The organism is Streptomyces sp. NPDC055140 (assembly GCF_053607285.1).
On sequence record NZ_JBSGTG010000045.1, the window covers coordinates 1 to 53,345 of the forward strand.

The 53,345-nt window shown below is 69.4% G+C and carries 42 protein-coding genes and 9 pseudogenes; 26 read left to right on the top strand and 25 right to left on the bottom strand.

Going from position 1 to position 53,345, the window contains the following annotated elements:
- From ACWFR4_RS43415 to ACWFR4_RS43430, 4 genes are all read left to right on the top strand, one after another.
- The coding region (locus ACWFR4_RS43415) for a zinc ribbon domain-containing protein (RefSeq protein ID WP_453657028.1) at nt 1-176 on the top strand (176 nt) is incomplete at its 5' end.
- A gap of 135 nt (nt 177-311) precedes the next feature.
- Nucleotides 312-746 carry a hypothetical protein gene (locus ACWFR4_RS43420; protein WP_453656983.1) on the top strand — a complete coding sequence of 145 codons (435 nt, stop codon included), beginning with the start codon at nt 312-314 and terminating at the stop codon, nt 744-746.
- Entirely contained in the window at nt 710-967 is a 258-nt protein-coding gene (locus tag ACWFR4_RS43425) for a hypothetical protein (protein ID WP_453656984.1), read from the top strand. The genes ACWFR4_RS43420 and ACWFR4_RS43425 overlap by 37 nt, the downstream gene beginning before the upstream one ends.
- A 172-nt stretch (nt 968-1,139) precedes the next feature.
- Nucleotides 1,140-1,796: a TetR/AcrR family transcriptional regulator gene (locus ACWFR4_RS43430; RefSeq protein ID WP_453657030.1), complete on the top strand. Its 657-nt coding sequence runs from the start codon at nt 1,140-1,142 to the stop codon at nt 1,794-1,796.
- 3 nt (nt 1,797-1,799) lie between these two features.
- Here the strand turns inward: ACWFR4_RS43430 and ACWFR4_RS43435 are convergent, their stop codons facing one another.
- Nucleotides 1,800-2,828 carry an SMP-30/gluconolactonase/LRE family protein gene (locus ACWFR4_RS43435; protein WP_453656985.1) on the bottom strand — a complete coding sequence of 343 codons (1,029 nt, stop codon included), beginning with the start codon at nt 2,826-2,828 and terminating at the stop codon, nt 1,800-1,802.
- Nucleotides 2,829-2,969: 141 nt separating this feature from the next.
- A complete protein-coding gene (locus ACWFR4_RS43440; protein WP_453656986.1) occupies nt 2,970-4,031 on the bottom strand; it encodes an SDR family NAD(P)-dependent oxidoreductase in 1,062 nt (353 codons plus the stop codon).
- Nucleotides 4,032-4,213: 182 nt separating this feature from the next.
- Between ACWFR4_RS43440 and ACWFR4_RS43445 the strand changes: the two genes are divergently transcribed.
- Nucleotides 4,214-6,028, top strand: coding sequence for a flavin-containing monooxygenase (locus ACWFR4_RS43445; RefSeq protein WP_453656987.1), 1,815 nt, complete (start codon nt 4,214-4,216; stop codon nt 6,026-6,028).
- A 246-nt stretch (nt 6,029-6,274) separates the two neighbouring features.
- Nucleotides 6,275-6,822: pseudogene (locus tag ACWFR4_RS43450) on the top strand (GNAT family N-acetyltransferase).
- Between the two features lie 146 nt (nt 6,823-6,968).
- Here the strand turns inward: ACWFR4_RS43450 and tnpA are convergent.
- Entirely contained in the window at nt 6,969-7,397 is a 429-nt protein-coding gene (tnpA, locus tag ACWFR4_RS43455) for an IS200/IS605 family transposase (RefSeq protein ID WP_453656988.1), read from the bottom strand.
- A gap of 20 nt (nt 7,398-7,417) precedes the next feature.
- Here tnpA and ACWFR4_RS43460 point away from each other — a divergent pair, with 20 nt between their 5' ends.
- From ACWFR4_RS43460 to ACWFR4_RS43495, 8 genes and pseudogenes are all read left to right on the top strand, one after another.
- Nucleotides 7,418-8,578, top strand: coding sequence for an RNA-guided endonuclease InsQ/TnpB family protein (locus ACWFR4_RS43460; RefSeq protein ID WP_453656989.1), 1,161 nt, complete (start codon nt 7,418-7,420; stop codon nt 8,576-8,578).
- 403 nt (nt 8,579-8,981) lie between these two features.
- A pseudogene (locus tag ACWFR4_RS43465) lies at nt 8,982-9,256 on the top strand (dihydrofolate reductase family protein); the annotation flags it as partial.
- Between the two features lie 305 nt (nt 9,257-9,561).
- The gene (locus ACWFR4_RS43470) at nt 9,562-10,971 is read left to right on the top strand and encodes an MFS transporter (RefSeq protein ID WP_453656990.1); all 1,410 of its coding nucleotides are present in this window, start codon (nt 9,562-9,564) and stop codon (nt 10,969-10,971) included.
- Nucleotides 10,972-11,364: 393 nt separating this feature from the next.
- Entirely contained in the window at nt 11,365-12,753 is a 1,389-nt protein-coding gene (locus ACWFR4_RS43475) for a (2,3-dihydroxybenzoyl)adenylate synthase (protein WP_453656991.1), read from the top strand.
- A gap of 284 nt (nt 12,754-13,037) precedes the next feature.
- Nucleotides 13,038-13,478 carry a VOC family protein gene (locus tag ACWFR4_RS43480; protein ID WP_453469996.1) on the top strand — a complete coding sequence of 147 codons (441 nt, stop codon included), beginning with the start codon at nt 13,038-13,040 and terminating at the stop codon, nt 13,476-13,478.
- Between the two features lie 296 nt (nt 13,479-13,774).
- Nucleotides 13,775-13,930 (top strand): DUF6131 family protein, encoded by a 156-nt coding sequence (locus tag ACWFR4_RS43485; protein WP_199841850.1) that lies wholly within the window; start codon nt 13,775-13,777, stop codon nt 13,928-13,930.
- 819 nt (nt 13,931-14,749) lie between these two features.
- Nucleotides 14,750-14,965 carry a hypothetical protein gene (locus tag ACWFR4_RS43490; RefSeq protein WP_453656992.1) on the top strand — a complete coding sequence of 72 codons (216 nt, stop codon included), beginning with the start codon at nt 14,750-14,752 and terminating at the stop codon, nt 14,963-14,965.
- 78 nt (nt 14,966-15,043) lie between these two features.
- Nucleotides 15,044-18,169 (top strand): glycoside hydrolase family 2 TIM barrel-domain containing protein, encoded by a 3,126-nt coding sequence (locus tag ACWFR4_RS43495; protein WP_453656993.1) that lies wholly within the window; start codon nt 15,044-15,046, stop codon nt 18,167-18,169.
- 297 nt (nt 18,170-18,466) lie between these two features.
- On the opposite strand, the gene ACWFR4_RS43500 is transcribed toward ACWFR4_RS43495, so the two are convergent.
- Nucleotides 18,467-20,344, bottom strand: a complete 1,878-nt coding sequence (locus ACWFR4_RS43500) for an alpha-L-fucosidase (protein WP_453656994.1) — start codon at nt 20,342-20,344, stop codon at nt 18,467-18,469.
- Between the two features lie 90 nt (nt 20,345-20,434).
- Nucleotides 20,435-22,195 (bottom strand): alpha-galactosidase, encoded by a 1,761-nt coding sequence (locus ACWFR4_RS43505; RefSeq protein ID WP_453469188.1) that lies wholly within the window; start codon nt 22,193-22,195, stop codon nt 20,435-20,437.
- A 275-nt stretch (nt 22,196-22,470) separates the two neighbouring features.
- On the opposite strand from ACWFR4_RS43505, the gene ACWFR4_RS43510 reads away from it, so the two are divergent.
- The 3 genes from ACWFR4_RS43510 to ACWFR4_RS43520 all read left to right on the top strand — a co-directional run bounded on the left by ACWFR4_RS43510 (nt 22,471) and on the right by ACWFR4_RS43520 (nt 24,473).
- Nucleotides 22,471-23,490: a LacI family DNA-binding transcriptional regulator gene (locus ACWFR4_RS43510; protein WP_453656995.1), complete on the top strand. Its 1,020-nt coding sequence runs from the start codon at nt 22,471-22,473 to the stop codon at nt 23,488-23,490.
- 225 nt (nt 23,491-23,715) lie between these two features.
- The gene (locus ACWFR4_RS43515) at nt 23,716-23,895 is read left to right on the top strand and encodes a hypothetical protein (protein ID WP_453656996.1); all 180 of its coding nucleotides are present in this window, start codon (nt 23,716-23,718) and stop codon (nt 23,893-23,895) included.
- A gap of 29 nt (nt 23,896-23,924) precedes the next feature.
- Nucleotides 23,925-24,473 carry a shikimate kinase gene (locus tag ACWFR4_RS43520; RefSeq protein ID WP_453656997.1) on the top strand — a complete coding sequence of 183 codons (549 nt, stop codon included), beginning with the start codon at nt 23,925-23,927 and terminating at the stop codon, nt 24,471-24,473.
- Nucleotides 24,474-24,600: 127 nt separating this feature from the next.
- Here the strand turns inward: ACWFR4_RS43520 and ACWFR4_RS43525 are convergent, their stop codons facing one another.
- The 5 genes and pseudogenes from ACWFR4_RS43525 to ACWFR4_RS43545 all read right to left on the bottom strand — a co-directional run.
- The gene (locus tag ACWFR4_RS43525) at nt 24,601-25,515 is read right to left on the bottom strand and encodes a hypothetical protein (RefSeq protein ID WP_453656998.1); all 915 of its coding nucleotides are present in this window, start codon (nt 25,513-25,515) and stop codon (nt 24,601-24,603) included.
- A 36-nt stretch (nt 25,516-25,551) separates the two neighbouring features.
- Complete coding sequence (locus ACWFR4_RS43530) at nt 25,552-27,147, bottom strand: GMC family oxidoreductase N-terminal domain-containing protein (protein ID WP_453656999.1); 1,596 nt, start codon at nt 27,145-27,147, stop codon at nt 25,552-25,554.
- Nucleotides 27,144-27,713 (bottom strand): DUF5987 family protein, encoded by a 570-nt coding sequence (locus ACWFR4_RS43535; RefSeq protein ID WP_453469431.1) that lies wholly within the window; start codon nt 27,711-27,713, stop codon nt 27,144-27,146. Before ACWFR4_RS43535 ends, ACWFR4_RS43530 begins: the two co-directional genes overlap by 4 nt.
- A gap of 146 nt (nt 27,714-27,859) precedes the next feature.
- The gene (locus ACWFR4_RS43540) at nt 27,860-28,459 is read right to left on the bottom strand and encodes a hypothetical protein (RefSeq protein ID WP_453657000.1); all 600 of its coding nucleotides are present in this window, start codon (nt 28,457-28,459) and stop codon (nt 27,860-27,862) included.
- Nucleotides 28,460-28,790: 331 nt separating this feature from the next.
- Nucleotides 28,791-28,991 (bottom strand): annotated as a pseudogene (locus ACWFR4_RS43545) (hypothetical protein); the annotation flags it as partial.
- Between the two features lie 137 nt (nt 28,992-29,128).
- Here ACWFR4_RS43545 and ACWFR4_RS43550 point away from each other — a divergent pair.
- Both ACWFR4_RS43550 and ACWFR4_RS43555 read left to right on the top strand, forming a co-directional pair.
- Entirely contained in the window at nt 29,129-29,788 is a 660-nt protein-coding gene (locus ACWFR4_RS43550; protein WP_453657001.1) for a DUF6226 family protein, read from the top strand.
- A 676-nt stretch (nt 29,789-30,464) separates the two neighbouring features.
- The gene (locus tag ACWFR4_RS43555) at nt 30,465-31,283 is read left to right on the top strand and encodes a maleylpyruvate isomerase family mycothiol-dependent enzyme (protein WP_453657002.1); all 819 of its coding nucleotides are present in this window, start codon (nt 30,465-30,467) and stop codon (nt 31,281-31,283) included.
- On the opposite strand, the gene ACWFR4_RS43560 is transcribed toward ACWFR4_RS43555, so the two are convergent.
- Together ACWFR4_RS43560 and ACWFR4_RS43565 are read right to left on the bottom strand one after the other, a co-directional pair.
- Nucleotides 31,270-31,440, bottom strand: coding sequence for a hypothetical protein (locus ACWFR4_RS43560; RefSeq protein WP_453657003.1), 171 nt, complete (start codon nt 31,438-31,440; stop codon nt 31,270-31,272). The two genes, ACWFR4_RS43555 and ACWFR4_RS43560, sit on opposite strands and share 14 nt — an antisense overlap.
- Nucleotides 31,441-31,700: 260 nt before the next feature.
- Nucleotides 31,701-31,901: pseudogene (locus ACWFR4_RS43565) on the bottom strand (CoA-transferase); the annotation flags it as partial.
- 314 nt (nt 31,902-32,215) lie between these two features.
- On the opposite strand from ACWFR4_RS43565, the gene ACWFR4_RS43570 reads away from it, so the two are divergent.
- Nucleotides 32,216-33,499 (top strand): MFS transporter, encoded by a 1,284-nt coding sequence (locus ACWFR4_RS43570; protein WP_453657004.1) that lies wholly within the window; start codon nt 32,216-32,218, stop codon nt 33,497-33,499.
- Nucleotides 33,500-33,531: 32 nt separating this feature from the next.
- On the opposite strand, the pseudogene ACWFR4_RS43575 reads toward ACWFR4_RS43570, so the two are convergent.
- From ACWFR4_RS43575 to ACWFR4_RS43600, 6 genes and pseudogenes are all read right to left on the bottom strand, one after another.
- Nucleotides 33,532-33,672 (bottom strand): annotated as a pseudogene (locus tag ACWFR4_RS43575) (transposase); the annotation flags it as partial.
- Between the two features lie 176 nt (nt 33,673-33,848).
- Entirely contained in the window at nt 33,849-34,484 is a 636-nt protein-coding gene (locus ACWFR4_RS43580) for a TolB family protein (protein ID WP_453657005.1), read from the bottom strand.
- Between the two features lie 529 nt (nt 34,485-35,013).
- Complete coding sequence (locus ACWFR4_RS43585) at nt 35,014-36,078, bottom strand: CU044_5270 family protein (protein ID WP_453657006.1); 1,065 nt, start codon at nt 36,076-36,078, stop codon at nt 35,014-35,016.
- Nucleotides 36,075-36,713, bottom strand: a complete 639-nt coding sequence (locus ACWFR4_RS43590; protein WP_453657007.1) for an RNA polymerase sigma factor — start codon at nt 36,711-36,713, stop codon at nt 36,075-36,077. The genes ACWFR4_RS43585 and ACWFR4_RS43590 overlap by 4 nt, the downstream gene beginning before the upstream one ends.
- Nucleotides 36,714-37,061: 348 nt before the next feature.
- Nucleotides 37,062-38,279, bottom strand: a complete 1,218-nt coding sequence (locus ACWFR4_RS43595) for an MFS transporter (RefSeq protein ID WP_453657008.1) — start codon at nt 38,277-38,279, stop codon at nt 37,062-37,064.
- Between the two features lie 377 nt (nt 38,280-38,656).
- Nucleotides 38,657-39,246, bottom strand: a pseudogene (locus ACWFR4_RS43600) (TetR/AcrR family transcriptional regulator); the annotation flags it as partial.
- A gap of 522 nt (nt 39,247-39,768) precedes the next feature.
- Between ACWFR4_RS43600 and ACWFR4_RS43605 the strand changes: the two are divergent.
- Entirely contained in the window at nt 39,769-40,794 is a 1,026-nt protein-coding gene (locus tag ACWFR4_RS43605; protein ID WP_453657010.1) for a DUF6528 family protein, read from the top strand.
- Here the strand turns inward: ACWFR4_RS43605 and ACWFR4_RS43610 are convergent.
- The 4 genes and pseudogenes from ACWFR4_RS43610 to ACWFR4_RS43625 all read right to left on the bottom strand — a co-directional run bounded on the left by ACWFR4_RS43610 (nt 40,758) and on the right by ACWFR4_RS43625 (nt 45,166).
- Nucleotides 40,758-40,931: a hypothetical protein gene (locus tag ACWFR4_RS43610; protein ID WP_453657012.1), complete on the bottom strand. Its 174-nt coding sequence runs from the start codon at nt 40,929-40,931 to the stop codon at nt 40,758-40,760. The two genes, ACWFR4_RS43605 and ACWFR4_RS43610, sit on opposite strands and share 37 nt — an antisense overlap.
- Nucleotides 40,932-41,579: 648 nt before the next feature.
- The gene (locus tag ACWFR4_RS43615) at nt 41,580-42,470 is read right to left on the bottom strand and encodes a COG4705 family protein (protein WP_453657014.1); all 891 of its coding nucleotides are present in this window, start codon (nt 42,468-42,470) and stop codon (nt 41,580-41,582) included.
- A gap of 336 nt (nt 42,471-42,806) precedes the next feature.
- Nucleotides 42,807-43,991, bottom strand: a complete 1,185-nt coding sequence (locus ACWFR4_RS43620) for a PstS family phosphate ABC transporter substrate-binding protein (protein ID WP_453657016.1) — start codon at nt 43,989-43,991, stop codon at nt 42,807-42,809.
- Between the two features lie 597 nt (nt 43,992-44,588).
- Nucleotides 44,589-45,166, bottom strand: a pseudogene (locus tag ACWFR4_RS43625) (DUF1062 domain-containing protein).
- A gap of 712 nt (nt 45,167-45,878) precedes the next feature.
- Between ACWFR4_RS43625 and ACWFR4_RS43630 the strand changes: the two are divergent.
- From ACWFR4_RS43630 to ACWFR4_RS43640, 3 genes are all read left to right on the top strand, one after another.
- Nucleotides 45,879-46,685: an SDR family oxidoreductase gene (locus ACWFR4_RS43630; protein WP_453657032.1), complete on the top strand. Its 807-nt coding sequence runs from the start codon at nt 45,879-45,881 to the stop codon at nt 46,683-46,685.
- A gap of 6 nt (nt 46,686-46,691) precedes the next feature.
- Complete coding sequence (locus ACWFR4_RS43635) at nt 46,692-48,032, top strand: NAD(P)/FAD-dependent oxidoreductase (RefSeq protein ID WP_453657018.1); 1,341 nt, start codon at nt 46,692-46,694, stop codon at nt 48,030-48,032.
- A gap of 513 nt (nt 48,033-48,545) precedes the next feature.
- Nucleotides 48,546-48,845, top strand: a complete 300-nt coding sequence (locus ACWFR4_RS43640; RefSeq protein ID WP_453657020.1) for a hypothetical protein — start codon at nt 48,546-48,548, stop codon at nt 48,843-48,845.
- A gap of 221 nt (nt 48,846-49,066) precedes the next feature.
- Here the strand turns inward: ACWFR4_RS43640 and ACWFR4_RS43645 are convergent, their stop codons facing one another.
- A complete protein-coding gene (locus tag ACWFR4_RS43645; RefSeq protein ID WP_453657022.1) occupies nt 49,067-49,441 on the bottom strand; it encodes a DUF7144 family membrane protein in 375 nt (124 codons plus the stop codon).
- Nucleotides 49,442-49,911: 470 nt separating this feature from the next.
- On the opposite strand from ACWFR4_RS43645, the gene ACWFR4_RS43650 reads away from it, so the two are divergent.
- Both ACWFR4_RS43650 and ACWFR4_RS43655 read left to right on the top strand, forming a co-directional pair.
- Entirely contained in the window at nt 49,912-51,240 is a 1,329-nt protein-coding gene (locus ACWFR4_RS43650) for a purine-cytosine permease family protein (protein ID WP_453657024.1), read from the top strand.
- 52 nt (nt 51,241-51,292) lie between these two features.
- Nucleotides 51,293-52,744, top strand: coding sequence for an amidase (locus ACWFR4_RS43655; protein WP_453657026.1), 1,452 nt, complete (start codon nt 51,293-51,295; stop codon nt 52,742-52,744).
- 20 nt (nt 52,745-52,764) lie between these two features.
- On the opposite strand, the pseudogene ACWFR4_RS43660 reads toward ACWFR4_RS43655, so the two are convergent.
- Both ACWFR4_RS43660 and ACWFR4_RS43665 read right to left on the bottom strand, forming a co-directional pair.
- Nucleotides 52,765-53,146: pseudogene (locus ACWFR4_RS43660) on the bottom strand (SDR family NAD(P)-dependent oxidoreductase); the annotation flags it as partial.
- A gap of 64 nt (nt 53,147-53,210) precedes the next feature.
- A pseudogene (locus tag ACWFR4_RS43665) lies at nt 53,211-53,345 on the bottom strand (IS481 family transposase); the annotation flags it as partial.

The following is a 53,345-nucleotide window of genomic DNA, read 5'->3' on the forward strand; positions in this document are numbered from 1 at the left end:
CCTGCCCCGCCTGCGGCACTCGGCACGACCGGGATGTCAACGCCGCCAAGAATGTGAAACAGGCCGCCGGACTGGCGGCAACAGCCTGCGGAGCGAAGGTAAGACCAGAACCCGTTCTGGCCCAACGCGAAGAAACAGGAAGCCACGGAATCCCAGCAGGAAGCCGTGCCGCGTAGCGGCACAGCAACCCGCGGGACGGCCAGAATCCTCGGGCTACAGCCCGAGGAGCATGTCAACAGGATTCCGCACTCTCCCGGGCTCCCGGGCGGCGATTCCTCGTCGCCGGCGCGGCGTGCGCCGGTGCCATCGCCGTGCCTGCCGCCGTCGGCACACCGCTCGCCGCCGCGGCGACGCAGTACACCCTGACAGTCACGAACAACTCGACGCAGTTCCAGGACATCTGCCTGTTCCAGAAGACGGTCGGCCTCGGCGTCCCGGCCGCGCTGTCGCTCGCATGGCTGACCGCGCCCGCCCATCCGGGCCACACGGTGACCTTCACGTGGACCGTCAGCTACAGCTTCGTCTGGGCGCTGACAGGCCCGCTCATGAGCGGCATCCCATTCATGGACTGGGAACAGGCGGCGGCCGACCCTGACGACCAGCTCCAGAACCAGACCGGTTTCGACTTCGACAACGGAAACTGCGGGTTCGTGCCCGCCCCCGATGGTGACACCCCCTGGGTGGTCTCGGCATCCAGGTCCTCTCCAGCGTGCCGGACGACACCGCCTCGGTCGGTATCGGCATGAACGGCGCTCCGGTCTTCGCGGCGCAGGCTGTCCCCGGCACGAAGCTGGTCTTCACGCCGCGTCCCCAGTACTGGATCACAGCCGGCACCTTCCTCAACGGCGAGGTGCTGAACGTCGAGGAGATCACCAACGAAGCCGAGATCCCCTACGGCAACACGTTCTCGATGAACGCCGTCCTCACGCAGACCAACCTATGGACGGTGTTCGCCTCGAAGAGCTGATGCGGCTGCTTCCGTCGCCGCGCGACGGTGGCGACCTGGGGGACCGAGGCCAGGCCCATGCGCAGTTCGGGTGTCTTCCGACGTGGGCGCCCTCTGATCTGCGAAGAGCGTGGTGGCGGCAGATGAGCTGCCGAGCCGGTGCGCCCTGCGCTCGTACTACGCTGCCGACGTGATGAATCCGAGCGAGCCCCAGGCCCCGCAGCCGGCAATGCTGGGCTCGGCCTTGGTGCGGGGCGGCGGCGCGGGCTCCGACCGCGGCGGCGCCGCCGGCCAGGGCCGTCCGGCCAACCAGGGGCGGCGGGTCGCGGCCCGGAACCGGGCCGCTCTCATCGCCGCCGCCCGCGAGGTCTTCGCCGAGCAGGGCCTGAACGCCCCGCTGTCCGCCGTCGCTCGCCGCGCGGGGGTGGGGCAGGGCAGTCTCTACCGGCACTTCGCCGACCGCTTTGCATTGGCCTCGGCCGTTCTGGACGAGAACGTCCAGCAGATCGAGCGGGCCGGCGCCGAGCCGGGCGCGAGTCTCAAGGGTGTTCTGGGCGTGGTCACTTGGCACCTGACCCGCTCGACGGCATTCGTCGACCTGCTGCGCGTGCGTGGCGACGGCGAGCAGGCCCGCGCGCTGTCCGAGCGCGTCCGCAGTGTCCTGGCCCGGTGCCTGCCCACCGGGCATCGTCTGTCCGCCGACGACGTCATGCTCGCCGTCGCGATGGTCTCCGGCGCCGTCGCCGGCCCCACCCCGGCGGAACGGGAGCGCGTCGCCCTGGCGGCCTGGCAACTGCTCGGCGTCGAGGTGGGGCCGCTGCGACCCTGCGAGGCGGTCGCCGCCGTGTGACCGTCAGCCGCCGTTGGACTGGCGGATGCCCTTGGCCGGTGCGGTGAACTCGAAGACGTATCCGCCGGCGGGGCCGCTGACGGTCATGTAGGCCTTCGTGCCGCCTGGAGTGATCGCGACGTTGGTCGCCGATGTCAGACCCTCGGCTTCCTTGGCGGGAACCTCGACCGTGGCCAGACGTGCCCCGTACTCGCTGTAGACGGCGATGGCGGGTCGGCCGTGCAGCGCTTGGTAGAGGTTGCCGTCGGCGTCCACGGCGATGGAGTCGGTCTGGGCCAGGCCGCCGTTGACATGGATGGCCTCGTGCTGGGAGGTCACAGCGGTCTTGTCGGCGTCGAGCAACAGGTAGGAGATGGTGTCCTCGGCGAGTTCGCTGATCCACAGGCCGCGCAGTTCGGGGTCGAACATGACTCCGTTGGGCTGGGCGAGCCCGTCGGCCAGGACGGTGGTCTTCGTGCCGTCACGGTCGATGCGCACGATGCGGCCATCGGTCTCGTCCGGCTCCGTGCCGTGCGCGTCGCTCACGTACACGTTGCCCTCGTCGTCGAAGGCGATGTCGTCCGGCGTCATTCTGGAGCCGTCGACCTCGCCGGAGAAGAACGTGCGGGGCTGCGAGCCGTCCTGCGCGACGCTGACGATCGAACCGGTGGCGAAGTCGGTCAGGTAAAGGCGGTGGTCGTGCGGGCTGATCTGCGCGGAGGTGTAGGCGCCGGTCTTGTCGGTGTAGAGGCCTTCGTGCTTGCCGGTGTCCACATCGACGGAGATGAGCTTGGGCTCGCCCGGGGGCGCGGTGACGTCCACGACGTACAGGTTGCCGTCCTCGACCAGGACGGGGCCCTCCAGCAGGGTCATGCCGGTGGCCTCGTGCGCATCGGTCACGTGCGCGAGCTGGGTGGCCCGGACGCTTCTGCCCTCGCCGGACGACGCGGGTTTCGAGGCTGGGGTGGCGGTCCGGGTGCCGCATCCGGTCAGTGCCAGGAGGCCGAGGGCGGCCAGACCCGCCAGTGCGCGGGGTGTGCGGGACGTGGTCATGCGGTGATGTGCTCCTTCCTGTCGTCCGGATATCCGGACGTCGTGACGTGCCGGAGACGTACTCCCGGCCATGGCGCGGGAGTTCGACAACTGGGCCCTCCCATCGGGATGTTCGGCACCAGGGCTTTGACCGGACAGCGATCAGGCGGCCGACCAGCCGCCGTCGGAGGGCAGGATCGCGCCGTTGAGGTTCACCGCGTCCTTGCTGAGCAGGAACGTGATCGATGCGGCCAACTCCTCGGCCATGGCGAGGCCGGGGATCGCGACGCGCATCTTCGCGGTACGGGCCGAGCCGTACGGGGCGGCGGTGGGGACGTGGATTCCGGTGGCCACCGCGCCCGGGGCGACGGCGTTGACCCGCACGCCGGTGCCCGCGTACTGGTAGGCCGACGATTTCGTCAGGCCCACCAAGGCGTGCTTGGAGGTGGTGTAGGCGGCACCGGCGGCCGAGCCGCGCAGGGCTGCCTCGGAGACGATGTTGACGATCCGGCCGCCGCCGGCGGCGAGCATGCCCGGCACGACGGCGCGCATCAGGCGCATGGGGCCGTCGACGTTGATGCGCATGACGCGATCCCAGATGGTGTCGTCGACCTCGTGCACGGCGGCGTCGTTGTCCATCACGCCGGCGACGTTCGCCAGGGCGTCCACGCGACCGCCCGCGGCGGCCAGGACGGCGTCGGCGGACGTGGGCGCGGTGATGTCGGCGGTGAGGGGCACGACTGCCTCGCCCAGGTTGGCGGCAAGGGCCGCGAGGCCGTCTGCGGAGACGTCGACGGCGATCACGCGGCCGCCCTCGCGCACGATGCGCGAGGCGACGGCCTTGCCGATGCCGGAGGCGGCACCGGTGACGACGACGGTCTGGCCGTTGAAGCGACCGTGCGTGATCTGTTCGGTCCACGGTTCGGGGGCGCCTATCTCGACGCCCAGGTCGGGTTCCACGGCCGCTGCGGTATCGGCCGGGGGAGCGGTGGGCAGGCCCTCGGGGACCCGGCCGGTCTCGGCGGCGGTGACCAGCGCGTCCACGAGCTCCGGCGGGAACTTCCCGCCGGACATCTTCACGAGCTGCTCCAGCGGCAGGCCGAGGGCGGGGGCCAGGGCCTGTTCGCTCTGCCCCTGGGAGGCCAGAAGTCCGCGCAGGACCTGCCCGGCGGCGGGATCCGCCAGCCAGTCGCGCAGCGGGGAAGCGGGGGTGAGGTTCGACATCGCGGGCCCTTCGTGTCGGTGCGCTCGGGCGGGACCGTGTGAGGCAGGCCCCGCACCACAACCGGACAGTGCTGTCCGGTTCTTGGGTTACGGTACCGGTGACCGCGCGGGACGCCCCGCGAGGGCACAGCCCCAACCCCGCGGCGACCAGCGCACCTCCCCCCACGAGAGGAACCCGCCACATGACCCCGCCGCAGTGCGACACTCCGCCCACTCCGCAGGAGACCGCCAACCTGCGCGAGCGCTACCGCGTCGAGCGTGAGCGCCGCGTGCGCCCAGAAGGTCCGGGCCAATACCGTGCCACGGCCGCGGAGTTCGGCTACTTCGCCGCAGACCCGTATGTCGATGGCGTGGCGGAGCGCGAGCCGCTGCACGACGTCGTGGACGTCGCGATCGTCGGTGGCGGGTTCGGCGGGATCCTGGCAGGCGCACGCCTGCGAGGGCAGGGTGTGGCGAAAGTGCGGGTCATCGACAAGGGCGGTGACTTCGGAGGCACTTGGTACTGGAACCGCTACCCGGGCATCCACTGCGACATCGAGTCGCACGTCTACCTGCCACTGCTCGACGAGACCACATATGTGCCCGAGTGGAAGTACGCGCCGGGAGAGGAGATCCGCCGTCACGCGGTCCGTATCGCCGAGCAGTTCGGCCTGTACGAGGACGCACTCTTCTCCACCGCCGTCACCTCCCTGGCCTGGGACGAGACCGCCCAGCAGTGGGTGGTGGCCACCGACCGCGGCGACACATTCCGCGCCACCTACGTCATCACGGCCACCGGCACGCTGACGGAGCCCAAGCTGCCCGGCATCCCCGGCATCGAGGACTACCGGGGCCACACCTTCCACACCTCCCGCTGGGACTACGGATACACCGGCGGCAGCCCCGAGGGAGGCATGACGGGCCTGGCCGGCAAGAGGGTCGCCGTCGTCGGCACCGGCGCCACCGGTGTGCAGGTCATCCCCATGCTGGCCGAGGACGCCGGGCACCTGTACGTATTCCAGCGCACCCCGTCCGCCGTGGATGTGCGCGGCCAGCGGCGCATGACACCTCAGGACGTCGGCGCGGACCGCCCGGGATGGGCGGCCGCGCGCCGGGACAACTTCCTGCGGATAGCCTCCGGGGAGGGTGCCGAGCAGGACCTGGTCGCCGACCGCTGGACAGAGTCGGCCGGCCTGCTGGAGAAGCTCCTGCCCAGCTTCCGCCGCGACGGCGGGCCGGACTTCGAGGCCGCCTACGAGGCCGCCGACCACACCACGATGAACCAGGTTCGCGAGCGTGTGGCCGCCGAAGTCACCGACCCCGCCACGGCCTCGGCCCTCCAGCCCTGGTACCGGTACGCGTGCAAGCGCCCCACGTTCTCCGACAAGTATCTCCCCGCGTTCAACCAGGACAACGTCACTCTCGTGGACACCGCCGACACCCACGGCATCGAGCGCATGACGGAGCGCGGCGTCGTCGTCGGCGGGGCGGAGTACGAGGTCGACTGCGTGGTGTTCGCGACCGGCTTCTCCGTGGGCGTGTCCGGCATCACCTCAGGGGAACTGCCCGTGACCGGCCGCGGCGGCGTTCAGCTCCTGCACGCGCGGGCGCAGCAGGGCCCACGTACCCTGCACGGCTTCACCAGCAACGGGTTCCCGAACCTGATCCAGATGGGCTCGCTGCAGAACGCCAGCAGCGTGAACTTCACGCACATCCTCGACGAACAGGCCGTGCACGCCGCCGTCCTGGTCACCGCCGCGAAGGAGAAGAACGCTGTCGTGGAGCCCACCCCAGACGCCGAGGCCGCCTGGATCGACGTCTGCGCCAAGGGCGCCCCCGACCATGAGTGGTTCCACGCCGAGTGCACCCCCGGCTACTACAACCGCGAGGGCCGCGGCCGCCCCAACGGTCCGACCGCCTACCCGCATGGCGCCGTCGCTTTCCACGACCTCTTGCGACGCTGGCGCGAGGAGAACATCGCCGAGGTCCTTCAGGCAAGGGTCACAGGATCGGCCTGATGTATCGATGCGGTAGGGGGCGGCACCGCCCCCTACCGCCACACTGCCCCAGTCGGCCGTATGCTCGGCGCCTGGCATCTGGACCTGGTGATGGTGGCCAGCGGAAGGCGCCAGTCCGCAGCCGGCCCCTCACCGGACCGGGAGTTCGCGGTGTGGCCCGTACGAGTACCCGCCCGCGGACCCGGCTCCGAGCACTACGCCTTCCCTTTCGGGTCGCTCCCACAGGCGTGCCATAGGTTCCCCGCCATGACTGAACTAGGGTCCGTCGCCTGGCCACCTGCCGTGATACGGACCGAGCGGCTCGTGCTCCGCGAGTCCGAGGCCCGGGACCGTGCGGCGTTCATCGAGCTGTTCACCTCGCCGGAGGTGGGCACCTACCTGGGCGGCCCTCGATCACGTGATGAGTGCGAGCGCGCTTTGCCTGAGACGCCCGAGAGGCGTCCCGGCCTGTCGTGATCGACATCGACGGAGAGGTGATCGGCGCCATCGAGCTGAACCGGCGCGATCCGGAGCGTCGGAGTCGTCTCCGTCCGGATGCCGGGGAGGCTGAACTCGGCTACCTCCTCCTGCCGCAGGCATGGGGACGCGGGTACGCCGCCGAGGCGTGCGCGGCGGCGCTCGGATGGTTCGCCGACGCGCGCCCCGACGAGCCGGTGGTGCTGTGTACCCGGACCGCCAACGACCGCTCGATGCGCCTCGCGGCGAAGCTGGGGTTCACCGAGGTGCAACGGTACGAGGCGTGGGGCGCCGAACAGTGGATGGGCGTGTGGTCCCCGGTCACGCCGCCCAGTTGAGCTCGGCCGTCTCTTTCAGCAGGATCTAGCGCGGAACCCCAGGCGTTCACGACTCCGTTGGGAAAACGGAGTCGTTCACGCCCGGGAGGAAGCGCTTCTCTGGACTGTTCTGACCTGCAGGTTCTCACGGGTCCGCATGGTTGACCTCAGCCGGGACGCTTCTGGTTGTCGATGTACTCCTTGGTGATCGACAGCGGGGCGCCCCCGCACGAGGCGGCAAAGTACGAGGGCGACCAGAAGTGGTCACCCCACAGGTACTTGCGGATATGTCCGGGAAACTCCTGGCGGACCCTGCGGGCACAGACGCCCTTGAGGGAGCCGACCAGCCGGGATGGGGAGACCTTCGGCGGGTAGTGCACCAGCAGGTGCACGTGATCGGTCTCGCCGTTGAACTCGACCAGCTCTGTTTCGAAGTCGGCGCAGACGGCGTGCATGACTTTCTCGCAGCGCCGGAGGATCTCGTCGGTGAACGGTCCGTGCCGGTATTTGGGTGTGAAGACCAGGTGGGCGTGGAGGGTGTGGACGACCGTGCGACCCTTGCGAATATGGGGGTTTGGCTCCCAGCGTGGTGACATACGTCGATACGATCACCTGCGTGAAGATCGTCGTGCAAGTGAAGCTGATGCCGCAGGCCGAGCAGGCCGGTGCGCTGTCGGTGACGCTGCACACGGTCAACGAGGCCGCGAACTGGGTGTCGGCGGTGGCGTTCGAGCACGGTGTCCCGCGTGAGTACGAGCTGCGCAAGCACACTTATGGCGAACTGCGGTCGCGGGGACTGGGGGCGCAGGCCGCCCAGCACATCATCAAGAAGACCCGCGATGCCTACACGACGCTCAAGGCCAACATCCGTGCCGGGAATCTCGGCAAGGAAGGCTCTCAGCGTCGCCGCAAGGCGGAGTCCAAGCCGATCACGTTTCGGCCCCGGGCTGCGCAGCCATATGACGACCGGTGTTTGAGCTGGCAGTACGACGCGCAGACGGTGAGCATCTGGACAACCTCCGGGCGCATCAAGAACGTCCGCTTCGCCTGCTCGCCTGACGCACTCAAGACGCTCCGGGACCACCGGCAGGGCGAGTCGGACCTGATCGAACGCGACGGCGTGTTCTACCTGATCGCGACCTGCGACGTTGCTGAGGCGGCCGAGCAGTACGAGCCCGGCCACTTCATCGGGGTGGACCTTGGAATTGCCAACATCGCCACCACATCCACCGGCCACAAAACTGCCGGGCGTGGCCTGAATCGCCACCGTAAGCGGCACCTCGACCTGCGCAGGAAACTCCAGGCCAAGGGCAGCAAGTCCGCGAAGCGGCTGTTGAAGAAGCGTAACCGGCGCGAGCAGCGCCACGCGAAGAACCAGAACCACATCATCGCCAAGACGATCGTGACCGAGGCTGAACGCACCTCGGCCGGAGTCTCTCTGGAAGAACTCAGGGGAATCCGGCAGAGGGTACGGCTCCGCAAGCCCCAACGGGTCGCGCTGCACTCCTGGGCCTTTGCCCAGCTGGCAGATTTCATCGTCTACAAGGCCCGCAGGGCCGGCGTCCCCGTGGTCTTCGTCGATCCCGCCTACACCTCGCAGCAGTGCTGCGAGTGCGGCCACATCGACAAGAAGAACCGGGCAAGCCAGGCCCGCTTCACCTGCCGGAACTGCGGGGTCGTTGCCCACGCAGACCGGAACGCTTCCCACAACATCGCCCGCAAGGGCGAGGCTGTGTGGACTGCGGGGCGTGAGTCACGCGTCCCTGCCACCCCATAAGGGTGTCTGGACGGAGGAGCCCACCCAGCAGCCAGTCGGGCGCTACCTCCAAGCCCGGTCCCTTTAGGGCCGGGTCAAGTTGACTCGTATGTAGATGTGTGCGTGAGTGGATGCCTGGAGGTTGAGGATGATTTTCTGACATCTCGCACGGCGAAGTTTGCGCAGAGCTTCTTCACCGGTACGACCGACTGGAAGACTCCATGGATCAATGACCGCATTTATCCATGGAGGCCCTTTGTTCATGTCCCGCAAGCCAACAGGATCGACACTCTGATCCGGGATCAGCTCGGTGAAGACATGTCCGCTCCATCTCCCTTCCCGGTGCCGGGAGCTGAGGCTGTCCCGTAAACACCAGAGGCAACAGGGTCCGGTCGGCGACGACTTACGGCGTTTCCGGCCCTCCCTCACCGCCAGCCTCTGCGACGCCGTCACCGCCGCGCGCGACCGCGCCGAGGCGGCTTCTCGCGAAAGCGGCAAGGGCCTCGATGTTGTCCTGATGGGGCGGAGGCGCCACGATCGGCTCGTCGTTCGCAGCCGGTCTGGTCGACGTGCTGCCCCTGCACCCGCGCCGGTCGTGCTGGGAGCCGGGGCGCCATTGTTCACCGCGAAGCGCCGCGCACGCTGGTCCAGCGGAGCGCGACCTCGACAGCGACGCACCTGACCTACAACGTCCTGTAACGAGTCGTCGCGGAACTTCACATCGAGCAGTCAACGGCGCCCCCGTGGGAGGCCGTTGTTCACTTCTGAGCGGGTTCGGGGAACGTCAGCCGAGGTAGGTCCGCGATCAGCGACCTGCCACCGGACGATCTTGCAGTCCCGTATATGTCACCTGCCGTGGCTTTTGATGTCGTGTCACCGCGGAGGGGATGGAGTGGGGGCCGTGGCGTTCGCGGAGTCGGCCGGCGGCGATGCGTCCGTACCCCCTCCCGCCCTCGGCCCACATGCATGTACCTTGCAGACACTCGAAAGGAACTGACAGGCACATGACGCAAACCACCCCCTCCACCGCCGGTTCTCCCTCACCGGTGTCCCGCCGCCTCGAGGTCCTGCGCCCCGGCCCCTGGCACCGACGGCTCACGGCAATCGTCGGCGTCGGCGCCTTCTTCGACCTCTACGAGGTGTTTCTCGGCGGTGTGCTCGCCGCCGCGCTCGCCGAGCCCTGGCATCTGAGCCAGACCCAGAAGTCGTGGATCATCGCCGCCGGGTTCCTGGGGATGTTCGTCGGCGCCAACGTCATGTCACTCCTGGCCGACCGTTTCGGCCGACGCCGGATGTTTCTGGTCAACCTCGGTATGTACTCCGTGTTCTCCCTGCTGTGCGCCGCCGCACCCGACGTGAACTGGCTGATCGCGGCGCGGTTCCTCGCGGGACTCGGGCTCGGCGCCGAACTCGTGCTCGTCGACACGTACCTCTCCGAACTGCTGCCGACGGCCGTGCGCGGACGGTACATCGCCTGGGCCTACACCGTCGGGTTTCTCGGTGTGCCGCTGGCGGCTTTGCTCGGCGCGCGCCTGGTGGCGGAGCACGAGATCGCCGGGGTCGCCGGCTGGCGCTGGCTGTTGGTGGCCGGCGCGCTCGGCGCCTTCTGCATCCAGTGGATGCGGCGCGCTCTCCCCGAGTCCCCGCGATGGCTGGAGGCCAGGGGACGCCGGGCGGAGGCCGAGGCCGTCGTCGCGCGCATCGAGAAACTCAACGATCCGAGGCCTGCCGGCGCACGCCAAGTGCCCGCGCCACGAAAGGCCGAAGCCGAGGCCCAGGCCCAGGTCGAGACCGAGGCTGTCCCCACCGTGCGGGTTCCCCTGCGCAGGATGTTCCAGCCGCCGTATCGCCGCCGCACCGTCATGTGGTGGATCTTCCAGGTCCTGCAGACCGTCGGCTATTACGGTTTCGGTTCTCTGGCTCCCGTCGTCCTCGCCGCCAAGGGCCACTCGACGACCGCCTCGCTCGGGTACGCGGCGCTCAGTTTCTGCGGCTACCCGCTGGGTTCCGCCCTGTCGATTCCGCTCATCGAGCGGTTCGAGCGCCGCACCCTCATCATCGTCGCCGCCCTCGGCCAGGCCTTCTTCGGCCTGCTGTTCGGGTTCGCCGACGCGGCCTGGCTGATCGTGGGAAGCGGCTTCCTGCTGACGGTCTGCAGCAACGTCTTCTCCAACGCGTTCCACATCTACCAGGCCGAGATCTTCCCCACGAACCTGCGCAGCAGTGCCATCGGCATCGCGTACTCATTGTCGCGACTGGTCTCTGTGATCCTTCCGTTCATCGCGCTGAGCGTGCTCGACGACCTCGGCGCGGCCGCGGTGTTCGCCGGGTCCGCCGCGCTGATGGTGCTGCTGTGCCTCAACGTGGGGCTCCTCGGCCCGAAGACGAAGGGGCTGGCGCTGGACAGCATCTGAACGGTCACGCGCCCTGACGCCTCCGGAGATCCGAGTCACGCAGCGAGCCGGTGGCGGGCGGCCGGGCTGCGACTGTGGCCGCGGTCTGCCCCAGAGTCCTCGGCACCCGCTGCGTCAAGCGTGCCCACCCCCATACAAAGCCAGGGTCACCCTCGCTCTTCCTCCTGGTCAGTGGCGCTCGTTGGACCTTCTGCCGAGGGAATTGAGCGTCCATGGTTGAGAAAGCGCATTGCGCATTGGGGTGGTGGCGGATTGGCTAGCCGAGGTCAGGGCGGCGGGTTACTCCCCGGCATCAAAGAGGGGCGATGTGTCGAGATCCCGCTGTCCCGCCCCCTTTCGGTGCAACACCACCCGTAAGGAACCCGGTTCGGAATCTGGCACAGAGAGAAGCGAATGACATCCATGCTCGACGGCTGCACACCCTGGCCGGAGGAGTTCGTCGACCGTTACTGGGCAGCCGGCCACTGGCGTGGCAACACACTGGACAACCTGCTGCGCGGCTGGGCCCTGCAGTACGGACCGCGGACCGCGCTCGTGCACGGCGGCACCCGCATCACGTACGCGAACCTGAACCGGCGCGTGGACCGCATGGCCGCCGGATTCCGGCTGCGCGGCCTGAGGCCCGGGCAACGGGTCGTCGTCCAGCTGCCGAACGTTCCCGAGTTCGTCATCGCCGTGTTCGCGCTGATGCGCCTCGGCGCGATCCCCGTGTTCTGCCCGGTCTCGCACCGTGCGTCCGAGGTGTCCCGCATCGTGCAAGTCACCCAGGCCGTCGGCTACGTCGGTCCCTCGACGCACCAGGGATTCGACCACACGGCGATGGCCGCGGACGTCGCGGCCGAAGGACCCTTCCTGCGCCGGGTGTTCACCTTTGAGGTGCAGGGTGCCTCGTCCTCGTACGGCGGCCTTACGGTCGACACGTCGGGCTGCCACTACTTTCCGCTGGGCTCCATCGATGCCCCGCCGGAGCGGGCGGTTGCACGGAGCGCCGACCAGGTGGCGTTCTTCCTGCTCTCCGCCGCAGCCACCGCGGCGCCCCAACTCATTCCGCGCACCCACAACGACTACGCCTACCAGGCGCGGGCCGCCGCCGAGCTGGTGTCGCTCACCGAGAACGACGTGTATCTCGCCGCGCTGCCCGCGGAGTTCAACTTCACCTTCGGTTGCCCCGGCATCGTCGGCACCCTCTCCGTAGGCGGCACCGTCGTCCTGGTCGAGAAGTCGGGACCCGCTGAATGCCTTCCGGTCATCGAACGAGAGCGGGTCACCATCACGTCGGTGTTGCCGGCCGTCGCCCGTCTCTGGCTCGACGTACTCGCCACGGAGCAGGCCGACTTGAGCAGTCTGCGACTCGTGCAGATCGGTGGCGCGCCCTTGCGCCGGGCGACCGCAGAACGGATCGCCCCCGAACTGGGGTGTCTCCTGCAGCAAGCCTTCGGCATGGCTGAGGGGCTGCTCACTCTCACCCGGCCCGCCGATCCGGACGAGACCGTGCTCACCACGCAGGGCCGCCCCCTCTCGCCCGACGATGAGATCCGCATCATCGATGTCGACGGCATGGACGTGCCCGAAGGGGAGCCCGGCGAACTCCTCGCACGCGGTCCCTGCACCCCGCGAGGCTACTACCGGGCGCCCGACCACAACGCACACTCCTTCACCGCCGACGGCTACCTCCGCACCGGCGACCTCGCGCGGCGCACTCCGGACGGCAACCTGGTGGTGACCGGTCGCCTTTCGGACGTCCCGCGGCGGGCTGACCACGAAGGTCCATTCAGCCTGTGACGGGCAGGCCGACCTTCGGCCCTCACGATCACCTCCGGCAGGGTCGACGACCGCGCTCTGCTGCGCTCGCAAAGTCATCCAAGGGCGGAACGCCGTGACCCGTACGAGCCGCCATTACGCGGCGTTGGCTGTCCGGGCTGTCGCGATACGCGGCGACGGCCGCCGAGGCGGCGGTGAATGTGGCTCCGCTCATGATCGGCCGCGCCCCGGCTGTTCACGCCTGGTCGGAAGCTCCTAGGGACAGGTGCGGCCACCGTGGCCGTGCCACGCGAAGGAGGCCCGGCATGACGCTCCAGCGGATGGACAGCGTCCTCATCGTCGTCGACGATCTTGATGCCTTGATTGAGTTCTCCGTCGAGCTGGGCATGGAGCTGGAGGGCAAGGGGCCGCTCGAGGGGCGTTGGGCGGAACGGGTCATCGGGCTTGACGACGTCCGACAGGACATCGCCATGCTGCGGACTCCGGACGGTCACGGCCGGGTGGAGCCGGCGAAGTTCCACAGGCCGAAGGCCATCACCGCCGGGCCGGAGGATGCGCCGGCGAACACGCTGGGTATCCGTCGCATCATGTTGGCCGTCGACGACATCGAGGACGTCATCGTCCGCCTGCGGACCCACGGTGCCGCGCTCGTCGGCGAGCTGGCGCAGTACGAGGAGAGCTATCGGCTCTGTTACGTGCGCGGCCCCGAGGGCATCATCGTCGGACCGGCCGAGCGGCTTGGCTGACGGCTGCCGAAGGGACGCGTACGTTGCAGCCTCGCTCAGCGCCCGGTTCCTCAAGGTGGGAACGCAGCTGATGGACGCTCGGCGGAGCCACTCGGCGAAGGCAAGGATGGATTGCCGGCGCATGGGCCGCCGAGAGACGGGCACACGGACGTAGCACGGCAGAGACCCAGCCGCCGCAAGATTCGCTGGTGGCAGGGTTTTGACCGGCTCCCGGCCATGCAGACGGCGGGAAGCAGATGCCGCAGGCCGGACAGAAGGCCGGTGCTTACCGACGAGACTTGATGAGAGGAACACCCATGATTGTCCTCGGAGCCATTTTGCTCGTAATCGGCCTGTTGGTCGGTATCTCGTTGCTGACGACGGTCGGAGGCGTCCTCGTCGTTGTCGGTGCAGTCCTGTGGATCCTCGGCGCCAGTGGGCGCACAGTGGGGGGACGTAGGCACTACTTCTAGGGAAGCGTCGATCGGTGTCCACGTGTACGTCGACACCACGCACCCCCAGGGCAGGCCGGGACCCTGCGGACCCTTGCGTTCCGCAGGGTCCCGGCCTGTGTTTCCCGTGGCGCCTTTGCCTGCTGCCCCTCTCCGCCGATTCGGCGTGCATCAGGGTCCCGCGCCGGGGCGTCGTGTTCCTGCGCGGGTCATCTCGGACGGAATCGTTGACGACGAGGTGTTGACACTGATCGAACCCGTTGCGGTCTCCGTGTCCGTGCCGGGCCGGGGCAACGTCGCAACGTCGGCGAAAGCATCGACGCCTTATCCGCTGTTCGGTGGTGATGGGCCCGATGCTCCTGCCGCGTCTCGACGGAAAGTCCGGGGTCCATCTGCGGGGAGTGCTCCGGCCCTTGATCCGCGAAGTGCGGCCGGTCGGCGGCACGCTGGAACCGTTGCCCCCGCGCCCCGCCGGCTCGGCCACGGTGACTCCGTCGTCGAGGGCTGGGCCGCGCCCCGGCCGCACCTCGCCTGGCCGGCCGTGGCCGGACGGGCGCTCGGTGTCGAGGACGTGAACCTGGGCTACGAGGGCGCGGCCCGCGGCGAACTCGCCTCCGCGCAGCAGCTCGCCTCCTTGGAGCCGACATCCTCACCGTCACGTTCGGGACGAACTGCTGGTCGCGCACACCGCACACACCAGGCCTGCTGCACGAGACGACCCTGGCCTTCCTCGCCGCCGTCCGCACCGGGCATCCGCACACGCCGCTGCTCGTCGTCTCACCGGTCCGCCGCCCGGATGCCGAGGCGCCCCCCAATGCGCTCGGCGCTACCCTCGCCCAGTTGCGCGACGCCGTCGAACGGGCCACGCGCGACACCCTCCGCGACGGCGACGGCCGGCTCGCCCTGCTGCCCGGCATCGGCCTGCTCACCTCGGCGCACCTGGTCGACGGCGTCTACCCAGGCGACGGGGGGCACGCGCTCCTCGCCCGCTCCGTGGCGGAAAACCTCACAGGCAACAAGTTCCTCGACACCATATTTGGTAAGGCTCTTGACTAATCCTGGCCCGAAGCCGAAAGAATCAGTCCGCTCAAGTTGATTTCTGGTGAGTAGTGTTGGCTTCGAGGGGACTCGTTCATGCATGTCACCCGTAGAACCGTGCTGGCCGCGAGCGCGGCCGGCTCCATGGCCGGGGCGTTCGCGTTGCCCGCGCCGGCCGCGGCCGCCACCGGCCGCACGGGACCGGTCGGCCGCCGCACCGTCGACCTCGCCGACGGCTGGCGGTTCGCGCTCGTCAGCCCCGACGGCATCACCGATCCGACGGGAGCCTACGCCGACGCCGAGCAGCCCGGGTTCGACGACGCGGACTGGCGGATGGTCGCCGTTCCGCACGACTGGAGCATCGAGCAGACCCCCACGACGGAGCACAACACGACCGGCGGCACTGGCTATCTGCCCGGCGGACTCGGCTGGTACCGCAAGAAGTTCACCGTCCCCGCCGCCTACGCGGGCAAGCGGATATCTGTCGAGTTCGACGGCGTCTACATGGACGCGAACATCTACGTCAACGGCGAACTCGTCGGCAACCACCCCTACGGCTACACCGGGTTCGCCCACGACATCACCGACTTGCTGCACGCCGACGGCGCCACCAACAACGTCCTCGCGGTCGAGGTCCGCAACCGGCTGCCCAGCAGCCGCTGGTACTCGGGCAGCGGCATCTACCGCAGCGCCCGCCTGGTGATCACCGAACCGGTGCACGTGCAGCGCTGGGGCACCTTCGTGACGACGCCCGGCCTCGCCGCCACCCTCGACAAGGGATACGCGACGGTCGACGTCCGCACGGCCGTCGTCAACGACTCCGGTGAGGCCGCGTCGGCCGTGACCGTCGTCTCCACCGTCCGCGACGCCAGGGGCCGTCGCGTGGCTCGCACCGAATCCGTACTGAAGAACGTCGGGTCCGACCCGGCCACGGCCCACGGCCAAATGACCCTCCGAGAGCCGCAGTTGTGGTCCATCGATACTCCCGGCCACCGCTACACCCTCGTCACCGACCTGCGTGTGGACGGCCGCACCGTCGACACGTACCGCACCCGGTTCGGCGTGCGGCACGCGACCTTCGACCCGGACCACGGCTTCTCGCTCAACGGCACCCACGCCAAACTCAAGGGCGTCGACCTCCACCACGACCTCGGCGCGCTCGGCGCCGCCGTCCAGCCCGACGCCGTGCGCCGCCAGCTGACGATCATGAAGTCCATGGGCGTGAACGCGCTGCGCACGTCCCACAACCCGCCCGCCCCCGAGGTGATCCAGGCCTGCGAGGACCTCGGCATCGTCATGCTCGTGGAGGCCTTCGACTGCTGGCGCACCGGAAAGAACCGCTACGACTACGGCCGGTTCTTCGACGCCCACAGTGACGCCGACATCGCCGAAATGGTGCGGGCCGCCCGCAACTCGCCCGCCGTCCTGATGTGGTCGATCGGCAACGAGATCCCCGACTCGACCCGCACCGAAGGCGTGGACATGGCGCGGCGGCTCGTCGCCGGCATCAAGGGCCTTGACACGACCCGGCCCGTCGTCATCGGCTCCGACAAGTACCGCTCGCTGCCTGCTGCCGGGTCGCCCGCGGACCTGATCCTGGCCGAGCTGGACGGCCTCGGCCTCAACTACAACACCGCCGCGTCCGTGGACGCGCTGCACGCCCGCTACCCGCACCTGTTCCTCTTCGAGTCCGAGTCGTCGTCGGAGACGTCCACCCGTGGCGCGTACCAGGAGCCCGAGCACCTCAACACCGGGGAGAACCACACCCCGGGCCGGCGCGCCACCTCCTCGTACGACAACAACCTCGCCTCCTGGACGATGAGCGGCGAGTACGGCCTGAAGAAGGACCGCGACCGGCGCTTCTTCGCGGGCGAGTTCCTGTGGTCCGGCATCGACTACATCGGCGAACCCACGCCGTACGACGTGTTCCCCGTGAAGGCGTCGTTCTTCGGCGCGGTCGACACGGCCGGGTTCCCCAAGGACATGTACCACCTCTTCCGCAGCCAGTGGACCGATGAGCCGATGGTGCACCTGCTGCCCATGGACTGGACGACGCACAAGCCCGGTCAGGAGGTGGAGGTGTGGGCGTACGCGAACGTCGCCGAGGTCGAACTCATCCTCAACGGCCGTTCCCTGGGCGTGCGTTCCTTCGACGCGAAGAAGACCGACGACGGCCGCGTCTACCTGGAGACCACGGAGGCGACGCATGACGACAGGACGGTCACTTCCGGTCCCTACCCGGGCAGTTACACGTCGCCGAACGGCAGCGCAGGCAAGCTGCATCTGTCGTGGAGGGTTCCCTACGCGGCAGGCGAGTTGAAGGCCGTGGCCCGCGCGGGAGGGAAGGTCGTGGCGACGGATGTGCTGCGCACCGCCGGGATGCCGCACGGCGTGCGCCTGACCGCCGACCGCAGGTCCGTCGCAGCCGACGGGCGTTCGCTGGTCTTCGTCACGGCCGAGGTCGTCGACGCGCGCGGCGTGGTCGTCCCCGACGCCGAGCACCTCCTCGAATTCGCCGTGAAGGGCGGTGGGCTGGCGGGGCTGGACAACGGGCGGCAGGAGAGCGCCGAGCGGTACCAGGCCAGTACGCGCACCGCCTTCCACGGCCTCGCACTCGCCATGGTGCGGGCGGGCGCCGAGCCGGGCGCGCTGACCGTCACGGCCACTGCCGACGGGCTGCGCGCCGGGAAGGTCTCCGTGCGGGTGGCGGGACCGGCGGGCGGGCCCGTCACGCCGGCCGAACCCTTCACGCCCGACCCGGGGCCCGGAATGCCCGCCTACCCGATCGCGGACGCGAGTTACTCCGGCGCGGCGAGCACTCTGCCCGCGGCGATGGTCGACGGGAACCCCGCGACCCAGTGGTCCAACGCCTTCGAGAAGTCGGCGACCGCCCTGCTGCCCGCCTTCGGCGGCGCCCGGCCCACCGACTGGGTGTCGGTGGCATGGGCGCAGGAGCGCGAGATCGGGAGGGTCGAGGTGTCCTTCACCGCCGACGCGAAACATTCCCTGCCTGCCTCGGTCGACGTGTCGGTCTGGGACGGAAAGGGCTATGTCGCCGTGCATGACGCCGACATCGACTGGGCGGCGGCGTCCGGTGAGCCGACCGTCATCACCTTCGACGCGGTACACGGCAGCCGCCTCCGCCTGGACCTGACCAGCCGCAGGCCCGGCGAACCCGCTGGGGCGTTCGGGATCGTCGCGCTCGATGTGGCCGCGTCATGACCGGCCCGAGCGGGGACCGATCCGGCCTGGCTGCCCGACGAGGCGCTGCGCGGCACCGGATCGCGGCGCGTCATGGTCGAGGGCGACGGGCGTTCGTCGACACGTTGCGAGCCGAAGTCGCTTGTATGTAAAGGAAGTTGGACGCGTCGCGACCTGACGGGGACGTCGTGTTCCGGCTCGACGCCGACGCCGGCACGGGCCCCGAGGGTTTCACCCTGACGCGCTCCGCCGGGCGCACCACGACGACGGAGGCGCTTGTCCCGCGGGCCCCACAGGCCTGCGGGACAAGCGCGTTGGTCACCCGCGGCCGTGGCCCACGGGATACGAGTGGCCGACCGCGATCTCGTCGATCCTCAGCTGGTGGTAGAAGGGGACGACGGTCGCCGCCGACCAGGTGCTGTCCACCTCCAGCCTGATGTAGCGGGCCGTGGTGTCCAGGTCGACGTACCGGGTGCTGCGGGCGCTCTCCATGACACCGGTCTTCACCGGATCGCCCCAGTGCTCGCCGTCGTCACTGACGAAGACCTTGTAGTCCTTGATCCGGGCCGAGTCCTCCTTCCTGCCGAACGACTCACGGTTGTACGTGGGAGACCACTCGGTCTGGTTCACGGCCAGGTACCGGGCCTTCTTCACGCCCCCGAGATCCAGCGTGACCGAGACGGGCACCTGCGCGTTCGAGTCCCAGTACCGGGTGAGGTCTCCGTCAGTGAGGTCGGTCGCCGGGTGGCCGTCCTTCGACGACGTGGCGGTGGCCCGCACCGTACCGGACGGGTACAGGCCTTGGCGGTGTCGCTCCGTCTCCACCTTGAAGACCGTGTCGTACGGGTCCCAGGTGGTGATGCCCTTGAGCGTCACGGTGCCGTCCTGCTGGTCGAAGGCGATTCTCTTGCCGCTGCGCAGATCGCTGATCCGCTTCACCTTCGTGCCGTTGTCGCGAATACGGAGAGTGCCGGAGGCGGTTCCCGTCGGCCGCGTCGTGACATGGATGTACTGGCGTGTCGGGTCCTCCTTGCCCACGGTGGTGTAGCCGTACGCCCCGTCGTTCCAGGCACCCGGACGCAGCCCGCCGTACAGATAGCCGCCGCCCTCCACACCGTGCAGCGACTCCCAGATCGGGTCGAGATACTTCGACATGTAGTCGGTGAACGCCTGCTGCTGGGGCGGGAACGTCCCGTCCACCTGGGCCTGGAGGTCCATCAGGGACTTGTACGACGTGCCCGCGTTGGCCACGTAGCGGCGGATGTTGAGCGCCGTGTCGACCGGACGGTCCTGGCCGTCGTACCACCAGGCGCCGCTCGAGGGCACCTTGTAGCAGGACTCCGTCAGGCGCGGCATGGACGTCCAGTACGCCGCCGGCATGTCGTAGTCGGGCGTCATGCCGGTCTTCTGCTCGTTGGACACGGTGTCCATGATCGGCGTGTCTTCGTTGTTGTTGCTCAGGAGCATGTCCGGGCGCTGCTCACGGATCTGCTCGTACAGGTGATGCTGCTCCCAGTACTCGTTGTCGTTGTCGATCCAGAAGCCCTTCAGGTCCGGGTAGTTGTGCATCACCTCGAAGAAGTTGTCGTAGCTGAACTCACCGAAACCGGGGCGCGTCGTCAGATCGACGTCCTTGCCCTTGTACGCGGAGTAGGCGGCGGAGTCGAAGGACTCAGGGCCCATGACGTCGTGCCACTGCGGATCGTCGGTCATGTAGAGGATGACCTTGATGCCCTTGGCCTTGGCCGCCTTGATGAGCTCACCGAGGATGTCGCGCTTCGTCGAGCAGCTGCCGGGGATCTTCGACGGCCAGGGGCGGGCGTAGCCCAGACGGCTGTGAAAGGTGGCCAGGACGATGTACGAGCCGTGGATCTTCTGCGTCTCCTTGACCCAGTAGTCCGGGTTCCAGCCGCTGTCGTTCACGGCCTTCTGCCAGGAGTCGCAGTCGTAGTGCTCGGGCTGTGTGTACATGCCCCAGTGCAGGAAGAGGCCCGCCGTGGAGTTGCGCAGCCAGGTCTGGCGTGGGTTGAACATGCCCGGCACCGGGTCCGCCTGCGTGGTGACGGTCGTGTCGGCGGCCGTGGCCGTGGTCGCGGGGGCGGATGCGGGGGTGAGCAGGAGGGGGCTGAACAGGGCGAGCAGGGCCGCCCACAGGGCCCACAGGCGCCGTGGCCGGCGCGCTGGTCTGCTGGACATGAGGGGTTGTTCCTCCTTCGGGTGCAGCACCGTGACGTTGCCGGGACAAGGGACGTGCTGGGCAAGCGAGTTGGTGGACCTCCTTGGGGTTCAGTCGGGTGGCCGGACGGTCAGCAGGCCGGAGGGCGGTACGTCGAGGCGGACCGCGCCCGGGCCGAGGGTGTGTGGGCCCGAGTGGGTGACCCGGCCGCGTGCGTCGTACGTGGTGAGCGTGGCCCGCACCGGGCCGTGCGGGACGACGCAGACCAGGCCGTCCGCGGCGGTGGCGTTCACCAGATCGGCCCGGGGATGGCGCAACAGGTCGAGCGGTACGGGGCGTTCGGCGTGCGCGACGACCACCTGGGCGTCGCCGGCGTGGGCCCGCACAAGGGGGTACAGCTCGTCCGGGCGGCCCGGCTCCACCTCGCCGTCGAGCAGGACGGGGCGCAGCCGGTGCCACTGGCGCAGCCAGAACGTCACGACCTCACGATGCTCCGGGCTCAACGCGCCGAGAGAGCAGGACAGTTGGGGCACGGCATGCAACACCGACTGAATCTGTCGGGCCGCTGCCTCGGCTGCTGCGTCCGGGTCCCACATCAGCATGTCCGAATGGACGGCGCCGCCGGTCGCGCAGAGCGCCGCGTCGATCGTGCGGATCCGGTTCGCGGTGGCGTCGGCCGGGCAGTCGGTGGCGCGCAGCAGATTCCCGTACGCGCTCATGCCGGGGCCGAGATAGGGCTGGCGCAGTTCGACCAGCGGGCCGCGCGGGCACAGCGCGCCGAGGGTGGCGCGGAGGTCCCCGAGCAGCAAGGCCATCGCGGGTCCGACGGGGTCGCCACCGTCGTCCGTGTACACGGTGGCGTCGTCGAGGAAGTCCAGCTTCAGGCCGTCGAGCCCGTGGTCGGCGACGAGCCGGGTGCACACCTCCAGGACGTGCGCGCGCACCCGGGGCTCCCTGGGGTCGAGGACGTGTGCGCCCGGCGCGGTCGGGCTGGGGACGCGGGCGTACGGGGAGAGCCGCTGCCACTCGGGGGAGTCCGGGCCCAGGAGCAGCGGGGCGATCCACACCATGTACGCCATGCCGAGGCCCTGAACGTCGCGCACATGCCCGGCGAGATCGGGGAACTTGGCCGTGTCGACCTGCCAGTCGCCGGCCCAGGCGTAGCCGCGTTCCCGGCCGCCGCGCTGCCAGCCGTCGTCGAGGATCAGCAGTCCGCAGCCGAGTGCGGCGGCGAGCTCGGCCTCCTGTGCCACGCCGTCAGCCGTGACCTCCTGCCCGAAGGCGTACCAAGTGGAGTAGGCGGGGGTGCGGCCCGCCTCCGGCAGCGCCAGCGGCGGCAGCTGCGCTGCGTCGACGAGCCGCCGGCGCAGCAGGTGCAGCGCCACCGCGGGGGAGGGACTGCGGCCCGCGAACAGCACGGTGAACGGCACCCGTTCGGCGGTGAGTTCAAGATGCACCGCGAACAGCTTGCGCTGCTCCGAGACGCCGAAGACCAGGTGCGTCTCGGCCGTCGCGTCCTCTGCGGCGAAGGCGAGCAGCGTCTGCCCCGACGTCTCGTACAGGCAGCCGATCGCGCAGCCGTGCACCAGGCCGGCGTTCAGCCGCCCGGCCCAGTCGGGCGGCAGGGACCGCTGCCAGCCGGCGTCCGGGTGCCAGTAGCCGACGGCGTCCTGCAGGGGCGTCGCCAAGCGGATCTCCACGGCGGCGCCCTCGGGGGCTGACACGTCCAATGCCCGTACACCGTCCGGGAGTTCGCGCATAACGGGCCCTATGGGGGCCCCGTCGACGAGTACGGCGACGCTGACCCGGTCGATGAGCACGGTGCTGGGCGCGGGCGGGCGTTCTGCCGTGGTGACCGCGATCGACGTCACGTGTGTCCTCCGGGAAGACGACTAGAGAGACGGGTGGCCGATTCGTGAGCGTTCCCGTGAGCGCTCACGGAGTACCCTGGAGCCGGGGCATGTCCCCGTCAAGACCGGTGCGAGGGATTCCTGAATTCAGCCTTGATCACCTCAACTGTCCAGCGACAGCGAGCCGTTGACAGCAGGGAACGAGCTGCTCATCATGTCCGTGAGCGCTCACGTGAAGCGTCCGGCAGCGACGGCGGACGACACTTGGGCAGGCAGAGAGAGGACCCCTCCCAGAGATGCCCACCCCCCGCACGTCCCGGCGCGGGCGTCACGGCGTCACCATCGACGACGTGGCCCGCTCCGCGGGTGTCTCCCGGCAGACCGTCTCCCGCGCCATCAACGACAAGCCGGAGATCGACCCGGACACCCGGGCACGGATCCTGGAGGTCGCCCAGACGCTCGGCTACCGGCCCAACCGGCATGCGCGCGGCATGGCAGGCCCGGCGACGACCACGCTCGGCCTGGTCGTCGCCGATGTGCTCAACCCGTTCTTCCCCGAGGTCGTAGCCGGGGTGATGGAGGCCGCCGACGAGCGCGGTTGGCAGGTCGCCGTGTACAGCACCGGGTCGGCCCTCGAACGCGAGCAGAGGGTGGCGGCCACTGTCGCCGACCATGTCGACGCGTGCGTCGGCTACTTCTTCGCCGAGAGCGCCATCGAACGGGTGCGGAGCACCGGTATCCCCCTGGTGCTCCTGGACCACGACACCGGACCGCCTGCCGCCGGCGGCGTCCGTATCGACTTCGAGTCCGGGATGCGGCAGGCCCTCGGGCACCTCATCGCGGCAGGCCACCGGCGCGTGGTCATGCTCGATGACAAGGCCCGCGGAGACGGGGCGGACCCACACTCCCGGCGTGCCTTGTTCCTCGCCCTGGCCGCCGAGCACGGCCTCGACGCCTACGGCACTCCGGTCGTGTCCGTGGCCAACTCTGTTCAGGGCGGCGCCGACGGCATGGACCGCGTACTCGCCGAACACCCCGGCACCACCGCGGTGCTCGGCTACAACGACCTGATCGCGGTCGGCGCCATGCGCCGCGCGCTGCGCCGAGGCCTGGACGTACCGGGCGACTGTGCCTTCGTCGGGTGCGACGGTCTGATGCTCGGCGAGCTGATGGACCCGCCGCTCACCACGCTGCACGTCGACAAACGCCAGGTGGGCCGGGCCGCCGTCGAGCAGGCCGCGGCACTCGTACAGGGCCGCGGCCCGCTCGCCGAGCGGGTGATCATGCCGCGCCTGGTGGTACGCGAGTCGGCCTGAGAGGCGGCCGTCGATCGCGGTGATGTCATGGACGCGGGGACCGACGTGCCTCACCTCTGGCCGGATTCCCGAGCGCGACGATCCGCGTCCTGGGCGGCCTACAAGTCTCCATGCTCAGTGCCTAGGGATCGTTTTCGCGTCGGCACGCGGGGGCGTAGGTTCTGAGTGATCGATCGATTGGTACGAGTGGGCCGACATCGCACGGTCGGTCGGGAGGGCATGTCCATGCTCGGTGATGTCAACGAGGTCAAGGCGCCGCGGGTGATCGGTGAGCGGAGCGACGAGCCTACGGGTGTGGAGTTGAGGCTCGCCGAGTCCGCCCAGGCCCTCGTCCTTCGCGACGGTGCCGAGGCCCGATTCGAATGCGGCCGATTCGCCGAACGGGACGAGGCGGCTGCCGCATGAAACGGACCGCACCCAAGGAAGCACCCTGGATGGTCCTGATCGGCCCGGCCGGCACTGGAAAGACCACCCTTGGCCGGGAGATCGCGGGAAGGGCGCAGAGACGGTTCGTCGATCTGGACGCCGCTGCCGGTGAGTACTACGCGCAGGTGGGATGGAGCATCGCCAGACTCCGCGAGCGCATCGCGGCAGTCGGCCGCCTCGCGGCGGAGACCGAGTGGGAAGTCGCTCGAGCGCACGCTGTGGCGCGTGTGGTGGCCGACCATCCGGACGCTGTGATCGCACTGGGGGCAGGCCACACCAGCTACACCGACCTCGCGCACCTGGCCGAGGTGCGCACCGTGTTGAGCCGCTGCCGCCACGTGGTCCGAGTTCTGCCCTCACCCGACCGCGAGATCTCGCTGCCCCTCCTACGGCAACGCTGCACAGCTACCAAGGGGCAGTCCTGGATCATCGACGGACACGATTTCCTGGAGCAGTGGCTTGACGACCCCGGCGCACGACAGATGGCGACACGGACGATCTACACGAACAACGAGACTCCCGCTCAGACCGCAGCGCGGCTGATCCGGTACGGCTGAGCAGACCACACTCAGAAGATCTGCCGCTCCCCGCTCGACCGGTCCGCCCGGCTGTCTGTGCCTCAGCTTGTTGAACCCCCTTCCCGGTAGCGCAGCAGGACCCCGCCGCAGGCCGTGAGTGCACTGCTCACGGGCGCGTTCCCACCTCTGCGTGACCCGTGCGATCCAGATGCCAGCGGTGTTCCACCTCGAAGCGGCGTGGCCCGGTGCGGCGTTCGACGATCACGTCGACGGTGGCACGCTCTGTGTTGGTGCACGTGGCGGTCGCTCCGTCGGGGTCGGTGTAGGAGAGCGACACACAGTCGGCCGGGTCCTGGGTCACATCGATCCGTACCCTGCGCCGGGCGGTGCCGCCTGCGACCGACCAGTCGGGCAGCCCGATCCGTGCGCGCAGCAGTGGTGCGGTCAGCAACGGGTCGCGCGGCCAGTCGGTGCCACCGATCCGCAGCTGAAGCATGGGCAGCGGCGGCAGCCACCGCATCGTGGGACGGCGGGCGACGGCGGCCACCACTTCCAGTACGTCCCCGCCGCCGAGGCCCGCATGGAGCCAAGCCCATCGCTGGGCATTGCCGTGCCCGGCGATCCGGGCGACGCCTCCCATGGCGTCGGAGAGAGTGAACCGCCTTTTCCCGACGACGAGTTCCCCCTCGAAGACGGCGTCGGGGGCAGGCAGGATCTGGGCGGCGGGCAGGAGTTCACGCTGCCAGGACCAGCGCGGAAAGGTGTAGAGGGGCTCTCCGCCGCCGGTGACCGTCAGGCGCCAGGTGATCGTGCCCGCCGTGCCTTCCAGCAGTTGGGGCGTTGCCCGCACCCCAGGCATCTCGAAGTACGCCTCGCCCTGGGGTGGCGGGGAGTCCGGGACCCCGAACCGCTCGGTGACCGGTGGTCCGTCGGGTGGGAAGACGGATATCCAGCCGTGTGCCCGGGCCGGGCCGCCGTGCTTGGGCGCCACCACTTCGTGGTGGATCCACACGCCGGTCCCGGTACGGGGATCGGTCAACGTCGCGTACCAGACTTCGAGCCGCCCTGGACGGCCGGTCATCCGCGGCGGGTAGAGCGAGTTCACAAGGGATTCCTTTCACCGGGGCGCGGGGGCCCCGTACCGTGCGCGCACGCCTGCCTCGGCGGTGCTTTCCACGATGCCGGGGCAGGCCCGTTCGGCCAGCGCCGCGATCGTCAGTGAGGGGTTGACACAGAGCGAGGTCGGTACGGCCGAGCCGTCGGTGACGAACAGGCCGGGATGGCCTCGCAGTTCGCCGCGTTCGTCGAGCGCCGAGGTGGCGGGGTCGTCCCCCATCCGGCAGGAGGCGAGAGGGTGGGCGCTCACGGACCCGGCGGCGTTCTCGCTCCAGGGCCGCACCCGCGCAAGACCGTCGCGCTCCAGCACCGCACGGGCCTCGGCATCCGCGGCGGCCCAGCCGCGCAGGGTGTTCGCCGTCGGCCGGTACGAGAGCGTGGACAGGCAGAGCGATGTGGCCACGCGCGTCGAGCTTCCGGTGGGCGGCGGCGGGCCGAAGACGCCCTCGTTGTCGTCCTCCGTCATGGCGAGTACGGAGAGCCACGACGGCCAGCGTGCTCGCATCTCCTTCTTACGGACGCCGAACCAGCTCGTCGCCGGGGTGTCGGTGGCCTGGGCCAGCAGGTCGGTGATGCCGGGGAAGTAGATCTGCTGAAGGGAGAAGCGGGTGAACTCCGCCGTTGCCGGGTCGAGCCGGTCGTACGACATGGAGCCGATGGGCTTCCCGATGGGGAAGCCCTGGTACGGGATACCCGGTGCGCGCTCGAGACCGAGCAGGTCGCGCACCTTGCCTTCGTCGACGTCGGCGATGGACACGCGGTCGCCGTTGCCCGAGAAGTAGCGACCGACGGCTTGGGGGACACCGCCGAGCAGGGGAGCCGAGCGCTGCAGCAGCACGGGGGTGGCCAGAGCGCCCGCGGCCAGCACCACGGTCTTGGCCTCGATCGCCCCAACGCCGACCGGCAGCCGGTAGTCGTCGGCGTCGAGCTGCGTGTACGAGACGCGGTAGCGGTAACCGGGTGTGGTGGCAGGCGCGATCGTCTGTGCCTCGTGGAGTGGGCGGATCTCGGCGCCGTGCGCGGTCGCGGCGGGGAGGTAGTTCAGCAGCATGGAGCGCTTGGCGTCGAAGTGGCAGCCGTTCAGCATCCAGTTGCAGTTGGTGCAGCGGGCCAGGTCGACGGCGACGGGTACAGGGTTGCAGGTGCGGCCCGCACGGGCGCACGCTGCGGCGAACAGCCCTCCGGGGTAGGGGACTTGGTCCCAGCTCGGCCGGGCGACGGGCAGAGCCTCCTCGACCCGGTCGTACCAGGGGTCGAGGGCGGCGCGCGTCAGGGTCGAAGGCCACAGGCGGTGGCCCAGACTGCCGCGGCGGTCGAAGACGAAGCCCGGAGCCCGCAGCGAAGCGGCGAAGTAGACCACGCTGGACCCGCCGACGCAGTTCCCGGCGACGACGGTGATGCCGTCGCCCTGCACGAGGTCGACGATCCGGGTGTAACTGCCCAGGCGCAGGTCATGGGTGAAGTCGGGGGCGGTGAGGTGCGGTCCGCGTTCCAGGATCACCACCTTGGCGCCACCAGCGGCCAGATGGTAGGCGGGGATGGCGCCGCCGAAGCCGCTGCCGATGACCAGCACGTCGGTGCGTTCGGTGACGCTCATGCGGGGTGCCCTCCGGGGGTGGTGAGCGGGTGCTCGGAGGCGAGCCTTCTGCCGTACGAGTAGTCGGGGAAGCGCCACAGTCCGTCGGCGTCGGGCGCCGGGAAGCCGATCCAGGCCAGGCCCGGGTGGCGTTGCCGGATGGCCACGGCGGTGTGCAGATGGGCCGCGGTGTCGAAGGCCGCGGCGGCGAAGAGTGCGAGCAGCACATACAGCTGCCGGTCCGGGGCGCCGGGTGTGAGCAGCTCTCCGGCGAGCGCGGTGCGGTCGGTGAACCGCAGGGCGACGAAAGGAGGTTGAGTGGGCAGCAGGACCCGGCCGTGGGTGGCCGCATAGGCGAGGGCGCGGGTGTTGACGAGCAGTGCAAGCTCGGGCAGCAGTACGCCGATGCCGAGATCGGGAAGGTTGAGCAGCTCGACGGCTCCCGCCTGCACGGCGCCGGGACCGGGGGCCGCCCCGGCGATCGCCACGTCACCGCCGTACCGCTTCTCGCCCGGGACCATGGTGTCCGCAAACGCCTCCAGCGTGGCGGTCGTCGGGTCGGGCAGCGCGAGGGAAGCGGGCTGCATCCCGGCCCGAGCCACCGGGACCGACTCGGGCACAGTACGCGCCGCAGGCGCGGCCTCGGCAGTCAGTTCCCCTGCCCTCAGGGCGGCGACCGCGGCGGTCAGGCCGACGAGCAGCCGGCGCCGAGTGGGACGTGCGGGTGGTTCGCTCAACACAGCCCGCTCACCGGCAGTTGCACCATCACACCCGCGGCGTCGCGCACGAGCGCGTCGGCAAGCCGGGCGTCATACGGCCGGATCGCCTTCGCGGCCTCCTCGGCCCGCGCGGGCCGACCGGCGACGGTGATGTTGCGTATCCTCGCCGCGGCGCTGCCCTCCGCCTTGTCGAACCAGTAACTGCCGTCCCAGCCGACCAGTTCGGTTCCGCCGGCCGTGGCCTGCACGCTCCAATGGTCCAACTGCCAGTAACGGCAGGCCGGTACGGCGATCGCGAAGCGTGCAGGCTCGGCCAGCAGAAAGCGCGCCGCGCCGCCGTTGGTCACAGTGATGTCCCGCTTGGCGTACTCCACGCACAGCGGGTCGGCGCCGAACAGAGAGAGCGGCGGCGTCTCGCCTTCGCCGTAGCGGTGGAAGGTGCACGCTGACGCATACGAGGGGTCGGCGTAACCGCCGACGCCTGTTTCTGCAGCCGAGGCAGAAGCGGCGGGGAGCAGCGTGGCGGCTGCCGCCACCACTGCGCCGAAGACGGTGAGGCGGACGCTTGTCGACAGGGCGCCGAGGGCGTTCGTCGTGTGGCGAAGTACGGGCACAGCAGGACCTTCTTCACGTCCCAGCCCTGATGGGCGGCGGTTACCGGTGGTCACATGCAGTCAGCATCTTGATCGCAGCGCGCCGTCGGCACAAGACATGGGACGGAGGTGATCCCGGTCGCTGGAGAGGCATGAGTGCCAGACCGGACCCGCTTCGGCCCCGTCCCAGTGAGGATCACCGTGAAGATCACCGTGAAGATCGCCGTCGAGGTAAGCAAGAATGCCGACATCACGGCGCTCCGGAACCCCAGCGACAACTCGTGATCCACGGTGCTTCAGCCGGGGCCAGGGCGAGGGCGTCCAGCGCGCAGGTTCGTTCACGTTCCACTCCGGAGAGCTCGGGCGCGTAGGCGTAGTCGCTGTGCACCGCCGAGACGCCCGTGGTGAGCGGCACGCGGTGGGCGCGTCCGTCACAGGGCGCGGAGAGCGGTGAGGAGGCGTGCAGGACGCGTTCCTCGCCGCCGTCGTCCACGCCCGGCAGGCCGACGACCGGGGTCGGACCGAGGTCCGTGATCTCCTCCTCGCGCAACTCCTACGGCTGCGCCGACGCGTCCGTCATCGCACTTCCCTCCCCCCGTACGCCGCCGAATGCGGCGGCGATGTCGGTCGAAGACCACGCCGTGGCTGCCAGGCGGGAGGCTCCGCGTGCCAACCCGTAGGGTGCCCGGTATGGATCGAGCCGGGCTCTGTCGGGCAGTTGACGAAGCATTCGCCGTGACCGGGGCGGACACCCCGCCCTGGCCCGATCCGCATCCCGAGGGCGACGTGCGCGACGAGGAGTACTCGCGGTGCGTGGAGCCCGACAAGTACCGGATCCTTGCCGCTCGCGCAGAGGCCTGGACGCGGGCACTGTCCGGGCTCGGTCTCGCCGAGGCGGAGACGATCGCCGATCCGGCGGCGATCTGGCGGCGGGCACCTGATGTCCCCGTCAGCGGTGCTGTCCGGCTGCGCCCGGTGCGCGCGCATGCCGTGCCTCTGGTCTTCGGGTACTCCGCCATCGACGAGGTCCCCCGGACGGTTCTCGTGCTCGGCGCGGGGGAGCCCGCCGCGCCGCTGCAGGTACTACCGGACTGCGGCTGCGATGCCTGTGACGACGGTTCCGCCGGCTTGCTGGAGGTGGCCGACGACATCGTGCTCGCCGTGGTCACCGGGACGTTCGCGCACGTCGACGACGGACGGGGCGGGGAGATCGTCGCCACGGGGGACAGTTGGTCGGCGCGCAACTGGGGAACATCAGGCACAGCCGCTCCGCCGGTCGAGAAGGTGCTCGAAGAGGCGTGGGCAGGACGGTCGCCGTATCGCGTCGTGAGCGGGCCGGCCTGGGCCTGACCGGGACCGTAGCCCTCTCAAGACTTCCTCAAGACGGGTGAGCGCGGGGGATGGGGCTGGTGCTCTCCGGGATTGACGTGCCCGCAGTGGGGGCCGGGGCGGACTCTCGGCGTCGCGAGCGGCGGCGGGGTGTACAAGACGCCCCCACGTGTCCTGCACGCCCGGCATCGATCAACTCACGGCCTCGCCGCGCCCTTGGACGAGCAGAGGGCCCAGCATCAGCCGGCATCCCGCCGAGCCACACCGTCAAGGCATTCCTAGGGCATCACGGCGGTCACCGCCCACCTCGAAGTCAACGTGTTCCGCGCCGCGGACTGGGAGAAGCCCGTTGCCCGTCATGACCGGCTACGCCGCATGGCGACAGCTGCGAAAGCGCGGGGGAGCAGGGTGGGCGGGGACCGCCGAGCGGCCTACTCGCATTTCGCAAGTACGCGGTCTCCCGCTCCCCAGCTGTAGAAGCTCATCGGCATCGCAGCTGACGAGGCGGCGGTGCTCCTCCCGGCCGAGTCGTGTTACCTCACGGACGCCACACCTCGGACCGGCTGAGCCACCCGAACTTCCCGGATTGCTGCCCCGATGGGTGCACTTACCGGCGTGGCCTGGCATTCTGCACGGATCCGCCGGACCTTCGAGTGAGGGGACCGGCACATGGCAGCGGACAGAGGGAGACAGTCTCGTGGAACCAACGCCTGCCCGGGAGCGCCGAGAGGTGCTCCCAGAGGGACTTGCCGAGGCGGTACACGACACGGCCGAGGAGATAGCGGCGCTGCTTCGCGGACGGAGGGACACGGGCATTCCGGTCCCCGGATCCACCTGGACCCTCGGCGAGGCCGCAGCCCACCTGGCGCAGGCCAATGAATTGATGGCCGATATCACGGCCGGCCATGAGCGCCCGTACGGGGACGGCACGCCGCAGAGTCTGGCGGCGGCCAATGAGCGTTCCCTCGCCGGGTTCGACGAGCGTGGGGCGGATCCGCTCGCCGAGATGATCGTGGCGCAGGCCGATGCCTTCCTCGGAGCGGCGGACCAGCGCCCGTTGGACGAGACCGTGATCACCCCTCTGGGCTCGATGAATGTGGCCACCCTCGGCTCGTATCTGCTCACGCACATGCTCGGCCACGGCTACGATCTCGCCCGCGCGGTCGGCCGTCCGCACATGGTCGACCGAGCCCGGGTCGAGCTGTCGATGCCCTTCATGTTCACGGCCATGCCGCGGGTCGTCTCCGCCACAGCCGCCGGGCTGACCGCCCGCTTCGACATCCGACTGCGTGGCGGCTCGCGGTTCGGGGTGATCGTCACCGACGGTGCGGTGGCTGTCGAGCGCGGGCCGGTGAGCCGCCCGGACTGCACGATCCTCATCGAACCGGTCACGTTCCTGCTGATCGCGCTCGGCCGCTGCGATCCCTGGGGTGCCATCGCCCGCGGCCGTGTGCTCACCTGGGGCCGTAAGCCCTGGCTCGCCCCACGCTTCCCGACCTTGTTCACGGCGCCCTGACGTGTGAGTCCATCCGGTGGCGGCTGCGGACCCGGCGGGTGATCTCCAGGCCGGTGACGACGGTGGGCAGGCCGGAGGCGAAGACGGCGCGGGCGGCTGTGATGTCGCTGACGATGTTGTGCTCGGGTCCGCCGTCCGCCGCGAAGTGTCCGCCCATCAGGTACAGGGTGCACCGCGGGCGTGAAGCCGGGGTTGTGGGCGAGGGTCCGGGCGATGTTGGTGAGCGGGGCGATGGCGATGACGTCGAGCTCGCCGGGGCGGGCGCGGAGGGCTCCGGCGAGGAAACGGTCGGCGGCGACATCGTCGCTTACCGGCTCGGACTCCAGGTCGGTGAAAGCGCGGCCCTCGTGTCCGGCCCACCAGAACTCCTTGCCGGACAGGGTCTGTTCGGCGCCCGGCACCACGGTCAGGTCGTGCCCGGCGAGCGCGGCGAGTGTCGGCTGCCTGTCCGGGCGTCAGTTCCACCGCGCGCTGCACGGAGACGCCCATCAGATGTACGTCGTCCGGGTCGAACTCGCCCGGATCCACCAGTTCTTCCACCTCGGCGACAGTGATCCGGCCGGCCGTGGTCGCCAGCGGATTGAGGTTGCGGGGGGCTTGGTTGAAGACCAGGTTGCCCTACCAGTCGCCCTTCATCCAGGCGGCGCTTTGACCGGAGCTTGTCGGTGACATCAGCTGTCTGTCGACCATCGAGGTCTGGTCGGTGGCCGACTGCCCGCGTACTCAGTTCACAACGCCGACATCTCGACCCCGTCCTCGACTTCCCGGCAGCCGAACTCGCCTGGTGGCTCCTGGCAATCGACACTGAGCCCCTTCCGAATTGGCTGACAGGCGGGTGGCAGGTGCCATGTGGGGAAAGAGTCGAGCCTGTCCGCCTAGAGTCTCGCGTGGGCGTCTGTCCAGGGCAGATAGCTGGTGACACCATCGGTCGGATGGTTGATGATGGAAAGCGTCCCTCGATCTTGCGTCGTCGCGAGTTCCTGCTGTTATGGGGTGGCCAGACGGTCAGCGAGATGGGGTCGCAGATAACCGTTCTCGCACTGCCGTTGGTCGCCGTCGTGTTGTTGGATGCCTCCGCGTTCCAGGTCGGTCTGTTGGCTGCGGCGGAGACGAGTGCGTATCTCCTGGTGGCGCTGCCGGCCGGGGCCCTAGTGGACCGGGTCGCCAAGCGGCGGCTGATGATCTGGTGCGACCTCGCGCTGTTCGTGGTGATCGGCTCGGTGCCGTTTGCCCACGCCGTCGGGGCACTGACGCTCGCCCAGCTCTACCTCGTCGCGTTGGTCTCCAGCGTCTTGTCCGCGTTCTTCTCAGTGGCCTACCAGGCCTATCTGCCGGTGCTCCTCGATCGCGACCAGCTCATGGACGGCAATGGCAAGCTCGCCGCCTCTCGATCGGTCGCGCAGATCGCCGGGCCCAGTACGGGCGCGGGGCTGGTGACGCTGGTCGGCGCCCCGGGTGCAATGGCCGCCGACGCGCTCTCCTTCGCGTTGTCGGCGTGCTCGCTGATGGCGATCCGTACCCGCGAGCCCCGCCGGCCCCAGGCCGAAACCGGCCGCCGGCCCACGATGCGTCGGCAGATCCGTGAGGGCCTCGACTACGTTGTCCGCGATCCCATTCTGCGCAACTCGGTGGCGTTCAACGGCACCGCGAACTTCTTCGTCATCATGGTGGAGACTCTCGGCCCGGTGTTCCTGATCCGCACGCTGCACCTGCGTCCAGACCTGGTCGGACTGCTGCTGGCACTGGGAGCCGTCGGCGGGGTAGCCGGCGGCGTGGCGGCACGGTACCTTGCGCGGAAGTTCGGCTCGGCGCGGATCAGTTGGATCGCGATGACCGCGCTTTCGCTGCCCGGCCTGCTCATTCCGCTGGCGGGGTCCGGCTGGTGGGTCCTGCTGTTCGGCATCGGCTGGATTTCATGGACCTTCTCCTCAACCGTCGCGAGCATCTCGCTGACCAGCTACCGCCAGGCTGCCTGCCCCCCGGACATGCTCGGCCGGGTCAGCGCCGCCGCTCGATGGATCACCTGGGGCACGCTGCCGCTCGGCGGTCTGGCCGGCGGCGCGCTCGCCACCGCCCTCGGTGTCCGCACCACGTTGTGGATCGCTGTCGTCGGCGGCTGCTGCGCGGGATTGTGGCTGCTCTTCTCGCCGTTGCGCGGCCTGCGCGACATCCCTCTCGGAAACCCTGAGCCCGAACCCGTCGGTGGAAAGCCGTAACACCGCCGCGACCGGAGTTGTGCGACATCGTTGTCTATGTCGTCTTGCCGCAACCACTTCGACAACGTGACGGGATGGATGCCGAGCTCGACCGCGGTCTGCTCGGCCTGCTTGCCGGCGCGGACCAGCGCGACGGCACGCGCCCGGAACTCCGGCGGATAGGGACGAGGCAAGACTGACAGCCTTTCCTGAAGGGCTGTCAGTTAGCCACCAGAGCTGGAACCCAGGAGTGGGGCAGGCCAAGATGTCACCCGATCGTGCATCAGACCCGTTCGGACAGGTGGCCCTGACCGTGAGACCAACCAGCCGGAGACAGCGTGAGACATCGGACGGGTGTGTTCCCGGTCCGTCACGCAGGTGCGTGACGGACCCGTCTTCGTGCGCCGCCTCGTGCGAGGTTGTGTGGTCGCCGTTCGTCAACGCGGTCACCTGAGCGGCACTTGGAGAGGATCTCCTGTTGGAGGTAGAGCGGCATCGAGTCCTCCCACTGGCTGTCGGTGAGCAATTTCTTGTCGGACCCGTCCGCCTTCATGCTGAAGATCTGGCCGTAGGGCTGGAACGTGTTGTCGTACAACGCGGCTTCCTCGCGGAAGCCAAACATGCCGCTGTTGTAGAGGATGCGCCCGTCGTGGTTCCAGACGGCGTGGCCTTCGTTCGCGCCGCTGCTGGTCAGGACGCTCAGGTGGGTGCCGTCGGGGCGGATGGTGCACACGTCGAAGTTGGTCGCGCTCGTCTTGCGGGTGAAGAGGATGAGCTCGCCGTCCGGGGACCAGTCCGGCAGGTTGTCGGACTCGGTGGTGAGGACGGTCGTCGTCCTGGTCGTGAGATCGAGGATGCGTAGGCCGTTTTCCTGGCCCCACACTCGGTACACGATGCGGCTGCCGTCGGCGGAGTAGCTCGGAAAGCCGGCGTTCGTCGTGTTGTCCGTGAGGGCTTCGAGTGCGGAGCCGTCGCTGCGCACCCGCATCACCGCGGCCGTAGTCACCGCGCGCGAGCAACACAGTGAATCTCTTCCGAGTCGACCCAGGATCAGGGCACCTGACGGACACCGGTGCCTCCGTACCCGTTCCCTCTCCCGACAGCATCACTTTCCGCGGCTGCCCGCATCGGACCTGGACGCCGCGCTGACGGCTCAGGCCCTACCGGACCGGGGCTCGCAGTGCGAACCCCGTACGACGTAGGACCGTGATCGGGTGGCGGGTTCGCCTGGCGGTATGCCTCGAAGGCCGCCTCATCACGGGGCTCCAGGCTGTCCACAACCCCGAGAAGCTGTCATGCATCGACCGGGAGACCGCAGTGGGCCGCTGAGCCCGAACCGATCCGCCCCGGGCGACCTGGATACGACGCGGCGGGGCGGAGGCGAACTCAGGTGCACCCCTGCCCGACTCGGGCAGGGGTGCACTGGGCCATGCGAAACCGGGGACGGCTCGAGTCGAGGGGGTGCCGGACCTGCCTCCAGGCGAACGGAGGCGCCGAAACTGGCAGCCACGCCCGGCTCGGTTCATGGCGTTGTGTCAGCTCTCCTGTGAACGCCCCGTCGTCCGCGGTGTGCCGGTGGGCTCGGCGCCGGCCTTGTCGACCACCGCGTGTTCGATCACGGCATTGCTCGACAGCAGCGTCCCGCTCCTGCCGTAGGAGGTGTCTTTGGTGAGGTAGCTGCGGGAGCCGAGGAACGTGAGGTCCTGCTGGTCGAAGACCCACTCCGTTCGGGTGCCGTACGTGGTGTCTTCGCGAGCGATGCCCACGCCGTGGCGCCCGATGGCGTCGCGGGCCTTGGGAGCTTCGGTGACGCCGGGGATGGCGGCGGCCGCGCGGTAGAGGGCGGCCGCCGTGTCGGGCGGCATCACCTCGCCGACGAGGTCACCGATCCGGTCGAAGACCGCCTGGTCGCGCTCCTGCTCGTCCACCTTGGGCGTCTTGGCATACAGGTAGGTCAGGAGCTTGTCAGGGTCGGTGGGCAGGGCGGTGAGCCAGCGGTAGGTGGGCCGGTTGATGCCGGCGGGTGTGCCGTCGGTGTCGCCGAGTTCGGCGTTGATGGGGAGGGTCTCGCCGTCGGCCTTGGCGAGGCCGAGTGTGTGCAGCGGCTCCTGCTTCTGCGACCACCAGGTCTCACGGTCCTTCAGCGGGCCGACGACGGCCTTGCCGCTGGTGATATCTGCCTCCCTGGACTTGGCCCTGGTATACGTGAACTGGTCGTCCCTGACCGGTAGTGCGTCGCCCTTGAGGGCGGCTGCGGAGATCTGGTTCAGCAGCGCCGCGGCGGGCCGCACCGTGTCGGTGGCCTGGGTGGCGGGCTTGCCGTCGGGGGCGGTGAGGGCGATGCCCGCGGCGAGGATCCCGCTCAGGGCGACCGCAGTGACCGGCAGCAGGACGGCGGGACGCAGCAGCCGTCGGGCGGGGCGGGATGCCTGGTGGTCTTCGGAGGTCTGGTCGCGGTCGATGCGTTGCATCAGCAGTTCCTTGTGGTGAAGGTGCTGCTCGTGCGGGAGGTCCCGACAACCGGGGGCCGGCAGCAGCCGGGCGATCTCGTCGGCGTCGGTGCGACGGGCCGGGGTCGAAGGGATGTCGTTGTCGTTCATGCCGTTTCCTCCCGCACGGGCAGGGCCGCGAGTGCGGCTTCACGAGTCATCTCTCCGCGAACCGTGCCGGGTTCCGCCGGTGATGGCGTTCCTTCGTCGGCGAACCGGCCGAGCTTGGCGCGGGCGCGCGACAGACGCGAGCGCACGGTGCCGACGGGGATGCCGAGCGCTTCGGCGGTCTGCTGGTAGTCGAGTCCGGACCACACGCACAGGGTCAGGACCTCCCTTTCCTGGCGTCGCAGCCGGTCCAGCGCGCCCTGGACGGCCTGCAGCCGACGGGCGTCATCGACGCGTCCGGCGACCTCGGCGGCGAAGTCCGCCACCACGGGAGGCCGGCGCTGCCGAGCCAGGAAGGCGAGGCGGCGGCGCAGCCCGCGTCGCACGTTCGCCGCCTTGTGGGTGGCGATCCCGAGAAGCCATGGGGTGAGCGATCCCCCCTCGGCGTCCAGACGGTCCCGTGCTCCCCAGGCGGTCAAGAACGTTTCGGACATGATGTCTTCGGCTGTCGCCCAGTCCGCGGTGAGCCACAGCGCATGTTGGTAGACGCGGCCGGCGCACTGCTCGTACAGCTCGGCGAACGCGTCGCGTTCGCCGGCCCGTACCCGCAGGCGCAGCCCGTTTTCTGAGTCCCTCACAGCTCATACCTCTCCGCCGCCGCAGCGGAGTTCCTGTGACGTACGCCATAGCGACGGCGGGGCGACCAGGATGTGCCGACGCGCACTGACGACCCTGGTCGCGAGCGGTGAAGACGCAGACCCTCGCTGCTCCAGAACTCTCACTCCCGCGTGTGGCTTTGCGTGCGCCGGACCACGTCCTTGCACGGTCCTCGCCGTCACTGTGGGCATCAGCCGCTCGAAGTTGGGGGTGGCTGGTGCCCGATCTGCTCGGTGCAGAGGACCTGATCCCGGGAGCCACCGCCGGTCAGTCACCGCTCCGGCACCTCGTGCCCGCCGCCACGGCTACGGCAACGAGTCTGCATGCGCTCATTGGGCCGCGGTGACCTGGTCGGCTTCCGTCGAGTGCTCCGCACGGGACGAGATGACCACATCCGAGCGTCGGGTGCCCCGGTCCACGAAGCCTCCCGTGAAGGCGAGGCCCAGGCCGGCCAGGGCGAGAGCCGCCCCGACCAGGTTGGGTGAGGTCCATCCCCAGCCCGCAGAGATGGCCAGGCCGCCGAGCCAGGCGCCGCCCGCGTTGGCGAGGTTGAAGGCGGAGTGGTTGGAGGCGGCCGCCATCGTCGGAGCGTTCTGCGCCTTGGCCATGAGCAGCATCTGGACGGGCGTGGTGATGAGGGAACCCATCGCACCGATGAAGGCGATCGTCACCAGGGCGGGCACGGTGCTGTGGACGGTGAAATAGAACGTCACCAGCGCCGCGGCGAGCAGAGCGAGCCCCGCGTACAGCGTCGGCCTGAGGGCACGGTCCGTGAGCGGGCCCGCGATCACCGTGCCGAGCGTCATGCCGACGCCGTAGAGCGCGAGGACCAGCGTGGTGGAGGAGTCGGAGATGCCCGTCACGTTCGTCAGCATGGGCACCAGGTAGCTGTAGACGGCGAAGAACCCGCCGAACCCGACGACGGCCGTGGCCAGGCCGATCGCGACCTGCCTGTTGCCCATCGCCCGCAGCTCGTGCCGGATGCCGGACTGCCGGCCGCGTGGCTGGTGGGGAACGAAGAGGGCCAGCGAGGCGAGGGCGACGATGCCGATGACGGCGACCGCCCAGTAGGCGGACCGCCAGCCCAGGTGCTGCCCGAGGGCCGTACTCGCCGGCACACCGATGATGTTCGCAATGGTGAGCCCGAGGAACATCTTCGAGACGGCACGTGCGGCCCGTTCGGGGGCGACCAGCCGGGAAGCGACGACGGCGCCCACACCGAACAGCGCTCCGTGCGGCAGACCTGCCAGAAAGCGCGCGGCGAAGAGCAGCCCGAAGTTGGGAGCGAGCGCGGACGCGATGTTGCCGACAACGAAAAGGCCGGACAGGAGCAGCAGCAGCCGCTTGTGGGGAACGCGCGCGCCGATGCCCGTCAGTACGGGGGCGCCGACGACGACACCGAGTGCGTAGGCCGATACGAGGTTGCCGGCATGCGGCACGGATACGTCGACGCCGTCAGCGATCTGGGGCAGCAGCCCCATCGTGGCGAACTCGGTCGTGCCGATGCCGAACGCGACAACAGCAAGGGCCAACAGGGCCAGCGGCATGGTGCAGGAGACCTTTCGAAGACAGTGGTCCGTGAGCGGATGGGTGTGGAGGGGACCGGGAAGGTCTCCGACCCGGTGGTCTGTCGCGCTGAGCATGAGGGCCCGGCGCCACCTTGGGACAGGGTTGGGCAGAGACGAGCCCACAAGGCTCAGCAGTGCCAGGGACCCGCGCATTCCAAGATCGACCGAAACGTGTCAGTGACCTCCGTCACCCGCTATCGCCCGTCCTGGCACGTACCGCTGCTGCCCGTCGCCCTTCGGTCGGCCCTCCCTCCCACGAGGGAGTGTGTGTGCAGGGAGCTGCCGTTTGCGGTCGGGCTCTGCGGCGGCACTCGCCGATGCTCGGGGCGGTCCGCTCGGCCCGATGCCGGGGCCTGCTCCGGCGTACACCCGCGCAGGGTGGATGCGATGACGACGTCCAGTCCGTGCTCGGCCACGTCCGGCGGGAGCATGCCGCTCACCGACAGGCCTGCGTAGCCGTGCAACGCGGCGAAGATCGGCAGCGCGACAAGTTCCAGCGGTCCCTCTCGCACCTCGCCCTGCGCTGCCCGGCGCCGATGAGTTCCAGGAGGTCGTCGGACCAGCGGTGGGCCGCCGTGCCCAGGGCTTGGGACGCCTCTGGGGCGTGCTTGACCGAGAACATCAGGTCGAGGAGCTCGGCATTGCCCACGGCGAAGCCCACGTAGGCGCGGGCCGCGGGTCCAGGCGCTCGGCGAAGGTCTCGCCGGCGGTTTCCTGGGAGGCGGTGATGGCCTTGGCGAGCCGCTCGAAGCCGGTCAGTGCCAGGGCGTCCAGGAGGGCTTGTTTGGACTTGAAGTGGCGGCTGGGCGTGGCCGGGCTCACCCCGATGTCGCGGGTCAGCTCCCGCAGCGACAGCGCGCCCGACCCCTTCTCGCGCAACGTCTGCTCGGCGGCGCGCGAGCAACTCGGCGGGGAGGTCTCCGTGGTGGTAGGGGCGGTTCTTCATGAATTCTCCAGCGTGGAGAATTCTCCAACATGCCTGTCACAGTGGCTGGTTGCTGTCGGCCATCTGCTTATCGCGGTTCTGGGTAAACGGGGGCGACCTTGGTCCTGCGGCCGGGGATCTGCCGGTGGGGCAGGTCCCGGGCCCGATCTCTCATAGGTGACCGGACGGTACCGGGCCCGCGTCGAGCACCTCGGGGGCCAACTCGCCTGCGGCGACATGGCTGTTGCGGCGCCCCCGCAACGCGTAGATCACCAGACCGACCGCCTGGTTCTGTCGAGGAGGTCCTGGCGTTCACGCCAGGGAGGAATCGGCTCCGGTGTTCGCGACGCGGAGCGTCGCCGTGACTCGTCGGTTTCGGCAGGGCGCGGAGCGCCCGCCCGCAGGAGGTCTGAGCGGAACACCGATCCGCGGCAGCCAAGGGCCGCCGCCTCTGTTCCCCGCCCCCACTCCATGGCAAGGTGATCGACTCGGCCCCGCCGACGGCAACACGGCCGACACCGAACGCAGTTGGAGGTACCGAAGGTGCGAAGACGAAGCCTGCTGAGAGGCGTGGTGGCCGCGGGAGTGACGGCGGCGAGCGGAGCCGCGCTCACCCGCCCGGCGGCCGCGGCCACGAACTACTTGGTCGTGATGGTGGAGCAGAAGACCAACCAGGTACAGCGGTTCAGCAACGGCACGACGGACTGGAGCGGCGCACCCGACTGGTACTGGGATGCCCCCGGCGCGGCGGACGATCCGCAGTGGCGCTACCTCTCCGACGTCAGGCGGCGCCTCACTGCCAAGTGGGACGACGTGCTGGTGTGCACCTCGTCGGGGACTCCCGACCAGGGTGGGCGGGCCGCGATGATCCGGGAGAGCGACAAGGCGATCGTCTGGCAGGTCAACGTCCCCGGCAATCCGCACTCCATCGAGCGGATCGACGGGCACGGCGCGATGGTCACCGCGTCCGCCAAGGGCCGCGGCTTCACCGACGACTGGACGTCCGGCGGCGGCATCAACCTGTTCGTCCCGAGTACCCACGGCGGCATTCCCCCGACGTCGTTCGCGAACAGCATCAGCGTCGGATTCGCCGGCGCGCACGGGGTGTTCTGGGACGACGTGAACCGCCTGCTCCTGGCGATCGGCACCAATGCCCTGCGCGCCTACAGTCTGGTGACGGACGCCGATGACATCATCACCGGCCTGAAGCAGGAGACGTCGCTCTCCTTCGGCGGCACGGGCCACGACCTGCAGCCCGACTACAGCTCGGACAAGCTCCTCTACACGGTCGGCGGCGACAGTACCAACCCCGACCACGGCATCTGGGAGACCAGCCTCATCCGCAACCCGGTCTTGGGGACGTGGAGTTTCGCGTCCCCGGCGCGCCTCTACGACTGGTACTTCACCAAGTCCTTCAGCCGCCTCCCGGACGGCACGGAGTTCTGGGTCGACGCCCCGAACGCGGACGAGTGGTGGAACGACACGGTCGGCTTCTCCGGCCGCGGCGACTCGGTCCGCACCGGCGCGCGCTTCTACAAGGCGCGGTTCTGGTCCCATGCACTGACCTGAGCCGGATCCTGCTGGATCCGCCGCGCAGAGCCTGGGTGTCCGGCGCCCTGGGCGAAGCAGATGGACAAAATCAGGATGTCGTCGACGTCGGTGACGCCGGACAGCCCTGCTGCCTGCTCGACGATGCCCAGGTTCACGGGCTCTGCCTCTTCACGCGATTGCCCGGCGACAGTACCCGGCGCCCGCCGCCTGTCGCCCGCCCGTACATCGCGTGGCCCGTGCAGCCGTCAGGTCAGGACCGTGGGTGCGATCACATCGGCTCCGAACCAGCGCCGGGCGCGGTCCGTGACGGCCCCGATGCGTTTGTCGAACTAGCCGCCGCTCTCTGGCCCATCGTGCTGCGCCTAGGTGCGGAAGTCGACACGGTTCCACACGTCCCACAGATGGACCGGTCCGCGAGTCGGGTCCTGCGGAGGCCGGCCGGGGGCGCCGGAGTAGGGCGAGCCGGGCCAGTAGGGGCGGGTGGGATCCAGTTCCGTGACAAGGTCCGGGATGCCGAGGACACGGGCCCCACAACAGGGGTTACGGATCCTTGCCGGAACCTCAGAGGCCATGGAGCTCCGCCCCCGGTGGAGGCCGTGGAGTTTCGGACCCGGCGGGAGCCGACCGCAGAGGCTCCGGAAGTTCCAGCGCTGCCACGGGCTTCGCGAACTGCATCCGGGACAGCCCTGCGTAATGCGCTCCGCGTCCAGCAACTCCTCGCGCGCCCGCGCTCCATGGGTCAGCCCGGTCTCGACGACGAGGCCCAGGGTGCTCTCGTGGCCCGGTTGACGGTCACTTGCCAGTCATGTGGCCGGCTCCCGCTCCTTCTTCACCGCTGCGGCGTCGGTCCGGCGCTCCTGCACCTGGGCATAGGTCATCAGGGCGAACAGAACGGCGAGCAGGACGGCGGACGAGCCCACCGTACCGAGATCCAGGCCGCCCTTGGCGGCAGGCTTGGTAAGGAAGTCACCGGCGGTGGCGCCCAGCGGGCGGGTGAGGACGAAGGCGATCCAGAACAGCAGCACGTTCGGTACCGCGGGCACCCTCATCAGCGCCACGAGCACGGCGAGCACCCCAGTAACGAGCAGCGCGCCGCCGGCGTAACCAAGGCCGGAGCTGTCGGAAAGGAAGTCGCCCATCGAAGTGCCGAGGGTGTTGGAGACGAGGATCGCCGCCCAGAACAGCGCCTCTCCTTTGAAGGTGACGATGTCGCGGATCTGGAACGTCATCCCGCTCAGCTTCCAACCAAGGAAGATCGCCAGGAGGATCGAGATCAGGATCGCCGCTCCCTCCGGATAGCCGAGACCCAGGCCCTGCGGCCCCCAGCCCAGCTTCGTCGCGCCGTTCGAGAGGAACTGAGCGCTGGCATCCCGGTTCATGAAGTCGGACATCGTGGTGCCGGCCATGCTGGTCGAAAGAATCACGGTCCAGTAGAAGAACGGGTTGTAGCGCCTGGAGCGCAACTGGACCACCAGTGTCACCACGAAGACCACGAACAGCGCGATCGTGGTCAGGAAGTAGCCCAGCTTCAGGGTCTGCGCGAAGAGGTCGCCCGCCGTCTCACCCAAGGTCGTCGCGGCGATCTTCATGATCCAGAACGCCAGTGTGACCTCGGGCAGTTTCTTCATCACCGACTTGGTCCTGGCCGACGTGGTCGACACGTCGAGGCCGGTACGGACCTCTGGCTTCTCCACTCGGTGTCTCCTGTCCGGTCGAACGACTGGGCGCTCGCCCCCGGAAAGCGGGACGAGCGCCCAGTGAGATGTGCGGCCATGGACTGCGGCCGATGCCCCTGACCGTGACACAGAGATCCTGAAGATGTCTTGAACGCGGTCTCTGTGGCAGGTCAGAACGCGTGTCGGGTGGCCCGCAACCGCAGGCTCCCGACGATCACGGACCTCAAACCTCCCCATGGAGGTTGCCCGCTCACCCGGCCTGGACGTCCACGTCCGAATCGCGTCTGAGACCTGCCGCAGGATAGGGCCCGGCTGCTGTGTGCGGCAGGGCCCCACTCCACATCCGGGTGCTGCTCAGGGGGCGTTGTCGAGCGCCTTGAGGCTCGTGGTGGCCTGTTCGGAGCGGAGGGGCAGGAAGGCCTGCTGCTCGCCGACCGTCTGCTGGCCCTGCTTGCTGAGGATGAAGCGGGTGAGTTCCTCCATGACGGGGTCCTGCTGCTTGCCCGGTCGCTTGTTGACGTTCAGGTACGTGAGGCGGCTCAGCGGATAGTCGGCCGCGGCGACGTTCTCGTAAGTAGGGGCATAGGCCGGGCCGTTGGTGTCACGGCTGAGGGAGAGCACCTTGACCGGCTGGTCGACGTAGGCCATGCCGGTGTAGCCGATGGCGTACGGGTCTTCCTTGACGTCCTTGGCGATGTTGAAGACCGTCTTCTCCCAGTGCACGTTCGGGTCGGCCGCGGTTGAGCCGCTCGCCGCGCCGGGGCGCCACTCGCCCCGCTTGCCATCACTGTTGAGGACCCGCTGCCGTACGAACTCCTCGAACCCGTTCCATGGCTGGATGCCGACGATGTGGATCGGCTTGTCGGCCCACTCGCCCGTGGCGCCGAGGTCTCCCCAGGTCTTGGCGGCAGCTCCGCCACGGTTGCGGGTGGTGGACAGGGCGGCGTCGAGCTGTGCGAAGGAGAGCTTGTCGATCGGGTTGTCCTTGTTGACGATGAACCCGACGGAGTCCAGGAAGCCGTAGTGCCGGTAGCTACCGCCGGAGATGGGGATGCTCAGCGGGTCGTAGCCGAAGGCGTCGTGGAACCCCTGGATGTCGGTGGGCTTCAGCTCGCGGGAGAGGAAGACGCAGTCGAGGTTGCCCTTGATCAGTTCGAGGGCGCCGAGGCTGCCTGCGTAGGGCGGGTTCACCGCGATGTGGACTTTGGGGTACCGCTTCTCGAACTCCTTGATCCACCTCTTGGAGAGGTCGGCGAGCACGTCGGAGGCGCCGCATCGGTAGTCCCCGTGCAGGGAGTTCTTCGGCTTGGCGCGGTAGTTCGCGAGCGAGGCGTCGAGGGTGGGCTGCAGGAGCTCGGGGGCGGGCAGCGGGCGGCCGTGGGCCTGGTTGTACGCGTCCTGCTCGTCGGTCTGCGGGGACACCGGCTTCTGCGGAGCGATGGCCCAACCGGTCAGATGCTCGGCTGAGTTGTCGGAGCTGGCCACGCTGGTGAGGGTGCCCGCCGTCGCGAGCGTGGCGGCGATGGCCAGTGCGGTCACTGTACGAACTGTGCGTCTCATCAATGCTCTCCCGAAGCGGATCCATCCGGGCGGCTGAGCGATACGGGGAAAGGGCCTGTGACGGCCCGCAGCACGCTCGCGACCGGATGCTGGGGATTGGTGTGCCGGGGGACAGGGATGTGGTGGTGCTGAGGTGTCGAACGGGACGCTAGGTTCGGGCCTCCGCGCTGGGCCACGCCTGTGCGGGAAAATCCCCTAGGTCGTCTTTTTGCTCGTTCTGCGCGTCCGTACGGTCTCTGCCCAGGCGCGCGGTCGTACGACTTGTGCCGACTCCGACGGCGTTCTGCCAGGGAGTGGGGAGGTGCCAGAGTTTGGCGCAGAGGGATTTGCCCGGTCCCGGGAATGGTCCCTCACGGCTGTGATGGCAACGGCGGCGGATACACCGGAGCCGATTCAACCCGTCGGCTCGTCGCGTCTGACCGTGGTCCCGAATCGGAGGGCGAGAGTGAGCAGCATCCAAGCTGTTGCCCAGTCCTCGACAACCTGCCGATCACGGCGTCGGTCTCTCCTGCGTTGTGGACCAGGGCCTGTCCGGCGGACCGGACACTGCCGGACAGGCTCCCGGGCCGGAAGGACTCAGCGTATGAGCGTGAAGGTGAAGTCGCCCGAGAGCTTGCCGCTCAGGCGGACTGTCGACACGAGGCTCCCCTCGGTGGGCAGGCCCTCGTCCTCGGCTCGCGCATAGCCGAAACCCTCGTCGATCAGTTGCACCGGCCGCACAGGTATCCGTGCCGCAAAGCGGACCGAGGCCTGGCCAACACCGGCACAGGCGCCCACCGGCCACGGTGCGCCCGGTGCGGCGGCGGACCGTACGACGACTGCCAGGCCGGCCGCTCGGTTCGACCCGAGCCGCCCACGTCGCGGCGGCGTACGACCGGGTCCTGGAGCAGTTCGGCTGCCAGGCCGGGGTCGTTGTCGTGCAGCAGGTTCAGGAGGCCGGGTCGTACGGAACGCACGTTCATCCGCTCCAAGACAGTGAGCCTGGTGGTGTCCCCGCATCCGGTGCACAGCGCGAGGGGCCAGGCGTCGAGGGGCTTGTGGTTCGCGTTGACGCGGAATGTGCCGCTCGCCCGGAAGTGTGCGGAGGCGCACCTGTGGCAACGGCGGAGAACTATCGGCAGGCAGGTGGGCACGACCACCCAGTTTTTGGACACAGAGATACACCGGTTCCAGTGAGAAGACCGCAGCGAAAAGGAGCGCGGCGCACATGTGCGCCGCGCGACGGATCAGCGCTCGGGGGTTCTCACTTGGTGTACAACGGCACGTCCTTGACAGGGCGACTGTGGGCGGGAGAACGGTAACGGCACGCGGAAGTGCGGCTCCACTGATTTTCGGGCGAGTGGCGATGCCTCGCGGCGGGTGCCCGCACCTCCCGCGACCCACCGGGACATGCTGTCAGCTGTTCACGGGTTTGGGAGGCACCCAGATAGGTCTGCCGCAACGCCGCGTCGATGGCGCGCCGAACGATCGAGTGCAGCTCCTCGGGGCCTGTCTGGTGCTCCCACCAGGAAGCGTCCGTCGCGCCCCGGTGGCTCACGGAGGCCATAGCGGTGGAACCAGGAGCCCGGTCACCCGCTCTCAGGACATGACTGCGCGAGGAGCCAGCGCAGGCGCCCGACGCAGCTCCTAGCCCGAACGTGTGCATCCACGGCCGAAATGCGGCTGTGAGCCGCGCCGGTTTGTCCCGCCCGTGACGCCGGGTGCTTTCGTCTGGGTGCCGGATAAGAGACGGCTCCTGTGTTTGTTCCGGAGGGCCGGTCGCCCTCCGGGCCTCCGTCATGCGCGCGGACCGTCATGTCGGGATTGCCGTCCGAAACGCCGAAGGAGAACGTGGTGGCAGGAAATCTCGACGAGAACCGCGTGGCGATGTCCACGCAGCTGCTCAAGGGCCAGAAGGCGCTGGTGACCGGCGCCAACTCGGGCATTGGCCTGGCGACCGCCATCGCCCTTGGCCGAGCGGGAGCAGACGTCGTCGTGAACTACGTGGCCGGGGGCGACGAGGCCGAGAAGGTCGTAGCACAGATCGAGGCCTTCGGAGTACGCGCCTACGCCCACGAGACCGACGTGTCCGACGAGGACCAGGTGGTCGCCATGGTCGCGCGGATGGTCAAGGAGTTCGGCACCATCGACATCATGGTGGCCAACGCGGGCCTCCAGCGGGACGCGTCCGTGGAGGACATGACGCTTGCCCAGTGGCAGAAGGTGATCGACGTCAATCTGACCGGTCAGTTCCTCTGCGCGCGGGAGGCCGCCAAGGAGTTCATGCGGCGCGGCGTGGTGGAGGAAGTGTCCCGGTCGGCCGGGAAGATCATCTGCATGAGCTCGGTCCACCAGATCATTCCGTGGTCGGGGCACGTCAACTACGCCTCGTCCAAGGGCGGTGTGGGCATGCTGATGCAGACCCTCGCCCAGGAGCTGGCCCCCAAGAGGATCAGGGTCAACGCTGTCGCCCCCGGGGCCATCCGCACGCCGATCAACCGCGACGCCTGGTCCACCCCCGAGGCCGAGGCCGACCTCCTGCGCCTGATCCCGTACGGCCGTGTGGGCGACCCGGACGACATCGCCAACGCTGTCGTCGCCGTCGCGTCCGACCTGCTCGACTACGTCGTCGGCACCACCCTCTACGTCGATGGCGGAATGACGCTCTTCCCCGGCTTCGCCACCGGAGGCTGATCTCCGATGCAGGACCATGTCACACCCCGCCGGGTGGTGATCCTCGGTGGGGGGTTCGCCGGGCTCTTCGCCGCCCGCGCCCTGCGGCGGTCGCCAGTCGCAGTGACCGTGGTCGACCGCCGCGCCCACCACCTCTTCCAGCCGCTGCTCTACCAGTGCGCCTCGGGAATCCTGTCCGAGGGTCAGATCGCGCAACCGCTCCGCGCGGTCCTGCGTCGCCACCACAACGTGAGCTGCTTGCTGGCCGAAGCCACCGATGTGGACGCCGACGCCCGGCTGGTGCACGCCCGACGACCCGATGGCGGAGATCTTCGTCTGCCCTACGACGATCTGATCGTCGCGGTCGGCATGCGCCAGTCCTACTTCGGGCACGACGAGTTCGCCGCGCACGCTCCCGGAATGAAGACCCTGGACGACGCACTGGCCATCCGCCGACGGATCTACCGGGCGTTCGAGATGGCCGAAGCGGCAGCAGACGACCGCGAAAGGCAACAGTGGCTCACCTTCGCGCTCGTCGGCGGTGGCCCGACCGGAGTCGAACTCGCCGGCCAGATCCGGGAGATCGCCGGCCACACGCTCGAGCGGGAGTTCCGGACGATCGATTCCGCAAAGGCCCGGGTGCTGCTTTTCGAGGGGTCCGACGCTGTGCTGGGGGCGTTCGGCTCCAAACTCGCCCGTCGTGCGGCCCAGACCTTGCAGCACCTCGGCGTGGAACTCCACCTGGGGACCATCGTCACCGATATCGACGCGCAAGGCCTGACTGTACGAGAGCATGACGGCGCGACGACCCGGTTCGATGTGCGCACCGTGCTGTGGACGGCGGGCGTCGAGGCACCACCGATCGCCACCGCGCTGGCCCGGGCGACCGGCGCCGAACAGGACCGCGCCGGACGCATCCTCGTCGAGCCCGACCTCACCGTCCCCGGCCATCCGGAGATCCGCGTCACGGGCGACGTCATGAGCCTGAACCGATTGCCGGGCCTGGCCGAAGTGGCCATGCAGTCCGGCGCATACGCGGGCCGGCTCGTGCGCCATGCCGTGGAAGGCAGGACGAAACGGCCGAAGCCCTTCAAGTACGTGGACCTGGGCAGCGCCGCCTACATCTCCCGCGGACGCGCTGTCGTCAAGGCCGGCCCCGTGCACCTGTCGGGCCTGACCGGCTGGCTCACCTGGCTCTTCATCCACCTGGCGTTCCTCACCGGATTCCGCAGCAGGCTGGGAGCGGTTCTCAGCTGGTCCGTCGCCTTCGCCACCAGCTCGCGACGCGAGCGTGCCTTCACCATGCCCGACGAAGAGACGCCGGCCGCCCGCCCGCCCGAGCCGAAGGCGCCGTCGCCGCCCCTCTAACGACGGGGTCGGCGGCTCTCCCGGCCGCTCCTTCCACATCCCGTCACTCCTCAGCCCCGCCGCCTGCGGGGGAGACCATCGAGGCGCACATGCTCAACACAACTGCCCTCCGATGACCTGCCCGCCGGACGCCTTCCGCAGCGGCACCGGGCTCGTCAGCCTCAGCCCCGGCGAGCGGCACACCGTCCGCTGGGGGATCACGCCGTGGGGGCCATGAGTGTGCCGTCATGGTCCCCACGGCGTGATCCGTCAGCGGGGCGAAGGCCACGAGGCGACACGGGCCTCCGATGAATTCGCCGCAGCCGCAGTGGTCACGTGCGCCAGGAGGGCCACCACCGTCGCTCTGGCCTGGCCGTTCCTCCTCTTTGCGGTGCCGGCCGCCGGCACCTTCCCGGGGCGATCTACGCGGCCGTCGTGCGGCACTGCGGAGATGTAGATGTCTGCCGCGGCTGTCGCGCAGCAGGCCGCTGAGACCTCCGACTCGTTTCACCACCACGCGCCGAAGGGGCCAACGTGACGACCGAGCAGGTACTCATCGGCATGGGCCTGACCCTGGTCCTCGCCGTCGGATCGCAGATCCTCGCGAGCCGCCTGCGCATCCCCACGGATCTGACCCGCCCGGTCCTGTCCCGTCGATACGAGGACGGAGCTGCCGTCCAGGCACAGCCCGCCGCCGATGCCCTGCCGCCCGGCTGCGATGTGCTGTTCCTCGTACGGCGGGTCGGCCGCCTCGATCCGGTCACCGAAGGCAGCCGACCACTGCCCCTGCCGGGGGACACGGTTGTCCTGTTGACCTCGGGAGGGCGGGCCTGACGACTCGTGACCCGTAGCCCTTCGGCTGGACGGTCTGCGTGGCTCGGAGGGCGCCTCAGCCTGTGCACCTTCCTGTACGTCGACGCGCTGGCCCGCTCCGGCAGGCCGGGTGAGACGCGCTACAGGTTGGAGGAGATGCATGGCGGCCACCACGTCGACGAGGCACTCGACCGTCTCGACCGGCGGCGCGGCCGAGACCGCTTCCGGTGCGTCGAATCCGGCTACACCCGAGCCCCGTGCACATGCCGCGGCTCGGCCAGCAGGCCGTAGATGACCAGAAGGGACACGAGCATCGTGAACAGCGACCAGAACGGGTAGACCGGGAGGAAGATCATCTGCCCGACCAGACAGAACGCGGCCAGGCAGACGCCCGTCAGCCGCGCCGCCCTGGAGCCCACGAACACGCCGATACCCGCCAGGGCCATCGCGATGCCGATGAAGACAAAGATCCAGCCCCAGGCCGTGTAGTTCAGGATGAGCAGCCGGTTGCCCTGGGAGTACACCTTCGAGTAGTAGCCGTGGTTGAAGATCGCCACGAAGCCGTTGAGAACGTTGAACAGAGCGCTGACCATCAGCAGGATTCCGGCAAATGCCACCCAGTGCGAGCGCTCCATCGGAGGCACGAGGCCGTCTGACCCAGAGGCTTGTTGCTGCATGTGAACCATGAGATCCAGCAACGTGGCAGACCGCAATCCGTACTGACCCGTCGGTGTCCGGCCCCACGGCCGGCCGTCGTCAGTCCGCCCGCACCGGGCGTCCGGGGCGGACCGAGCAGGATCGCGGCTTGGCCCCAGGATGGGGGGTGCTGGTCCTGGTGACCGGGTCCAGTCGCCCGTCGGGACGTAAGACGCACAGCGGAGTACCGCTCCCTGGGCCGGTGGCCGCAACGAGCAGTTCTCTCGGCGTCGTCGGGGTGAAGTTGGTCGCGGGGCACTGATCCGGTGCGCGGATGGGACGGGTGTCCGCCAGCCGCGTCCCGTTCCCGTAACGCACCGTGTCTTCGGCCGAAACACCCGGAACCTACCGTCCAAGCCACACGACGGTATACCAAAATCCGGGAGGGTCCGTGACCACTACCACGAGCAGCACACACCGGCAGCGGCAGCAGCACATCGAGACCGGACCGCTGGGCGAGGAGTACGAGCACGAGCCGGTGCCCACGCACGCGCGGCGCGGATTGCTCTCCGTCTCCTCCGTCTGGTTCGGCTTCCCGATGAACCTCGGCAACGCCGTCTTCGGCGGCGTCATCGTCTACAACCTCGGCCTTCTCACGGGCGCGGCCGCGATTCTCCTCGGCAACCTGGTGCTCTTCGCGTACGTCGGAGCGCTCAGCTGGCTCGCGGGGCGCACCGGCGAAAACTTCTCGCACCAGGCAGCCCGCACGTTCGGCACGCTCGGCGCCCGCATCCCGGCCGGATTCCTCTCCACCGTCGTCATCGGCTGGTACTCCTTCCAGATCGGCCTGAGCGGGACCACGCTCCAAGAGGCCCTGGGATGGGCGCCGTTGCTCGGGGCGCTCGCCGGAGGTGTGTTCTACACGGTCCTGACCGTCATCGGGATCCGTGCCCTGTCGCTGATCGGCCTCGTCGCCACGCCACTCTTCGTCGTCCTGGCGGGCGTCGCCGTCTGGTTCGCGCTCGGCGACGGCGGCACCTCGCTGGGCTCCGCCCTCTCGTACGAAGGCGCCGGGCACACCCTGTCCTTCGCCGCCGCGACCAGCATCGTCGTCGCCGGATTCTCCGACTCGGGCACGATGACCGCCGACTTCACCCGCTGGGCCAGGAGCGGGCGGGCCGCGGTCGCCGCGGCGAGCTGCGCGTTCCCCTTCGCCAACAGCGTCGCGTACCTGATCGGCGGGCTCGTCGTGGCGGTCGGCGGAGCCGTCGACCCCGCGGTCAACGGCGGCGGATTCCTCGGCCTGCTCACCGGCCACGGACCGCTCCTCACCGCCGTCGCGGTCCTGTTCGTCTTCGTCAACCTCGGCTCGGTCGCCTCGCACTGCCTGTACAACGGCGCCGTGGGCTGGTCAGCGATCACCCCGCTCCGCATGCGCCCGCTCGCGATTGCCCTCAGCGTGCTCGGCCTCGCGGCGGCGCTGACCGGGGTGTGGAGCCTGTTCCTCGACTGGCTGAACCTGCTCGGGATCTTCGTGCCGCCCATCGGCGCCGTCCTCATCACCGACCAGGTGTTCCTGCGCCGCCGTACGGCCGGCCGCCCCTCGCGCCCCTACCGCGGGTCCGCACTCGTCGCCTGGGCGGCAGGCGCCGGCGCCGCGACATTGGCCCACTACCTGCTGCCGGGCTCCGTCGACGCGGTCATCGGCATGGTCGTCGCCTGCGGGGTCTACGTGGCCGTGGGGCGCCCGGCACCGGCGCCCGTCGCCCAGGCGGCCTGACCCGCACCCACCCGACGAGAACACCCGCATCCCACCTGAGGAGCACACCCGCATGGATCGCGCAGCCCGCGACGAACTCTGCCGGCTTCCCGCCACCGAACTTGCCATTCGAATCAGGGAGTTGGAGGTGTCTCCGCTCGAGGCCGTCGACGCGGTACTCGACCGTATGGCGGACATCGACACGACTCTGAACGCCTACTGCACCCCTGTCCCCGACCTCGCCCGCGACAGCGCCCGTCGCATCGGTGAGCGGTTGGCGCGAGGCGAGGACGTGGGTCCGCTGGCGGGGGTGCCGGTCGGGGTGAAGGACCTGATCACGACGCGCGGGATTCGTACGACGTCGGGTTCGCCTGCGTACGAGGACTTCGTGCCGGACGAGGACGATGTGGTCGTCGAGCGGGTGGTGGCGGCGGGGGCCGTGGTGCTGGGCAAGACGAATGCCACTGAGTTCGGTTACAGCGCGGTGGGGCACAATCCGTTGTTTCCGGCAACGCGCAATCCGTGGAACACCCAGCTCACGCCGGGGGGTTCGAGTGCGGGTTCGGCGGCGGCGGTGGCGGCGGGGCTGGGGCCGGTGGCGTTGGGTTCGGACGGGGGCGGGTCGGTGCGGGTGCCGGCTGCGCACTGCGGTCTGGTGGGGTTCAAGGCGGCGATGGGGCGGGTGCCGGTGTGGCCGGGCTGCCGGGACGAGCGCTTCGCTGGGGTATCGGGCTGGGAGTCCTTGGAGCACATCGGCCCGCTGACCCGCACGGTCGCCGACGCGGCGCTGATGATGTCGGTCCTGGCGGGTCCGGATCCGCGTGACCGGCACTCGATCCCGTGCGGTGACGTGGACTGGACCGCGGTTCCCGCGGACGGCGGCGCGGCCGGGCTGCGCGTCGCCTACAGTGCCGACCTGGGCCATCTCGCGGTCGACCCCGAGGTACGCCGTGTGGTCGGCGAGGCGGTGGGCGTCCTGGAGAAGGATCTGGGCTGCCGTGTGGAGGCGGTCGACCCCGGGTGGGGCGACCCGGCCGAGGCGTTCGCGGCCCTCATCGCCGCCGAAACCGACCTGACCGGTATGCGCCGCCTGATCGGGGAACATGGCGCACGCATGTCACCGCACCTGGTGGCGATGATGCAACGGCGTTGGACGGCCGAGGAGTTCACCGACGCCAACATGGTCCGCAAGGCTGTCGTCAACCGCATGGCGCGCCTCATGTCGACGTATGACGTGCTGGTCACACCGACGACGGCGGTGCCGGCGTTCGAGGTGGGTATCCAGGGCCCGACGGTCATCGACGGCCGGAAGGTCACCGACACGGCCTGGACCGGCTTCACCTTCCCCGCCAACCTCACCGGCCAGCCCGCGGTGAGTGTTCCCGCGGGCTGGACCCGGAACGGGCTGCCGGTCGGCCTGCACATCGTCGGACGCCATCTGGCGGACGCCCAAGTCCTGGGCGTGGCCGCCGCGTTCGAGCGGGCGGCGCCGTGGGCCGATCGGTGGCCGACCGACCCCAATTGATGGCACTCCTTGGCGAAGCCCATGGCTCGGGTCCAGGCGAGTTCGGCGCCCTTGCCGGCGGAGTCCAAGGCGCGCTGGGACAGTCCGGCGGTCGCGGCGACGGAGCACATGTTGACGATCGCCGCGTCGTCCCGACGCGCTCGCAGCAGCCTTGCGCAGCGCGGGCAGGGCCGTCGCCGACACGCGGGCCATGCCGATGACGTTCACGTCGAGCACGTGATGCCATTGTGCGGAGGCGTTGTCCTCGACAGTGCCCCGGGCGCCGATGCCTGCGTTGTTGACCAGGACGTTCAGGCCGCCGAAGTGGTCCACCACGGTGTCGATGGCTGCCTGGACGGTGTCGTCGTCGGTCACGTCGCAGCGGACGTGCAGGAAGGGCTGGTCGGTGCCGGACCCGTCGAGGACGGCCGGTACGGGCGTTCCCGCTTCGTACCGCTTCACCGACAACTCCCCTTACGCATAGGCCCTAGCTGTATTGCCCTGAAGCGTTGTTTGCGCGGCTGATAGGGGGCTTGCCTGCGAGTGCGGTGTGGCATCGGTGGTGGTTGTAGGTGTGGAGGAAGTCTGTCAGGGCTGCGCTTCGTTCGCTGTTGCTGGTGTA

What these genes read in the sequence shown, in the direction of transcription:
- ACWFR4_RS43430 (WP_453657030.1), top strand. Translation starts at nt 1,140, where the DNA reads ATGAATCCGAGCGAGCCCCAGGCCCCGCAGCCGGCAATGCTGGGCTCG.
- ACWFR4_RS43435 (WP_453656985.1), bottom strand. Translation starts at nt 2,828, where the DNA reads ATGACCACGTCCCGCACACCCCGCGCACTGGCGGGTCTGGCCGCCCTC.
- ACWFR4_RS43440 (WP_453656986.1), bottom strand. Translation starts at nt 4,031, where the DNA reads ATGTCGAACCTCACCCCCGCTTCCCCGCTGCGCGACTGGCTGGCGGAT.
- ACWFR4_RS43445 (WP_453656987.1), top strand. Translation starts at nt 4,214, where the DNA reads ATGACCCCGCCGCAGTGCGACACTCCGCCCACTCCGCAGGAGACCGCC.
- tnpA (WP_453656988.1), bottom strand. Translation starts at nt 7,397, where the DNA reads ATGTCACCACGCTGGGAGCCAAACCCCCATATTCGCAAGGGTCGCACG.
- ACWFR4_RS43470 (WP_453656990.1), top strand. Translation starts at nt 9,562, where the DNA reads ATGACGCAAACCACCCCCTCCACCGCCGGTTCTCCCTCACCGGTGTCC.
- ACWFR4_RS43475 (WP_453656991.1), top strand. Translation starts at nt 11,365, where the DNA reads ATGACATCCATGCTCGACGGCTGCACACCCTGGCCGGAGGAGTTCGTC.
- ACWFR4_RS43480 (WP_453469996.1), top strand. Translation starts at nt 13,038, where the DNA reads ATGACGCTCCAGCGGATGGACAGCGTCCTCATCGTCGTCGACGATCTT.
- ACWFR4_RS43485 (WP_199841850.1), top strand. Translation starts at nt 13,775, where the DNA reads ATGATTGTCCTCGGAGCCATTTTGCTCGTAATCGGCCTGTTGGTCGGT.
- ACWFR4_RS43495 (WP_453656993.1), top strand. Translation starts at nt 15,044, where the DNA reads ATGCATGTCACCCGTAGAACCGTGCTGGCCGCGAGCGCGGCCGGCTCC.
- ACWFR4_RS43500 (WP_453656994.1), bottom strand. Translation starts at nt 20,344, where the DNA reads ATGTCCAGCAGACCAGCGCGCCGGCCACGGCGCCTGTGGGCCCTGTGG.
- ACWFR4_RS43510 (WP_453656995.1), top strand. Translation starts at nt 22,471, where the DNA reads ATGCCCACCCCCCGCACGTCCCGGCGCGGGCGTCACGGCGTCACCATC.
- ACWFR4_RS43515 (WP_453656996.1), top strand. Translation starts at nt 23,716, where the DNA reads ATGCTCGGTGATGTCAACGAGGTCAAGGCGCCGCGGGTGATCGGTGAG.
- ACWFR4_RS43520 (WP_453656997.1), top strand. Translation starts at nt 23,925, where the DNA reads ATGGTCCTGATCGGCCCGGCCGGCACTGGAAAGACCACCCTTGGCCGG.
- ACWFR4_RS43525 (WP_453656998.1), bottom strand. Translation starts at nt 25,515, where the DNA reads ATGACCGGCCGTCCAGGGCGGCTCGAAGTCTGGTACGCGACGTTGACC.
- ACWFR4_RS43530 (WP_453656999.1), bottom strand. Translation starts at nt 27,147, where the DNA reads ATGAGCGTCACCGAACGCACCGACGTGCTGGTCATCGGCAGCGGCTTC.
- ACWFR4_RS43535 (WP_453469431.1), bottom strand. Translation starts at nt 27,713, where the DNA reads ATGCAGCCCGCTTCCCTCGCGCTGCCCGACCCGACGACCGCCACGCTG.
- ACWFR4_RS43550 (WP_453657001.1), top strand. Translation starts at nt 29,129, where the DNA reads ATGGATCGAGCCGGGCTCTGTCGGGCAGTTGACGAAGCATTCGCCGTG.
- ACWFR4_RS43560 (WP_453657003.1), bottom strand. Translation starts at nt 31,440, where the DNA reads ATGGGCGGACACTTCGCGGCGGACGGCGGACCCGAGCACAACATCGTC.
- ACWFR4_RS43570 (WP_453657004.1), top strand. Translation starts at nt 32,216, where the DNA reads ATGGTTGATGATGGAAAGCGTCCCTCGATCTTGCGTCGTCGCGAGTTC.
- ACWFR4_RS43585 (WP_453657006.1), bottom strand. Translation starts at nt 36,078, where the DNA reads ATGAACGACAACGACATCCCTTCGACCCCGGCCCGTCGCACCGACGCC.
- ACWFR4_RS43595 (WP_453657008.1), bottom strand. Translation starts at nt 38,279, where the DNA reads ATGCCGCTGGCCCTGTTGGCCCTTGCTGTTGTCGCGTTCGGCATCGGC.
- ACWFR4_RS43630 (WP_453657032.1), top strand. Translation starts at nt 45,879, where the DNA reads ATGTCCACGCAGCTGCTCAAGGGCCAGAAGGCGCTGGTGACCGGCGCC.
- ACWFR4_RS43635 (WP_453657018.1), top strand. Translation starts at nt 46,692, where the DNA reads ATGCAGGACCATGTCACACCCCGCCGGGTGGTGATCCTCGGTGGGGGG.
- ACWFR4_RS43655 (WP_453657026.1), top strand. Translation starts at nt 51,293, where the DNA reads ATGGATCGCGCAGCCCGCGACGAACTCTGCCGGCTTCCCGCCACCGAA.